Source organism: Streptomyces sp. Isolate_45 (genome assembly GCF_024721315.2).
GTDB lineage: Bacteria > Actinomycetota > Actinomycetes > Streptomycetales > Streptomycetaceae > Streptomyces.
In genome coordinates this window covers 1-56,872 of the sequence record NZ_JANFAK020000026.1, presented here as the reverse complement: position 1 = coordinate 56,872, position 56,872 = coordinate 1, and the positions used below count along the sequence as shown (strand labels likewise).

Sequence of the window (56,872 nt, the reverse complement as noted above, 5' to 3'; positions counted from 1 at the left end):
CTTCCGCTCTCGACGATGGTGCCCACACGGTTCAACCCCCGCCGTAGCTTCGGCACCGAGGACGACCTCAGAGAGTTCGGCCTCAAGCTCAAGAAGCGTCAGCTACAGCCGGCCGTCGTCGTCTCACGCGCCGCCTACCTCAAGCTCTGGCCCGAGGAGGCGGACTGCGTCGAATCAGCGCCTTACGTCATCGCCAACGGTGAGCGCCGCTTTCGCGCCTCCCTCGCCGTCGGCCTGACGACACTGAACGTCGTGCACAACGAGGACGTGGCGAAGTCCCGGGCCGACTTCCTCGACGCCGTGCTCTCGGAGAACAACGACCGTGAGGACCTGGACCCCATCGAGCGGGCCATCGGCATCGAAACGATGGTCGAACAGCTCGGGGGAGCGCATCAGGTCGCCGCGCACTACGGGAAGACGAAGGGCTGGGTGAGCCAACAGCGCAAACTCCTCAAGCTCACCCCGGAACTCCGGGCTCTCGTATCGCAAGGCGAGATGCCCATCCGTATCGCCCGCGACATCGCCGGACTCCCCCACCCCGAGCAGGTCGAGGCGTGGGCCCTGGAGGTCCGGCGCCGTGCGGAGGCCGAGCGGGCGCCCCGCGCCCCCCGGGCGTCCAAGGTCACGGCCGCGGCCCCTGTGGCCATGCCGTCGCCGCAGGCATCTCCGGAGTCCACCCGGTTTACCGCGGTAAACCGGAGCCTGTCTGCGGCACCGCAGCCTGACCCGGTGTCGACTCAGCCGGCCGGTGACCCGTCTCGGTTTACCGCGGTAAACCAGGCGGCGCCTCCGGCGGGGGAGGGGCCCAGCTCTCAGGAGCCGCTCGACGTGGCTCCGCAGAGTGCCGAGCCGCAGCATGTGCCCGATCCCCGCTCGCCGGCGCCCGCTCCTTCCCAAGCACAGCGGTCTTCCTTCTTCGTGCCCTGGACCGATGGTGCTGCCGCCATGGACCTGTTCTTCGCCCGGATTCCGGAAGCCGAACGGCACCGGGCAATCAACCGCTACGCCGAGCTTCTCGGCTCGCCCGAGGCCTTCGTGAGTGACCTCGCCGCGGCCACCGATCCGGCCTTCCGCGCTCAGGTGGCGGAGTTGCTCCTCAAGGACCTGTAGCCGGGGCATCACCGCCAGGGGTCCGCCCCTGATCGCCTGTGAAACATGAGAAGGCCCGGTTCCGGAGATGTGGATCGCTGGAACCCGGGCCTTCAGGTTGTCCGGAGTAGGGCCGGGCGTGCAGAGCCTCGGCATTTCGCGGCCGTGGAATCGAGCGAGCCAGTCGAGTCGACTGCCGCTTCGAGCGATCACGGAACTCGATGACGATGTGTGGTCCGTGGACATCGTCACCCCGGGCTGGAACAAGACCACCTATGACATCGACAGCGCGCAGGGCTCCATCGTGCGCGAGCACACCGACCGCGACCGACCTGCCTGCCGGCGGTCACCAGTCCGTCGGGGGGAGCGTGCTCGGGGGCTGTTCCGCGAGGAGTTCCAGGGCCTGGCGGACGGCCTCGTCGAGTTGGGGGTCCTGGGCCCGCGCCCACGTGTGGGGGGCCCGGTCGATCTCGGTGTCCGGGGCCACGCCCCTGTTCTCCACGCTCCATCCGGGGCCCTCGAACCAGGTGGCGAAGCGGGGCAGGAGGAGGCTGGTGCCGTCCACCAGGTCGTGGAGCCATTCGATGGCCGTGAAGCCGCCCCAGCTACGGGTGCCCACGACGGGGCCGATCCCGCGGTGCCGGACCGCCAGGACCATGATGTCGCCGTCGGAACCGGTGAACTCGTCCGCGAGGAAGAGGACCGGCCCGCGCGGGGCGATGTTGGGGTAGGCGTAGCCCGAGCCGTTGCGGGCGACCCGCCAGCCGAACACCCGCTGGGCGAGCAGTTCGAGGACCTTTTCCGACAGTTCGCCCCCGGTGTTCTCGCGGAGGTCCACCACCAGCCCGTCGTGGACGGTCTGTGGCCGCAGGTCGCGGTGGAGCTGCGCCCAGCCGTCGGTGGTCAGGTCCGGTACGTGGACGTACCCCAGGCGGCCGTCCGACGCGGTGCGGACGTGGTCGCGGCGGTCGGCGACCCAGTCGTGGTAGCGCAGGGTGCGTTCCTGTGCCAGGGGTACGGCCGTCACGCGGCGCGGTGTGCCGCCGGGGGAGCGGAGGGTCAGTTCCACCGGGTGGCCGGCCGTGCCGGTGAGGAGGGGGCCCGGGCCGGTGGCCGGGTCGACGGGGAGTCCGTCGACGGCGAGCAGCGCGTCGCCCTCCCGGACGCCCATGCCGGGGGCGGCCAGCGGTGAGCGGCCGGCGTCGGCGGAGACGTCGCCGCGCGGGATGCGGGTGATGCGCCAGGTGCCGTCGGTGTCCCGGTCCAGGTCGGCTCCGAGGTGGCCCTGGGCCAGGGCGGGATCGGTGGGGCGCGGCCGGGCTCCGACGTTGGCGTGGGACATGGAGCGTTCGCCGTGCAGCTCCCGGAGGAGGTCGACGAGGTCGTCGTGGCTTCCGAGGCGGTCGACGAGCGGGCGGTAGCGGTCCAGTACGCCGTCCCAGTCGACGCCGAGCAGTGCCGGGCGGGCGCACACCTCGCGAAGCAGCCGGCCGTCCTCCTCGAACATCTGCCGCCACTCCGCTGCCGGGTGGACCGTGGCGCGGACGCGGGAGAGGTCCACGGGCCGGCCGTCGGCGCCGGGGGAGGCTGCCGGTACGACCGTGAGGGTGTCGGCGGCGTCCCGGACCACGGCCCGGGTCCCGTCGCCGGAGACCGCGAAGCCGCTCACTGCCGTACGGGAGCGGACGGAGCCGTTGGCGGTGAAGTCCCAGCCCTCCAGGACGGAGTCGCCGGGCCTCGACGCCGGCGGCGGGAGCGGATCGCGCAGCCAGAGCACGCCCGTGGCGGTGGCGCGCAGCCCCCGGTAGGTGCCTGCGGGGACCGGGAACGGCTCGGCACGGTCGGCCAGGCCTTCCTCGTCGACCGTGACGAGCGCGGCGGCCGGGGCCGGTGCGGGGTTCCAGGTGGTGAACGGGGAGATGGCGTCGGCCGTCAGCGGGAGGAGGTGGGGCCGGGTGCCGGCGGTGAAGGCCATGCCGAAGTCGTGCGTCTGGTGGACGGGTTCGAAGGTCCGGGCGGAGAGGAAGGCCAGGTGGCGGCCGTCGGCGGTGAACGCCGGGTCGGTGTCGCGGAAGCGCATGGGGGTGGCCTCGATGATCCGCCCGCTGCCGAGGTGGGCGAGGCGCAGTTGGCGCAGTCGTTCCTGTCCCGGATGCGACCAGGCGAGCCAGGCGGAGTCGGGCGAGAAGGTCACGCCGGTGACCTGGCCGTCCTCGCTGCGGTCGAGTTCGGTGATCCGGCCCGAGGCGACGTCGACGAGGAGGACGCCGCCGTGCAGTTCGGCGACGGCCAGGGTGGCACCGTCCGGGGAGGCCACCAGCTCCAGGACGCGGGCGAACCGGTCCGCGCCGAGGCGGACCGGAGCTTCCTGCCCGCTGCCGGCGGTGTCCAGGACCTCGACGCACTCGCTGCCGCCCGCGTCCGAGACCCGGGCGACGCGGCCGGTGTCCCCGAGGACGCAAGGCAGCCGGTGCCGGACGCCCGGGGCGTGCCCCAGCGGGCGGGCGGGCCGCAGGTCGTGGGACACCCAGTGGGTGCCACCCCGGACTTCGAGCAGGCTCGCCGTGCCGGTGCGGTCGGTGGCGAAGGATCCCAGGTGGCCGGCGACGGGAATCCGGTGGGGGGCGAGCGCGGTGCGCGGTCCGCCCAGGCGGATGTCGACGCGCTCTGCCTCCGCTCCCACCGCCAGGCCGGGCAGCAGCCGGATCTCCCCGCCGCACTGGTAGACCACCCGGTGGCCGTCGGTGGTCGCGTACCGGGCGTAGAAGGCGTGGCCGGTGTGCCGGCGCAGATCGGTGCCGTCGGGGAGGCTCGACCAGAGGCGGCCGTTGCCCTCGTGGTCGGCGAGGAACGCCACGCGGTCGCCGACCCAGAGCGGGGAGTCCGGGTTGCCGTCCACGTCGGGGTGGAGGCGGGTGAAGAGTCCGGAGCCGGCCGGGTCGATCCAGAGGCGTCCCGTGGTGCCGCCCCGGTAGCGCTTCCACTGCATCGGTTCCACGTACGTCGGGGTCTGGACGAGGACTCCGCCGTCGGGGCCCAGGGCCAGCCCGCCCACGGGGCCGTACGGGAGGCGGCGCGGGGCGCCGCCGTCCACGGGGACGGCCCAGGCCCAGGGGCGGCGCGGGCCGGGCTCGGCCGCCGCGGTGATCGCCAGTACGTTCCCGTCGGCCGTCCAGCCCGCGACGCGGGTGCGCCGGTCGCCCCAGTACGTCAGGCGGCGGGCCGGGCCGCCGTCCGCCGGGGCGACGTACACCTCGGGCGCGCCGGACAGGGTCGACGTCCAGGCGATGCTGGAGCCGTCGGGGCCGATGCGGGGGTGGCTGACGGGCACCCGGTCGGCGGTGAGGCGCCGGGCGCGGCCGCCCGCGGTGTCGCAGGTCCACACGTCGTCCTCGGCGACGAACGTCAGCAGGTCACCGTGCAGGTGCGGGAAACGGAGGTAGGCGGAGGGAGCGGGGGCGGGGCCGGACACGGAGGCTCCTCGGAGGAGTGCGGGACGGGATGCTGCTACGGAGCGCGGGATGCCGCGTGGTCAGGCGAGGCGGCCGTCCAGCGCGGCCGCGCCGGGGCGGGGCAGGCCGAGGAAGACGCAGAGCTGGCTGCGTCGCCCCGCGGCGGTGAGTCCGAGGGCCTCGTCCAACGGCACCGGATCGATGCCGAAGACGATGCCGCTGGAGAGGCCGAGGGCGGTGGCGGCGAGGTGGGCGCGCTGTGCGGCGGCGCCCGCCTCCGCGTTGGCCGCCCGGTAGGCGCGGGGGCCGTGGGCGGCGACGGCCCGCTCGGGATGCCAGTGCAGGACGAGCGTCACGGGCACACCGGCGACGTCGTAGTTGTCCAGTCCGTAGAGGTCCCGGGTCAAGGTGGGCAGCGGGTCCCCCGGCAGGTGCGACAGGGCGTGCCGGGCGGGGTCGTAGGCGTATCCGCCCGGGGCGAGGCCCTCGGCCGCACGGACGGCCACGGCCGCCTCCACGAACCCGCCGGAGCGCGGGGGGTGGGGGAACGCGGCGCCGAGTACGGCGGCCAGGGCGGCCGCGCCGAGCGGGCGGGAGGCGTCGATGCGGCCGGAGGATGAGGTCCGCGCGGCCAATGTCGCCAGGGCGGTGCCGGGCGCCGGTGCCCCGGGCGCCACGGGCAGGGGCGTCGTCGTGCCCGCGACGGCGGGCGGAACGTCCGGTGCGGGTGCGGGTGCGGGTGCGGGTGCCGGTGCGGGTTCTGCGGGCGGGGCCTGGGCGGTGGCCCGCCGGACGTTGTCGGCCAGGCTGAACCTGCGGACCGTACGGGACCTTTCGTAGTGCGGTGGCCGGACGGCCGTCGGTGCCGTCGGCGCGGGCCGCGAGGCGTCGGCGCCGGCCGTGTGCCAGTCGAGCGGGAGCACGGCGTGGACGGATTCCTCGTCCGGGTCGAGGCCGAGCAGCCCGCCGAGGGCCTCCTCGTCGAACCAGAGCCGGGGACGGTGCCCGGCGCCGCGGTCGCGGCTGGTCAGTTCCCAGGAGGCGAGGAACGAACCGAGGTCCAGGGTCGCCAGGTGGTAGGCGAGGTTGTGGTACTTGAAGGCGTTCTTCCACGGCCGGACCGTGCACAGCAGGAACTGGTCGTGGCCGTCGGCGGCGCCGTCCGGGCCGAGCGCCGCCCGAACGGCCGGGGCCGGGTCGAGCGTGCTCAGGCGCTCCAGGGCGTGCAGGCCGCAGGCGTAGTGGTAGACGCCGGGTGGGACGGGAGCCGACGGGCCCGCGGCCCAGTAGACCTCCAGCGGATGGGTGCCGCCGCCCGAGGCGGAACCCGTGCCCCAGCGGGGCGTGTGCGGCGCGGACTGCTCGGCGAGGTCGCGGTTCCAGTCGATCTGCCGGCGGCGGGCGAGCACGCCGATCGTCGCCCGGAGGTCCTCGGCGAGGGTGGTGAGGGTGCGCCCGCCCCCGGGAGCGGGCGTCGGCGCGGCAGCCGGGGCAGGCAGGGGCAGGGCGATACGGGTGGCCCCCGGATGGTGGGTGTGCGCAAGAGGACGGTCGTCCCAGTCCGGGGCGAACCCGTCGGGCTGCACCGGGTCGCGGTAGCGACGGTGCACCGCGTCGACGTAGGCGAGGGTGGTGGCCCGTGCCGCCGGGGTGGTCATCGTCCGCTGCTCCTTGCCGTGTACGTCGCTCATGCGAAGGGGTGCGGGTGGCGGTGGATGTCCTCGTCCCGCAGCGGCGCCGGGCGGCGCCCGGCCCGCCAGGAGGCGGTGCGCAGCCGGGGGTGGTGCAGCGCCCGCTGCTCCTCCCAACCGAAGTCGATCGGCACCAGCCCGGGGGCCACGACGGCCGCGCTGCGCAGCCCGCACGCCCGCTGCTCGGGGCAGGTCTGGTCGACGACGATCACGTCCTCGCTCACCTCGCGGAGCAGGTCCACGCAGGCGGTCAGGTCGTCCAGCAGATCGGCCGGGCGGGGCCCCCGGGCCTCCCAGTCGGCGAACGCCTCCCGCAGTGGGACGGGCCGGACCGGACCGTCCTCGTACGGGCGGAGGAACGGGACGTGCCGCTCCATCTCCGGGAGTCCGTAGAGGAGGTCGTGGTCATCCAGATCGCGTACGAGTCCGTAGTCGGTCACCATGGCCCGGGCCTCCTCCTCCCGCGCCGCGACGGACCGCAGGTGGTGCGGCAGCAGGGAGGCGACCTCCTGGAGGGCCGAGTCGACGGCGTCCCCCGCGGTCAGGGCGGCGCCGGCGGAGAGGACGATGTTGCCGGGTCCCGGAGTACGGCGCCGGACGAGGCACAGGACGGCGGGCACGGGCAGGTCGACGCGCAGGTCGAACAGCCGGACCCGGTAACCGAGTCCTTCGAGCCGGGCCCTCAGGGCCGCGCGGCGCGGGGTGGCGGTGGCGCTGTCGAGGTCGATCTCCGGGAGGCGTTCGGCCCCGTACCAGGACAGCAGGAAGGCGTCCCGCTCGATCAGTTCCAGGAGACCGAAGAGCGCCGCCTCCTCCATGCAACTGCCCGTGGCGCAGCCGTTGGAGTTGCTCGACAGCAGCGATTCGCCGCGGCGCCGCGGACCGTAGTGGACCAGGTGCTGGGGTACGAGCACGGGAGCGTCACGGACCAGGGAGTGGCCCCAGACCCAGTCGGCCCGCTCGTCGGGGCGGAACGGCTTGTACGTGTCGGGGTGGCGGGCGTAGAACTCCGGCGCGTGGAGCACGGGGCGAGGGTCCAGGGCGGGCAGGCCTCGCGCGGTCAGCTCGTCGAGGGACATGCGCGTGGCCGGGCCCCGGCCCCAGGGACGCTGGCCCGCGTACCGTTCGAGGCCCTCGAAGAGGGCGACGGTCTCGCTGCGTTCGTGGGTGTCGGTGTGCCCGGCCCAGGCGATCTCGTAGAGGCCGCTGCGTCCGGTGCGGTGGCCGCCGAGGCGCAGCGAGCCGCTCACCGATTCGGTGACCGGGGAGTGGGTGTCGTGGTGGGTCCGGGAGCCGAGGGCCCCGCAGAGCGGGTTGACCAGGGCGCTGCGGGGCAGGTCGTACGAGTTCCAGTCGCGCAGCCGCGACGCCTCGGGGTACGGACGGGGGCGGGAGGTGGGGAAGCCCTCCAACGCGGGGGCCGGTGCCGGGGCGCGGGTGCCGCAGCGGGGACAGTCGGGATCGGCGAGCAGGGCGTGCTCCGTGACCGTGCCGTCGGTGGTGGACACCTCCAGGACGGGAGCGGCGGCGAGGCCGGTGGTGTCGGTGCGGACTGTGCGGGCGGCCAGGATGTGCAGGGCGGCGGCGACGGTGGGGGCGCTCCAGTGGTGGGGGGCCGCCGGTCCGGGCCCGGCCGCGTGCTGCGCGGTGCCGGTCTCCAGGGCCTCGCGTTCCCGCAGGGGGCGCAGGCGGATCCAGCGTCGTTCCAGGCAGACGGCGCAGGGGCCGGGGGCGTCGGCGGCGGCCGGGTGGACGGGGCCGACGACGACGGTCGCGCGGTAGAGGCGGACGGGGAAGACCCGCAGGCCCGGGTCCGTGGTCGGGGGTGCGGGCGGCGGGTTCGTCCCGGTCGGGTCGGCGGGGCCTGCGGGGTTCGCCGGCAGCAGGCCCAGGGAACCGATCTCGACGACGCCCTCGAAGGCGGTTTCCGGGTCCAGGAGTTCGCGCAGCGCGTCCGCGAGCCGCTCCTGGGCGGCGTCCGCCGCGCTATCGGTGGGGAGCGTGACAACGTGCATGGGTTCTCCGCAGACTGCTGGGCTCGGGGAAGGCGGTGGGACGGGGAAACCGCGGTGGCGGCCGGAGCCGCCACCGCGTTCACCTCGTCAGCGGCTACCGCGTCAGGCGGAGAGCTCCGGGGTGCGGCTGCAGGAACAGCAGGAGGAGAGGCTGCCGCACTGGCGGGCGGCGGCCTGGACCTCGGTGGTCGCGGCCTCCAGCTCGAAGTCCTCGACGGGCAGGTGGTTGAGGTCGGAAATCGGGTTCATGACGTGACTCCTTCTCGACATGTGGATAAAAGGGATCGATCATCACCGGGGCGTGCCCCGGTGTCCCCCCGCGGTCGCCCGCGGGGAAGTCTCAGGGGGTGGAGCGGGTGAGCAGGACGCGGCCCACCAGTACGGGTGCCGCGGCGCCGCCCAGTTCGGCCGGGGGGGTGCGGACGAGCAGGGCGTCGCGCCCGTCCGCGCGGAGTCCGGCCAGGAGACGGTCGAGGGGCTCCTGGTCCGGGGGCGGGGCCGCCTCCGGGGCGGGGGCCTTCCCCGGGTCGGGTGCCGGGGCCGTCGCGGGTGCGTCGCCGGCTGCCCAGCCCGGGGGAAGCAGCACCGCGCGGCCGCCGTCCGTGGCGGGGTGACCGTACGGGACCTCGTCGAGCTGGACGCGGCCCGCGAGTTCGAGCAGCGCGGTGCGCGCGGCCTCCTCGTGGGTCGTGCCCGCGGCGGCCACCGTGACGGTCCGGCCGGGCCGGGAGTGACGGGCGGTCATCACCCGGCACGTCCGGCCCGGGGCCGGACGTGCCGCCAGGGAGAGTTCCCCGGTTCGTGCGAGGGCGCGGACGAACGCGAATCCCGTGGTGTCGGCCGGGTCGGCGGGGTCGGGCACCAGCTCGGCCAGGGTGGCCGGGTCGGGCACGGCCGTCGGTACGAACGGCGTGCGCAGGGCCTCGTGCAGCAGGGCCGAGAGAATGCCCTCCCGTGCGACGTCGGTGAAGGTGGCGCCGGCGCCGTAGCCGGAGAGGTCCGGCGGGGCGTCGCCGCCCGCGCCGCCCTCGACGAGCCGGGCCGGCACCCACACGGTGCGCCCGTCGAGCAGGGACACCGCGGGAGTCCAGCGGGTGGTGGCCCCGTCGCCCTCCTCGACGGCGAGGGTGTGCTCCCCGTCGGCGCCGAGGGCCTCGCGGGTGGCGGACACGACGGCGGCGGGGGCCGGTGACACGGCCGCGCTCCACCGTGCGGCCCGCTCCACCGCGGCGCACCGCGCTTCGGTGAGTGAGAGCGGGTGGAAGCCGGGGAAGGCGGCGGTCGCGCCGTCGGGTCCCGAGGCGCGGACGACACCGGCCTTGACCGCCGTCTGCGGTACGGCCCCGTCGTCGAAGCGGTGCAGCGGGCCGGTCGTGCCGGCGAGGGCCGCGTCGAGGCGCCCGTACCGTTCGTCCGGGTCGGTGGGCAGGTCGAGTCGTCCCCCGGTGAGGGCGGTGAGGGCTTCCACGGCCTGCGGGAGGCCCACCTGGTCGGCGCAGTAGGGGCAGCGGGGGTCGGCGGGCAGCGGTTCGCGGCGGCCCGTCAGGGTGAGCGGGTCCTGCACCACGAGGGCGGCTTCGAGCCCCGAGGGTTCCTCGCCGGCGATATGGCGGAATAATTCGAGAGCCAGGTCGCTTCCGGTGGCCGCCAGGACGGCCGGATAAAGCTCCGGAATTTCTTCGGAAACAATACCCGAGGTCATTCGGGCGAGTTTCTGCTGTGCGCACCCCGGACAGGAGGTTCCCTTTCGGGGGACCAGCGGACCCTTGACGAGAAATTTTCCGGCCTGCTCGGCCGAGACGAATGCGGCGCCCACCGTGCGGGCCCAGGCGAAGAGGTTCTTGCGGAATTCGGGATCCCGTTTGCCCGGGGTGAAGATCACGGCGTCCGGGGGTGATCCGGCGAAGCCGTGGGCCACCGCGTCGGCGGAGGCGGCGAGGAGCGGGGAGACCCGGGCGGGCGTGCCGGCCCCGGTGAGGGCGGCGAGCTCGGCGTCCCACGGGGCGGGGCCGCCCTTCGCGGCGTCGCGCCCGGCGACCGTGACGTCGGTGGCCCCGTTGCGCAGGAGGGACAGGACGGCGCTCGTGGCGGCCGGTCCGTCCCCCACGACCAGGACGCGGACGGCGCGCCACTGGCGGAAACGTTCCTTGGGGTGTTCGCCGTCGTGCCGGAGGAAGGAGATCTGTTCGGCGAAGCGCTGCTCGACCGGCTCCGGGAGGAGCCCGTCGGCCTCGGTTTCGCGGAGCTCGACGAAGCCGGCTTCGCGCAGTCGGTCCAGGAGCCGGACGACCATGTCGCGCCGCGTCGCGTCGAGGCCCTCGCACAGACCCGCCAGGTCACTGCCGACGGACAGGCGGGGAGCGAGCGCGACGAGCCACCGGTGGACGGTCCGGCCCTTGAGGAACGATTCGCCCTTGGTGCCGCGGAGGAATACGCCGTCCGCGGTCTCGATGAACAAGGAGTCCTGGCGGAGGAAATATTCGCGATGCTCTGTGAAAGCGGGTAACGCGGTCTCGACCATTTCACTCCCCCCGGTTGTGACTGCTCTTGATCCAGAACTCAACACGAGGCGTTGCGGCCATGCAAATAGTTCATAAAGCACAAGTTTCGGCAGTGTGAACGGGGTCGTTTCGGAGGAAGACACATAAGGCGGGCCGGAATTCTCCATTCCCCGCATAGGTCCACACATGCGAGGGCGCCCCGCCGGTGACCCCGGCGGGGCGCCTCGCTCGGTACGGGCTGTCAGCCGGCGCTCTCCCGGCGGGCCGTCCAGGACTGGGCGGCCGAGCGGGCCAGCCTCAGACACTCCCGTTCGGATGCGTCGTCGAGCCCGATCACCCGGATGTGGTGCATGTGAAGCAGCGAGCCCAGCACCGCGTCACGGCCCGGACCCACCCCGCGGCTCCCCTCGCGGTCGAGCAGCTCCGCGTAGCCGGCCACCGCTTCGGCGCGCCGCTCCCACGCCCGCAGGACCTCCTCGCCGCCGGGGAGCGGCCGCAGGGCCGTCGGGCCGTCGACCGGGTCGGCCAGCCGGGCCGCCTCCTCCTGCGCGGACCGCTCCGGGCCGGGTCCCGATGCCTTCGCGATGCCGCCGACCAGCCAACGCGCCCCGGCCCGCGGACCACCGGTGAACGCCCGCGCCAGATCCGTGAATCCGGCGGCCGTGAGCGCTGCGGGCCGTACCCCGCCCGCCGCGGTGAGCCGTAGCTGCGCGACCGCGGCCGTGGAGTCGGCCGCGAACGCGGCCTCGGCGGCCGCCATCAGCGGCCCCTGCCCGTAACGACCGCTCTCCGGGTAGTAGGTGTCCCACTGCGCGCGGCCCGCCAGGCCGGCCCGGCGCAGGCCCGCCGTCCACGCGCCGATGCGTTCGAAGGAGCCGTCGCCGGGCGAGACGGGGAAGCGCAGCCGCAGGTGGGGTTCGGGGTCCCGGTAGCGCACGAACCACCACGCGGGCGGGTTCCCCCACTCGGCCAGGAGGGCGGGCAGGTGCCCCGTGAGGATCTCGGCGTGCCGGGCCGGATGCCCGTACAGCTTGACGTACGCCCATCGGGACGCGCCCGGCAGGTGACCGAACTCCCGCACCGACGGGACGACTTCGGCCCTCCTGGCGCCTCCCGGCGGCGGCGCCGTCCCATGGCCGGCGGCGGCCGTGAACGGCATGGCGATCTCGTGGGCGTGGCCGTCGAACCACCCCAGTGACCCCGGTTCCGGAGCCTCGTGCAGCGTCACCCGCCCGGCGCGGTCGAGTTCGTCGCGCAACAGCGGGAGGTGGCCCGGTTCGTCCAGGTCGAGGCGCAGACGGCGGTCGTCGTCCCCGAGGAAGACCGCCGGGGGCATGCGGAAGCGACGGCGCCAGTTCCGCAGTTCCCGAGCCCACTCGTCGGAGGGGGCCCCGGGTGCGGGGAGATCGTCGGCGGTCACGGTCCAGCGGGCGGGCGCCAGCACGGTGCGCCCGTACCGAACGCGCGGCAGGAACGGCGCGCGGCGGGCGGCGCCCCAGACGAACGGCGCGACGGCCGCGCCGGCCCGGGGCAGTTCGCACAGGAACCGGGCCGGCGGCTGGGTGAAGCGGGTGGGCTCCACGGCGTTCAGGACGGTCGGTTCGACGGTCCGTCCGGTGGACGTTTCCACGAGCCGGAGCCGGTGCAGGTCGCCGCGGACCGCGAGGGAGTCGGCGGCCGCGACCGTACTGCCGCGGTCGCCGACTCCCTCGCCGCCGCCGTCCCCGCCGTGCTCCGCGAGGGAGATCAGGAGCGGCAGCATCACGGGGACCCTGGCGATGTTCTCGGTGGCGACCAGCAGCGGCGGGCTGGAGACCTGGGCCGCCACGGCCCCGCTCTCCTCCGTCGGCAGACCGGCGTACAGGGCGCGCATACGGTCCCGGTCGGGCCCGTCCAGCAGGTCGACGAAGCGGCCGGTCGTGGTGCCCGCGGCCGGTGACAGGGCGCCGACGACGAGGCGGAAGTCCCCTCCGGCCAGTGCCTCCCGGGTGGGCGCCTGGAGGTGGAAGTAGAGCTCGGCGTGGGCCGGAACGAGCGGCGGTACCAGGGGCGCGGGGCCCGCGAGCGCGTCCAGGGCCCGGTCGTCGAGCACCACTTCCGGTACGCCGTCGACGGCGGCCCGCTGCGCCAGGGCGATCAGGCGCTCGTCGCGGAGGGTCAGCGGGGTGCCCGGCGGTTCCAGTACCGAGCCCTGGTACCCGGCGGGCCAGCCGAGACCGGTCTCGGGGTCGAGGAGTTCGCGCAGGGGGACGACGGCGCCCGGGCCGTAGCGTTCCAGGAAACGCTCGTGGTAGTCCCGCCACTCCGGTGCGCCGGACGGGTACGGCGTCAGCCGCGTCAACGCGGTCACCGCCCGCTCGGCCTCCCGGGCCACCGCCTGCGGAAGGGTCAGGGCGCAGTCGAGGAGCAGGTCGACCATGAGGGGGTGCTCGGCGGTGCCCGAGAGCGCCCGCATCCGGGTGACGATCCCGGCGCGGAGCGCCGGACGGGCCCGCGCGTCGGCCGTGTTGTGCCGGTCCATGTCGTGGCGGAGGGCCGTGAGTTCCCGCAGTGTCGGCGCGACCGCAGGGATCGTCCCGGCGTCCGCCTCCGCGAGGCGGTCGACGAGGTGGCCGAGGGCGTCGGTGACCGTCATGGGGGCGCGCAGGGAGGTGAGCAGGACCCGCCGCGCCACCAGCTCGGCCAGGAGGCCTTCGACGGCCCGGAGCGGGATGTCGGGGTACTCGCCGGCCAGCTTCCCGGCGAGGTCGGCGACGGGCAGCGGTAACCGGGCCGCGTCCAGTACCAGCCGCACCGCGCGGGTGTGACGGACCGTCACTTCTGTCGCGCCCTGCCCGGCTCCGTGCGGCGGCTGCTGGAACGGCACCACGAGGCGGCCGTTGCGGACGAACGCGGTGTTGTCGACCACGACCGGGAGCCGTCGCAGCAGCTCGGGGCAGGCCTCCAGGAGGCCGACGACCTCGGCGAGCCAGCCGGCTCCGGCCCGCACCACGGCGCGGTGCCGGTCGCGTTCCCCCCAGCGAGCCCCGGGCTGCCCGCCGACGCGGGCGGGCGCGACGCCCGCGAACAGCCCGAAGGGGGTCGCCCGGTGCCCCATCCGCAGGAGGTAGCGGACCATCGACACCACGGTCCGCCGTACCTGCTTCGGCTTGACGGTACGGCCCGCGCACACGTCCTGTACGCCCCGGGCCAGCGCCGGGCTGGCAACCTCGACGGCCTCCGCGACCCCCTCGTACTCCCAGACCTGCTCCAGCCACCGCCGCCAGGGCCCGGTCCGGGCCTCGGAGGCGGCGTCGAGCGCGGGCCAGGGCGGCAGTTGCCGGTCGCCCGGCACCGCGGCGGCCCGTACCAGGGCCGCGTCCATGTGCGTGTACAACCGCATTCCCCCCACATCCTCGCGATGCGGCCGGTGCGGGGGCTGCTGCCCGGCATCCTCCGACGCCCGGCCGCCGGACGTGCCCGGGAACTCGCCGGGCACGGAACGCCGACAGTACAACGTTTTGTTGAAACGATCACCCGGTGGAGGCCGGGCTCCTGCGGCGACGCAGTCGATCGCGGGACCGGGCTCCGGGTGATCGCCGTGAGGTCGTGCGGGGGGCGACGGGTCCGCGCGAGCCGGATGAAGGAGCCGATGGACATCCGGCTGCCGGAGCGCGGGTCCGACCAGTCCCGGGCCGGTTCACCGAGGGTGGGAAGGTGCTGGGGTCAGCTTCCACGGGCGGGCGACGCCACCGTCCGGATCCCACCCGAACCGGCGTAGCCCCTGCGCCGGGTGCATCTGCCCCGCCCTCTCGAGCGCCGTGGCCGCCCCCTTCACCGAGAGGCTGCCGCATCTGACCTCGCGCTCGCACTCCTCCAGCACCGTGTCCGGATCGACGCCAGCCCGGCCCTCGTACTTCGCGGCCGCCGGTTTCATGTCCGGCATGTCGGCGTCCTGCACCACTCCCGCCGCCACTGCGCGGCGTCGCCATAGCCGCGCCTCGTCCGGGCGCCCGGCGCCCGCGAGCGCGAAGTAGGCCGAAATCAGGGCGTGGAACTCACCGGCGGCGACCGCGCGCTCGTGCCAGACCAGCGCCTCGTCGACCCTGCCGGCGCGTCCGAGGTGGGATGCGGCTTCGGTGAGCGCCTTGCTGTCCCCTCCTCCTGCCGCTTCGTCCAGGCATCCGAGGGCTTCATCGAACCGTCCGTCCACGACGAGGAGGCGTGCCGCCTGCCGCAGAGCGTACGTACTGCCCACCGCGCCTGCCTCCCGATAGCAGCGCAGTGCCGGGCCGAGCCGGTGGGCTTGCTCGTTCAGGACCCCCTCGTGCAGGAGGACCTCGGGGCCCCGCACCCCGGGTGCGTGGACGAGCCATTTCAGGGCGACGTCGACGCCGCCCCTCCTGGCGAGTCGGTCAGCCACCTCCCGCAGGGTGACTCCTCGGCGAGGACGCGCGCGGTGTCCGCGGTGCAGTGCCGGATCGCCGCCGCCCAGAAGATGCCGGGGACGCGGGCATGCCGCCGTGCCGAGCGGCCATGCTGTTCGAGGAAGTCCGCGAGCTGGTAGACGGGACCGGCATCGCCCGCCCCGGTGGTGGGCACCTGTCCGGAGCCTCTGGCACGCTTTTGGAGGTGGAGCGGCCCGCGGGCACCTTTGACCGGCCGGGTCAGCAGCGACAGCGCCTGCTCGCACCAATCGTCCGGCAGCAGGTCCCATTCGGAATCCGAGAGGTAGGCCTCGGCCGCATCCGCGAGGAACGGCAGGGGCAGACCCCTGGGGTGGCCGAGTCGGCGGGCGTCCATGGCCGCGGTCAGCAACGCCTTCGGTCCGGGCTGCACCATGTCGCACAGCTGGAGCAGCTCGGGCACCGCGGCAAGGTACTGGGTGATCATCCCGTCCCGCGCCCGGTGGGCCGCTTCGGCAACACGCGGGTCCCGCGAGGTTCGCAGGGCGTCCACGAGTTCCGGTTCGAACTGTCCACGGACGCTCAGAGCGCGCCCGGCGACCAGGAGGCGTGCCTGGCCGTGCGGGTCGGGTCGGCCCTGGAGCGGTTCGTACGCCACGTCGTCGAAGTAACCGGGCCCGGGCCAGATGGTGCCGAGGACCAGCACCGGCGCGTACCTTTCGTCGGCGAGCAGGACCCGCAGTCCTGCGGCGACCGCCTCACCGTGCTCCGGATCCAGCAGATACTCGTGCGCCTCGTTCAGCCACACCACCGTCCGGGGACCGACCTGGGGGAGTTCCGCGAGAGCCGCGCGGGGGCGGTCGGGGTGGAGTGGTTGCCACAACCGCCACTTCTGGGACTTCAGGCGCTGGATCGCCTCCCAGCAGGCACGCGTCTTGCCCGTGGAGGACGTCCCGACCAGGAGCGCCAGACCGCTTCGGCCCTCGAGAGCCGCGTCGACGAGGTCATCGAGCCGATCGTCGTGGCCGCGGCGCACGTACGCGGGCAACCCTGGGGCCGCGCCGGGCCCGACCGAATCGGATTGGGTCGGGTCGAAATCGATGGCGCGGTGCACTTCGAGATCGTGCGGGTCGAGCTCCCCGACGGGTGTGCCCAGCGGCTCCGTCAGCTGGGCCCGCGTCCACAGGCGCGCGGCCTCCCGGCTCGCGTGCTCGGCGTCTCCCGCCGTCATCTCCGTCAGCAGACGCACCAGAGCGAGCACATCGGCCTGCTTCGGCGGCAACTCACGGCCCCCGAGGATGCGGCCGATGGTGTCCCGGGACGGGCACGCCAGGAACCGGTCGTCGCGAAGCAACCGCTCCATGTCGTCCAGCGTGGGCGGTCCCGCGGCGAGGTACGTCCGATGTAGAAGGCCCTTGAGATCACTCAGGGGGCCCGGTGGCAGCACCGGACGCGCAATCGGACGGGCCGAGCCCGCGGTCCGCCCACCGAACTTCCGCCCCGCTCCCGCGCCGTCGCCTCTCATCGCACCATCATCGCCACTCGACCTCCCGCCCACCGCGGGAACTGCGTTTATGTGCCGCTGACTTACTCTCTCGTCGCATCTCGGAGTGGTCGCTCCGCCGGGCCCCACGGTGGACAACAAGCCGGCCGGCCGACCCGTTGTCCCCGAGGTGAGGAACCTCCGCCATGTCCAGCGGCAAGCGCAAGCGCAACAAACAAGAAGCAGGGAGCGGATTCGACGAACCGCCGACGCCGTGACCGCTCCCGTGGGGGAGTTCGGGACGCCGCTGTTGGCGGCGCGGTCAGCGGCGCCGTCCGGGCGGCCATCGACTGGCTGCGCGAGCTGATCCCCTAACGCGCAGGATCTTGGCCTGGCAGCCCGTCAGGCCCAGCACGATGGGCGGTCCGAACGGCTTCGTCCCCTCGGACCGCCCTGGTAAACCGAGGGGTCGGCGCAGTGCGCCGCATCCGCGAGGACTGGACTTTATATCCAAGTCTGGATAGGTCGTCTAACATGGCACAGGGTGCCTTGCCGGGTCGAGAGATCCAGCAAGGCACGGCAGCACGTCGAGCGAGTAGGAGCCGGACCTCCCATGAACGCCGAACAGCCTGTGGCCGTCGCCGCCCCCGACCTGTACGACCGGTCCGGAGAGCGCTATTCCCTGGACGACCCCCGCTGGCGGGGCAAGGACGGCAGCCCCCTCGCCGTCAGTGCGCTGCCGGGCCTGCGTCCCGAGCAGATCGACACCACCGAACGGTCCCTGTGGCGTTACCACGCGGCCCTGCCCGTTCCGGCCGCCCACCGGGTGAGCCTGGGCGAAGGATGTACGCCGATGGTCCCGCTCGACTGGGCCGGCCGGCGCGTCCACTTCAAGCTGGAGTGGTTCAACCCGACTTCCAGCTTCAAGGACCGGGGCGTATCGGTGATGATCTCCCACCTCGCCGCGCACGGCGCCGAGCACGTACTCGAGGACAGTTCGGGCAACGGCGGTGCCGCGGTGGCCGCCTACGCCGCCGCTGCCGGCATCCGGGCCAGGATCATCGTTCCCGCCGCCACATCGGCGGCCAAGATTCTTCAGGCCCGTGCCTACGGAGCCGAGATCGAACTTGTGGACGGTACCCGCGCCGAAGTCTCGGACGAGGCGATCCGGCAGTCGGAGCGGGTCCCGTACGCCAGTCACAACTGGCACCCCATGTTCATCCAGGGCACCAAGACCATCGCCTACGAGATGTGGGAGTCCCTCGGCTTCACCGCGCCGGACAACGTAGTCCTCGTGGCCGGGGCCGGCAGCAACATCATCGGGTGCGACCTCGCGTTCGGCGAACTGCTCGACGCCGGACAGATCGACAAGCGCCCGCGCCTGTTCGTCGGGCAACCCGAGCACTGGGCGACCATCGCCGACACGTTCAACGGCATCGACCCGGCCGACCGCGGCGAGCGGGTGCCGACGATCGCCGAGGGCGCGTCCATCGCGCACCCGGTCCGGCTGCCCGAGGCGGTGGAGGCCATCCGCCGCTCCAACGGCGGCGCCTACGCCGTCCCCGAGGAGGAGATCCGTGCCGCCGTCCGCGCCCTGAGCGCACGCGGCTTGTACGCCGAGCCGACCAGCAGTGTCGCCGCGGCGACCCTCGATCACTTCATCGCGATCGGAGAGATAGCTCCGGACGAGACGACCGTCGTCGTGCTCACCGGCGCGGGGCTGAAGTCCGCCGAGATGATGGCCGCGGTGTTCGACGGTCCCGGTGACGGCGCCCAGGAAGCGAGCATCACGCGATGACGCACCCCACCGGCCGCCGACCGGATGACGAACGCACAGACCTGCCCGCCGTACGGGTATCCGAGCAGCCCGCCGTACCGGAAGACGAGCGCACCGCACGGGAGGACGAGCACCTCGTACGGGAAGCCGAGCGCATCGCTGTCGCCGTCGGCCGCATGTTCCCCGGCCTGTGCGAGGTCGTCCTGCACGATCTGCGACGCCCCGACAACGCCATCCGCACCATCGAGAACAACCTGTCCGGCCGGCAGGTCGGCGACTCAGCCACCGAACTGGGCCTGCGCCGGATCGCGGACCCCGACTACCCCAGCGTCATCCAGAACTACAGCAACCGGTTCCCCGACGGGCGTCCGGCCAAGAGCACCTCGATCGGCATCAAGAACGCCGAGGGACGGTACGTCGCGGCCCTGTGTCTGAACCTGGACGTCAGCACCTTGTCCCCGCTGGCCCTGACCCTGGCCAACCTCGTCGCCGCGGATGCCGAACACCAGGGCGAGGGGCTGGAGACGCTGCGCGACCGCGGCGGACGCGAACTCCGCTCGGCCATCGACTCCTTCTCGGCGCAGCGCTTCAGCACACCGCGCGGCCTCAACCGTGATCAGAAACGCGAGCTGGTACGTCGGCTGCACAGCGAGGGCTTCTTCGAGACCCGGAGCTCCGCACAACTCATCGCCGACCAACTCGGCGTCTCCCGGGCGACGGTCTACAACTACACGAAGTAACCACACCGATGAACGCCCACGCACCGGCCGCGACACTCCGCATGCCGCATGCCCCGTGCCCGTGCGCCGGTAGACGCATCCATGACCGACTCCCCGACCCACCGGACGACCGCCGCCGCCGGGTCGTTCGCGGATCTTGACGCCCGCGAATTCCATGAGAATGAGCAGCGCCCGCAGGCTCGCCGCGAACGGGCGCCAGCTCCGCGCGCCCGCCGACGGGCGCTCGTGCCGCGATGACCCTAGGGTCATGGGTACGTACCCGTACCCGTACCCGTACCCGTACCCGTACCCTGGGGGTCATGGGAAGGAGCACCACGATGTCCGATGCCAACGTGAGAATCCCCGAGGAAGCGAAGGAGCGCCTGGCCGCGATCGCGGCCGCCGAGGGTCTGTCCCTGCGCGCCTACCTGGCCCGGCTGGCCGAGACGATGCTGACGCCGGCCGAGCGTGCGGAGCGTGCGGAGAAGGCGCAGGCGGCGCTCCGGGCCTGGAACGGCTACGCGCCGACCGTCGCCGAGCAGAGCGACCTTGACCACGAACTCGACCGGCGACTCGCGCAGGTGCAGCGCCCGTGAGTGAAGCGATGCACATCGTGCTGGACGAGACGGCGATGGCGGCGGCCGGGCAGGGCAACGTGCTGGCCTCCCGGCTGATCCACCGCGCGCACGCCGAGACCGGCTGGTTCCTCTACGCGCCCTCGTGCGCGCTCGTCGAGGCCGACCGGGCCCGCCCCGGAACCGCCGAGCACCTGGCCGCCCTGCCCGGCATCACCGTCCTCGACCTGGACCTGCCCGCAGCCCTCGCCATCGCCCAGCAGGAGACCTGGGCGGCCGCCCATAGCCGGCACGCGGCGCAACCCACGGTGGACAGGCCCGAAGGCGCGATCGTGGCCACCACCGTGCCGAAGCGCTGGGAGGGCCTGCCGGTCCGGATCCTCGATCTGACGCCGTGAGTGACCGCCTCAGGCCCTAGGGATGATCGCCGGTGCGGCCCTGCAATGGGGTGGCGGTGTGCTGATGTCCTCCGGGGCGCGGGGCCCGGGTGGTGTCGTGGATGCTGTCGCGGGCGGCTGCGGCGACCGCCTCGGGGGTGATGCCGAACTCGTCGTAAAGGCGCTGGTAGTCGGCGGAGGCTCCGTAGTGCTCCAGGCTGACGATGCGTCCGGCGTCGCCGACCACGTCGCGCCAGCCCTGGCCGACGGCGGCCTCGACGCTGACCCGGGCGCGCACGGACGGCGGCAGGACCTCGTCCCGGTATTCCTGGGGTTGGGCGGCGAACCATTCGCGGCACGGCATTGATACCACCCGCACCGCCAGGCCCTCGGCGGTCAGGAGGTCGCGGGCCTTCAGGGCGATGTGGACCTCGGAGCCGGTGGCGATCAGGATCACCTGGGGCGCGGAGCCGTCGGCTGCGTCCGCGAGGGCGTAGCCGCCGCGGGCCGCGTTCCGGGCGGGGGCGTGCTCTCCGCGGTCGAGGACGGGCAGGTTCTGGCGGGACAGGATCAGGCCGGCGGGTCGGTCGGTGTGTTCCAGGATGGTCTGCCAGCAGGTGGTGGTCTCGTTGGCGTCGGCGGGCCGCACCACGTCGAGGCCGGGAATGGCGCGCAGCGCGGCGAGGTGTTCGACGGGCTGATGGGTGGGGCCGTCCTCGCCCAGACCGATGGAGTCGTGGGTCCAGACGTAGGTGACGGGCAGTCGCATCAGGGCGGCGAGGCGGACGGCGGGCCGCATGTAGTCGGAGAAGGTCAGGAAGGTGCCGCCGTAGGGGCGGGTGAGACTTTGGAGCGCGATGCCGTTGAGGACGGCGCCCATGGCGTGCTCGCGGATCCCGAAGTGCAGGGTGCGCCCGTAGGGCCCGCCCTTCCAGTCCTTCGTCTGCCGGTCGGCCGGCACGAACGACGGCTCACCGTCCATGGTGGTGTTGTTGCTCCCCGCGAGGTCGGCCGAGCCGCCCCACAGTTCCGGCAGTACCGGGGCCAGCGCGGTGAGGACCGCACCTGAGGCGGCACGCGTCGCCATCCCCTTGGCATCGGCGGGAAAGGTGGGCAGGACCTCGGTCCAGCCGGCCGGCAACCGTTGGGCCCGGAGCCGGTCCAGCAGCGCGGCGCGCTCGGGCTGCGCACCGCGCCAGGTCGTGAGTGCCTTGTCCCATTCGGCGTGCGCGGTGCGGCCGCGATCCGCTGCCTGCCGGGTACGGGCCAGGACCTCGTCCTCGACGATGAAGTGAGCTTCGGGGTCGAAGCCCAGTAGTTGCTTGGTTGCGACGATCTCGTCCTCGCCCAGTGCCGAGCCGTGCGCCTTGCCGGTGTTCTGCTTGGTGGGGGCCGGCCAGCCGATCAGGGTCCGCAGCATGATCAGCGAGGGGCGTCCGGTCTCGGCCCGGGCGGCGCCGGTCGCGGCGAGCAGGGCGTCGATGTCCTCGACGTACTCGCCGGTCGCGGTCCAGTCGACGGTCTGCACGTGCCAGCCGTAGGCGGCGAAGCGGGCCGGCACGTCCTCGCTGAAGGCGACGTCGGTGTCGTCCTCGATCGAGATGTGGTTCGAGTCGTAGAAGACGGTCAGGGCACCCAGTTCCTGGTGGCCCGCCAGCGAAGCGGCCTCCGCGGTGACGCCTTCCATCATGTCGCCGTCGGAGGCGATGACGTAGATGTGGTGGTCGAAGGGGCTGGTGCCCGGTTCCGCGTCCGGGTCCAGCAGGCCGCGTTCGCGGCGGGCGGCCATCGCCATGCCGACCGCGCCGGCCAGACCCTGTCCCAACGGTCCGGTGGTGATCTCAACCCCTCGGGTGTGACGGTGTTCCGGGTGACCGGGCGTGGCCGAGGCCCAGGTTCGGTACGCCTCCAGGTCCGACAGCTCCAGGCCGTAGCCGGCCAGGTACAACTGGATGTAGAGCGTCAGGCTGGAGTGGCCGCAGGAGAGCACGAACCGGTCCCGGCCCAGCCACTGGTCGTCGTCCGGATCGTGTCGCATGACGTTCTGGAACAGCAGGTACGCCAGCGGGGCCAGGCTCATCGCCGTCCCCGGGTGGCCATTGCCGACCTTCTGCACCGCGTCGGCCGCCAGCAGGCGCACGGTGTCCACCGCGCGTACGTCCACCGCGTCCCACCCCGCGCGCTCGGCCGCGGGAGGCGCCACGGACCTGTCACCCCGTACTGCGTCGGACTGCTCGCCGGTCATGTTGCCGTCCCTTCGTCAAGCGGTCGGACCGGCCCTGCGGGCCGCCCGTCGGCGGATGCACCCTCGCGGCCTTGCCGGTCGGCACACGCTGATGCCCTCGTTGTCGTCACCGCGCGGCCGGCGGCCAGGATCCCATCGTCCGAGCCGCCATGGCGGAACGCAGCTCCTCCAGCGTGGCGCTCTGCCGCTCGGCTCGTTCCAGCAGCACGTCCAGGTCTTCGGCGGAGAGCCGGTCTCCGGTCGCCGCGAGGGCGCGGAGGGTGCGCCGGCAGGCGCAGGCGTCACGTACGTCGTCGGTGGTGAGGGGAAAGACCGCATCGTCGACGCTGCTTCCCTCGTCGCCCAGGCGGCACAGCTGTTCGTTGTAGCGGTCCCTCTTCGATGGGGCCGAGGCGAGGATCGTGGGATTCGTGGTGACCCCCACGACGTGCTTGTCCGCGATCAACCTCTTCAGCTCTCGGCCGCGAGAAATTACCGGAACAGATCGTCGAGCCAGCACGGCATGCCCAGTAGCCGGCCCATGGCCGGACCACCCGCCAGGAGTTGAGCGAGAAAGTTTGACGCATACGCCCGGCAGGCCTGCGCTGGTCACCAGGTGCCCAGCGGCGGGCCCTTGGGCGGTGCGGGCCGGCGGTCTATTCCCTGCGCCCGGCGACGAACTGCGTGGCGGCGGTGAACACGGCAAGGATCATCGCGGAGATCGCCAGCATGACGCCCGTAGGGGCGAGCAGTTTCGCCGCGTCGGGGGTCGTGGACATCAGGGTGAACATGCGGTTGATCGGAGGCATGCCCTTGGTGAAAAGCGCTCCCATCACCAATGCGAGGGCGGCGACCAGGGCGTACCCCTGCCGTTTGAACACCAGCCGCGAGCACAGCACGCCGATGGCGATGCCGACGAGGGCACAGGTGAGCTGTGCCTCGAAGCCCAGCAGGAGGTCGGTCGTGGTGACCACGTAGTCGCCCATCCACAACGGGAACAAAAGTCCGAAGATCATCAGGACGAGACAGCTCAGCAGGGCCGTGCCGATCGCCGCGAGCAGGACCGTGAGCGACCGGCCGCCTGCGGAGATGACGACGATCGCCCGCTGCGGCGGGTCGTCCAGGCTCATCAGAGCGATGGTCAGCCAGGTCGAGCAGACGAACAACGCGCCGGCGGAGGAGGCGTAGGCAGGGGGCAGCGGGCCGCTTCCGTTGACGGTCAGCACACCCATTAGGCCCGTGAACAGGAGCAGCGGCGCGAGGTAGCGCTGTGTGTACAGCACGGTGGCGAAGGTGTAGCGGATGAGCGCGATCACCGCATGTCCCCGTTCGTCACCGCGTTCGGCATCCGGTGGTGGTCCGGCATCCCGGTGACGCGCTCGACGGACCAGCCGTGCTGGAGCGCAGTGAACAGCAGAGCGTCGATGGACTCGCGTTCCACGCGCATCCTGACGCCCGTGACGTCCCGGCTCACCGTCAGTACGCCGTCCAGTTGCTCCCAGGCGAGGTCCCGCCGTAGGGGGCCGTCCCGGCCCGCGGTCAGGATGACGTCGGACACGGGCCGCTGCTCGGTAGGCCACGCCTCCGGTCCCCGCAACGACACGCGGCCCTTCCCGACCGTGTATGTCCGGGTGGCGTGGGCCCGGGTGACCGACTCGCGATGGTCGGTGAACACGACGGCGCCGCCGGAAGCCGCGACCTCGGTCATGATCTCGGCGAGCACGCGGTGTGCGTCGGCGTCCAGCCCGGACCAGGGCTCGTCCAGCACGAGCAGCCCGGGTTCCACCAGGAGGGCCTGGGCCAGCGCGACCTTCTGCGCGTTGCCCTTCGACAGGCTCCGCAGGGGGGCGTCCTTGCCGCCCACCAGGGTGAGTCGCTCCATCAGCCGGCCGGCCCGCGCCGAGGCGACCGAGGTGGCCAGCCCGCGGACGCGGCCCATGTGCGTCAGGTACGCCGCGGCCGACATGCGTTCGTTGGGAGAGAACCGGTCCGGAACGTACCCGACAACGGGCGGCCGGGCAGCCACCGCGCCGCGGGTCGGCCGGGACAGGCCCACCGCGATCCGCAGCAGGGTCGACTTCCCCGATCCGTTGCCGCCTGCGAATGCCACGATCTCACCCGCCGGGGCCTCCACGTTCACGTCTCGCAGGACCCAATCGCCACGGCCGTAGCGCTTGCTCACCGCTTCAAGTCGTAACAATGGATCTCCTTGGTTCGGTACAGCACCCCCGGTACTCGGAGACTAAGGGGCTTGTCCGCTTCGAATCCAGGGTGCCGATTGTCATCGAGCACTCTTGCCACCAAGGCTCGACGTCCAGGGCGTTCGTGGACAGGCCGGGCAGGGGTACCCCGTACGCCGGCAGGTACAAGAAGACGCGGCACCCTCGAACGAGCCATCAACCGCCTCAGGGCTTCCCTCGTCGCCGCCCGCTCCGAGAACGCGCCCTCCATGAAGAATTAGTGTTCAACCTTTTCCCGGTGGCAGCACTCAGGACAGGGGGACAGACAGACGCAAGTGAAGGGGAGGGCTGATGCCGCCAGGCACCGAGCACGACTCCGGGCAGGACGTCAGACATGGCGTCAGGCCCGGTTCGGGCGAAGGTCTCGATTTCGAGGCCTTCGCCCGGGCCGGTCAGCGCAAGCTGTACCGGACCGCGTACCTGCTGTGCGGAAACGTCGACGGCGCACGTGATCTGACCCAGACGACCCTCGCGAAGCTGTTCCAGCACTGGCGGAAGGTATCCGCCGCCGAGAGTCCCGACGCGTACGCCAGGACCGTGCTCACCCGCACCTTCCTCGCCGAACGGCGACGCCGGCTGCGGGACCTCCTTGCCCACCGGCACGCCGACCGACCGCCGCTGCCCGAACACGCCGAACTGCGCGTCACCCTGCTCGCCGCACTCGCCGAGCTGCCGCCGCGCGCCCGGGCCATGGTCGTCCTGCGCTACTGGGAGGACCTCAGCGTCGGCACGGTCGCCGAACTGCTGCGGTGCAGCGAGGGAACGGTCAAGAGCCAGTGCTCACGTGCCCTGGCGAAGCTGCGCACACAGCTCGGCGAGGCCCACGTCTACGCCACCGAGAACTGAGGAGACGTCATGGATAGCAACGAAGACCTCTACGAAGTCCCCGACGACAGGGCCGTCATGCTCGTCCGGGACGCGATGGACCGTACGACCACCGACCTGCCCCCGCTCCCCGACCTCGTGGCCGCGGCCCGCGCCCAGGGCCGACGCCGCCGGTCGCGCGCCCGGTTCGCGATCGGCGGGGCGGTGCTGACCGTGGCCGCGCTCGGCGTGACCGTGACCGTGGCACTGCCCGTCGACAAGAGCGGCGCCCGGGCCTCCGGGCAGGTGAACGTGGCCGCGCAGCCGGCGTCATCGCCGTCATCGCCGTCGTCGCCGTCGTCGCCGTCGTCGAGTAACGTGCCGCTGCCGCCCGTACACCTCGAACCGTCCCCGGGCGGCGACTCCATGGCCGATCTGCCGCCGGCCCAGCGAGCCCAGCAGGAGAACTTCCAGAACCAGGCCGTGCCCGTGCTTCAGAGCCTGCTCCCGGCGACGATCGGCACGGTCCGGCGGACCGACCTCAGCGTGAACCTGTACCAGGGCACGAAGGACGGCAAAACCTTCACCATCATCTTCTCGGTGCGTCCGTCGGGTCCGGAGACCTATGCCAAGGGTCCGGACTGCGTGACGGAGCAGGGCCAGGTCTGTAGGAGGACCACCCTGCCCGGCGGCATTGAGGCCATGTCCGCGACCTCGCCGATCAACAACGGCAACGTCAGCGAAACCCGGCTCCACTTCCGGTACGGCAAGAGCACCGTCTCACTGGCCATCAGCCCGCACGACGGGTCGAACACCTCGGCACCGGTCACCAACGACCAGCTCCTGGAAGTCGCCAAAGCCTCCGCCTTCCTCGACCTGGTCAAGGCCGCCGACGCCAACCCGGTGCAGAAGGAACAGAAGACCGTCCCCCTCGGCTGACGGAGCGCATCTCCACCGGACGTGCGGCGGCGGGCGCAGTACGGGTCCGGTGAGCAGGCCCGACACCGCCCACCCGCCTCACGTCCGGATCTCCTCCACTTCAGGCGTTGCATGACGTGCAGGTGAGCGACGCGCCAAGCCGTATTTGCACGTCGGGATGTGACAGATCACGCACGGTCCGGTCCGGCAGGGGCCCAGGTGGCGACCGTAGCCGGGGCTGCGGGGTGGTCATGGTCGGCTCCTGGCAGGAGCGCATCGCGTCCACCAAGGGGCCGGAGCCGTTGTGGCTGTGGCTGAGGGAGCGGGGGCTGCCGTTCCGTACTTCGAACGAGCGTTGTCGGAAGGTGCCCAGGGCGCCAGACCGTTCGCGGGACCCTCACCGGCGTACGCCCCGTACGCAATGCCTCATGCCGGGGGCGATCGATCACTCGTCCGCCCCGCCGGCCTGGGGATCACATGGCGGTCAGGATGGCGCGCAGCCGCTCGTCCTCGCGGATGATGCCGTTCGCGACGCCGGTGGTGCGGTCAAGAACGGAGGCCAGGATCGTGACGGCTTCCTCGGCGTCGCCGTCGATCTGCCACAGGGCGGTGGCGATAGCGATGCCGCGGTCCAGTTGCGGGGTGGTCTGCTCGGCGTCCTCACTGACGGCTGCCCGCAGGGCGGGGAGCAGTCCGGCGGCCGTCACGCCCAGTGTGGCGGCGGCCTGGGCGACCTCGCGCGGGCCGGCGGCGAGTGCCTTGGCGACGGCATCGAGCAGGACGTCCGTCTCGCCGGTGAGGTCGTGGTGGGCCCGGCGCCACCATCAGCGGCCCGGCGGCGGCAAGCAGCGCGGCGCCGGCCTGCTCGCGCTCGGCCTGCGGGCCGTCGGCTGCCACGGCGGTGATGGCTGTGGCCGCGTACTGGAAGCGGGGCAGCACGGCGTACAGCTCGGGCAGGGCGGCGGCCTGCGGGCCCCACTGGTGCAGCAGGTGAACCAGGTCGGCGGTCTCGTTGTTGCCGAGCCCGTCTGCGGCCAGGCGTGCGCGGACGGCGGCGAGCAGGGCCGGGCCGAAGGGGAAGGCGGGGCCTGGCAGTCCGCTGCGGCGAAGCGCAGCATGTTCGGCACAGCGAAACTTCCGCTACTGCGCAAGCGGCTTCTCCTGATCGCGGCCGGCCGCGACCCTAACTTCCGGCTCCGCGGGCCTGGAGATCCAGGAACTCGATCAGTCGAGTCTCCGAACGCAGAAGCCGTTCTCGCTGTGCAAGAGGAAGGGATGCGAGGAGGTCGACCAGGACTCGCTTCCGCGGGATGTACACCATGTTGCCGGAGTAGATCCGGCAAGTGGAACACCAGGCGAGTCCGATGCACCGTTCGAACATCGAGGACGTGGGTGGATGGAAGCGATACTGGTACGAGCAGGCGGGCGTCCCGCAGTCGGCGCAGACGCGTCGATCGCCGTCGGGAATCGTGTCCCAGCTCCCGACCTTTCGCCAATGCTGTCGCCCGGCCGGTGCTCTTCAAGTCGTCATGCCGAACATTCTCGCGCACAGAGGTGCACCCGGCGCAGCCTCCGAGCAAAGGCTCCGGCCCCGCATGAGGGGGACCAGCGTGGACAGGCCACAAGTTCCGGCCGGTCCATCACCCGCACCTCGCGGCAGATTTCGACTGCCTGCAGGGAACCGGCTCGGCGGATATACTGGCCGCCAACTGTTACTCAGGCACAGAGGGGTCCCCACCTTGGTGGGGGCCTCTCTGCATGTGTCCTGCGGATCTCCGGTCAGGCGACCTGCAGCTTCGGCCTGCCGGTCGGGGCCGGCGGAGCCTGCTGGTAGGTCGGCAGCTTCAGGTTGGGGAGGTCCCCCGCCTGGATCCGTGCCAGAGCGGCACGGAAAGCGGCCTCCATTGCGTCGGGGCTCTCGTACTTCGCCGCGAGCGGGTGAAGCCGGTAGGAGTTGCCGTTCCGTTCCTCGCTGCGCGGCCTGAGGACGATGTTGAGGTCGCACAGAGGCGCCATGAGGCCGCTGACGGCCTGGGGCGTGACGCCGTACTCGGCCGCCATGTCCTTCTGCCGTACCGGCAGCGTTCCGCCGAAGTCGCTGCGGGAGACGAGGTATTGGAGGAACTTGACGGCGGATCCTGACAGCGGCAGGGCCCAGATGCGCTCCGCGACGATCGGAGACATGACGTTAGCCATGGGATGGCCTTCCTCGTGAGCGGTCGCCCGCGCGCGGGCATGTCAGCACTATCACCCGGTACGTTTCCTTCCACGAAAGCCGGCTTCGGCACCGAAGTCGAGGTCCAACTCCTCCTGGTGGGCGCCTTCCGGTCCCACGGCGTAGGGGAAGGCCTCGGGGTCGTGATCGTGCTTGTCGGCGATCTCGGCGAGTACTTCCTGCTGGGTCGTACTGTTGCCCTGGAACCACAGGCGCACGTTGATCTGGATCCGGCCGTTGCCGGCCTTCTCCACCCAGTTGTAGCCGCACAGTCCTTGGACGGCTCGGTTCACGGTGGAACGGGTGATCATCTTGCCCCCCTTCTGCGCGGCAATCCGGTTCAGCCCGTCGGTGATCTCCTGCTGGGTGTACTGGGCGATACCGGTACCTGGCACCTGCCCTCCGGCCACGAACAGAAAGACGCAGAGCTGGGACTTGGTGATGCTGTTGGCGACGGCGAGCTGTGCCAGGAGCTGGGTGAACCAGTTGCTGGCGAGGCTGTATCCGGCGCCGCCGGCCATGTCGTGGACGGATCTGGGGTCCGCGACGTATTCGAAGTGGACGCCCTTGAGGCGACGGCGGCCCCCGGGATCGGTGGCCTGCGCGACCTTCTCCCCGAGCTGCTGGCCGAGGACGGCGAGGATGTCTCCGTACTCGGCGTCGTTCCCGGCCGCGGCGGTTGCCAGGACAGGCCGGGGCCCGCGCTGTCGACGACGGGCGGGCGGATCAGATGTCACAGGACCTCCTTGTTACTCAGGCGGTCCGAGACTACCGAAAAATCAACGTGGGCTTGTCTTTTGGCGCACCGGCGCGCCAGGAGTCACCCCTGATGCGCGAACCTCACTGAGGGAGCTCCAGAAGTACACACCCGGTGAAGTTGTTCCGCGCCGGCGACCCGAAAGTCCATGCGCACTTGATTTTATGTGCCGTCATCGCGGCACATTGCAGAATGGTCGGCCGCAGCGTTTGCCCGGTATTCGCTCCAGCTCTCCACGCCCTGAACTGCGATGATTTTCTGCGGGAACAGGCCTGCAGAAAATCAACTGTTGCTTGATTTTTCTCCCAAATGTGCCTGCCAGGTACACCACCTGCCCCAGTGTGTCGTGGGCGACACGCTCATCCTCACAAGCATGCAGGTCAGAGGCCTAAAAGCCCCGGGTCCTCCTACTGCAAGAGCGATCCGAGCTCCGGGTCATCCCAACTGCCCTGCACCCAAGGGCAACCAGGCCCTTGGCACCTCCCAATGTGCAACCGCCTCTACCCCTCTCCAAGTTCGGCCACAACACCTCAACCCCGGACCGAAGCACACAGTCGAAATGCAACGGGCAGCCCCCACATCAGCCTCCGACGGCACAGGTCCCTTTTGACTTTCGGCCCCTCCTGTCCAGGAAGGGCGCCCGGCGCCCGACCGGTGCGCCGACGGGTAAGGGAGTTGGCGCAGGACATGAGGGTGAGCGGATCCAGGGCGCCCGAGCGCCTGGCCCGGGGGGCTGGGGCTGGAAGCCCCCCATGCCACAGCCGGTCCAGCGCGGCCAGGCGCTGGCGGGGTCCAGGGCTGACCCCCTGGGATCCACGGAGCAGCAGTCAATAGTGGACAAGAGCCCGGATCCATTGACCACCAGCCGTGGCCGGCGTTGTGGGTGAAGACCTGCACGCGGAATCCGGGACCTGCGAAATGTGCTGAAGTTGACAAAGAGGATAGATAGGGCAAAAGGCGGAGCGCAGAATGGCACCCTGAAGGCTCGATCTCGAAGCTTCTGGACAGATCGGATCATCCACTGCCTGAAATGCCGCCAGAAAGGCTTCTGAGGGCTTTAGTTGGCTCCGACCCCCGGCAAGACGTCTCCAGGTCACCTCAACAGCCCCATACCAGCGTTCCTGTAAACCACACCCACACGACCTTGGGTTACTGCCCGCCTTCCGAGCTTGGAACAGCGGTCCCCTCCACCTTCACCTCGACTTCACGCTCGTGCTCAGCCTCGTTCGTCCGCTCGGGCCGATATGTCGTCCACACCAGCCTCCGCGTGCACATGCCTGTGAAAGGCGGTCTGATGGCTGCTGGTGTCGACCCACCCCCGTACTAGCGGCCGGTCGCAATGGACCTGGTCCAGCGATGGCGGGTCGGATCAGGTGTTGGTCTGCACGGCGAAATTGTGTGAGGCACTTCAGGTATACCGATAAGAATGGCCTTTATGGTCCATCAGATCGAACCGCCGCAACCTGACGATGCTGCCTCCGTGGGCTGGATGCAGTTGGAGGCCTGGCTCCAGACGTATCCCAACGAAGTCGTGGGGATCGATGAGGCGTGGGTTCGCGAGCACCGAGGGTCCGCTGTCACTGCGGAGGGCATCGCCCGGTGGCGAGAGTTCATTGAGCAGGCCGTGCGCCAGCCGGAGCTGTTGTTCTGTCGTGTTGTCCGTTCCGGGTCAGAGGTCGTCGGAGTTCTTTGCGGCCGGCGGGATGAAGGGGTTACCCTCGGGCCGATGTATCTCCTGGATAAAGCCCAAGGTCGAGGTATTGGCGGCCGGCTGATGGACGAGTTCCTGGCGTGGGCCGGAGACAGCCGCATGCACCTGTGGGTGACCGACTACAACACCAGAGCGATCCGCTTCTACGAACGGTACGGATTCAGCACTACAGGTGAGCGCGAGCTCTGGCGAGACAAGCTGCCCAATGTGCGCATGGCCCGTGAACCAATCCTGAAGGACCAAATCATCTGAGGTGGGATCAAGTTGGGCCGGTTCAGCCGAGACAGGGACCCGATCGAATGCGACGGCATAGCTGATGTCCTGTCGCAGCGAAGGTTCAGCGGTCTCACCGAAGACTGACGGCAGCTTGGTTCGTCTCGTCGAAGTTTGACCAGACAGGCAGGCATACGGGTCGGGCGGCCGCTGTCGCGGTGATCTGGTGCCGCTCTCGACGGTCTGCTCGCTCCGCAGTGGTGGGTGCCTGTGCCCTCGATCCACATGCAACCGAACCTGCCAATGAGGCTGCCCTGGCTTTGCGGGCCGGGCGGCTTGCCCCAGGACGGACTGAAAGTTCACCGATCCTCCCAAAGATTGGCCTGTGCCATCCGATCAGCGCAGGCGTGTAAGTCGCACCAGGGCCTCATTGCGCACCTCGGGCTCTCTGTCCGTCGGCAGAATCTGAAGTTGCACGATCAGGTCATCGTCATCCTGTCCGGTTGCCCCGCGTGGGTCACCATCAAGTTCCGCAGCGAGCTGATCGGCGGTTCCCTGGTCGGAGGCGACGGCACGCGCAGCGAGCACTGCACGCAGGCCGGCCAGATCTCTCCGAGCCAAGAGAGCTGACGCAGTATCCGAGGTGACACCGGTGTCCTGAGCATCCAGCAACAGACGGTGCAGGACTCCGGCGACACTCTCAATCCGAGGCGCTGCCGCCAGATGTCGTCCTGCGGCGGCCCTCACTGACCAGGACGGCGATTCCGCTGCGGCGATCGCGTCGCGAAGCCTCTTGTCGGTGAAGGCTTCCACGTCACCAGGCTGCCGGCAGGATGTCTCGATCAAGCTTCGTTGAGACAACACCGCAGCGGTCAATCTGTGGTGAGCTTGGTCAACCTTCAACGATAGAGGGCGGCCAGTACCCCAGACCGATCACATCTCGGTGATTCAACCTTCGCCGGCATCGATCAGCCGTTGACGCGGCGGGACACGAACCACACGCCAAGGTTCACAAACAGGTCATACCCCCTAATAAGCGACCCACAGAACGGCGCCTTCTGGGCCCGATCTCGAAGGTCCCGGAGTGATCCGACCAGCCCCTACCCGTAAGGCCGTCAAACAGGAACCTACGCCTTTGGGCCGGCTCCGACAGCCCATTTGTGGCAGCTGCATGTCACCTCAACAGCGCAGCAGTTGCGTACGCTTGAGATAATGCGGCGGCGATAAGGATGACTTGGCTTCGGGTCATGCCCGCCTCCTGTTGGAGAGGCGGTCCTCCGCCGGCAATCAGAATTCCGAGCAGCGACGCCTGATCGGCTGCGCCCCTCGGCGCCCTCGGCCAGAAGTAGGTGGGCTGCGGCGCGTGCACCTGGCAATCGAGTCCCCTCGCCGGCAAGGACGAACGACGTCGTCGGCACGGCCGCACGGACGTTGCTGTCGGCTAGTGGTCGGAAGAGCCGGACGTCGCGGTAGGTTCGGACGGCGCACACGTGGCGGGCCAGGTCCGCTTGAGCACCCTGAGGTTGGCCTCGCTCGAATCGACCCCGCGCATCGGATGCGGGCCGTAGCGCTCCCGTCCACCCCTCGCGGGGGACCGGCACTGTCCGGTAGGTAGGAAGCCGGTATGGGATTCTCCACTGATGGTTCGCCATGCGGGCAAGGCTCGAACGCCTGCTTTGTTCCGCGGCGGTGAGGGCCAGATCGAGGGCAGTGCTTCGCGTCGCTGCGAGCGCCGGTCCAGCACAGCCGAGAGACCTGCACCCGCACGCTGCCGACGGTGGAGGCAGGCACCCGGTGACCTCCCAGCCGGCAGCGGTTGAGGCCCGATGCGTGGTTGGGGAAACCTGATGACACCATCTGCTTCTTGCCAGGGCCGGGTAGCACAGCGGGAGCCGGAGAATCTCGTCAGCCGACGGCCGAGTGAGTGCGGCCCTGTCAGGGGTCCGATCAACTCGCCGTGCGTCCGGGGCGTCTCTCTCCCACACACAGGCTGGGGTGCTAACGCCGTTAGCACCCCAGCCCTCCTTGCATCGACTGCGCCTGTTCGACTCCTTCTCCGATGAGGCGCGGCTGATCAGGTGGGCGGATGCGCAGGCGTATGTGGTCTCGGTGATGCATTTCTGCTCCAGGACTGCGGTCCGATGATGACCTCGTGGCTTGCCTGAATGAGCGCCCGGACGTTGCCGGGAGAAGGAGCGCTGCTGCCGAGCGCAAGGAGCGGCGTGGGCCGGCAGATCGACGAACTTCTATACCCGCACAGGTCCGGATTACTCGTCGCTGCCTGCTTCTGGGAAGGAGCAAGCGGGCCGCCGGGTCAGTACTGGGCCGTGGTCGGAGTCCAGCGGCCAGTGGTCCTGGAACCGAAGAGGCTCGGGGGGTGCTAACGCCGTTAGCACCCCCCGAGGCGATACGTGACTGAGCCCGTCCGGATCTCCGGACGGGCTCAGTCACGTGCGAGCCGTGTGGCTACTCCTCACCGTGTGCGGCGAGGAGCCGCTCCAGGAGCAGCTTGCGCTGCGCGGCGTCCATCCTCTCCAGGATCATTTCGGCGACCTTGATTCCGTCATCCCACGGAAGGCGGGGAACCGAGCGAAGGTCGACGAGGAAGGGGACGGCCTCCGGCGTCGAGAACACACTGTGCTTGGCTCCGTCGTCGCTCGCCGGAGCGTCGGCTTCGGCCGCGGCCACTGGGGCGACCGCCGCAGGCGACGGCGGGGTGCTAACGGCGTTAGCACCCTGAGAGGCTTCGGCGGTGGTAACGGTGTTGGCGCCCTCGCTGCTTTGCTTGCGTCGTTTGGTAGCGGCACGCTTGGCCAGGGCTTCCTCCGCGGCGCTCTTCTGCTGCTGCTCGGGAAGTTGACCGACGTTACGCGCGATCTCCACCGGAAGGGTCCGGTCCTCCACGGCCGACTGAAGCTCTGGCGTGAGCTTGAGCAGGGCGATGCGCTGGGTGACCCACGGGCTCGACTTCCCCAAAGCGCGCGCAACGGCTCGCTGGGATCCGTGAACGTCCACGAGGCGCTGGAGGGCCTTCGCTTCATCCAGAGGGTCGAGGTTCTCATGCTGGACGGCGGCGATGAGGGCCGTCTCCAGGAGAGTGTCGGCGTCCTGTGCGAGGGTGTCGTCGACGTGGACGGGGAGGTCGTCGAGGCCTGCCAGGTTCGCGGCGGCCAGGCGCCGGTTGCCGTCGACGACGACGTAGGCGGCCTGGCCGATCTGTGCTTCGTGGCCGGGGTGCGCGGCGAGGAACGCTTGCCGGGTGACGGCCGCGAGGGGCTGGATGACGCCTCGGGAGGTCAGGCTGTCAGCCAGGTCCTCGACCGACTTCAGTTCCTCGCGAGGGTTGTAGGGGTTGTGCGCGAGGGCTTCCAGCGGAACACGGAGCGTCCCGGCCGTGGCGGCGGGAGCCTGATCGGCGGGGGGAGCATCCTGGCCGGCGAACCTTGCGAAGGACGCCGCGCGGCTGCTCATGGGCTGGGCGACCGCGTTGAAGGTGGGGGAGTCCCCGAGCATGTCCGCCTTGCTCATACGGTCTTCACCCCGCGGGCGATCTGCCTCATCCGGTGGGACTGTTCGCAGTCGGGGGCGTAGTCGAGGAGCGGCCGCTGCTTGCGTACGGCTTCGCGCTGTTCCTTGACATCGGGGACGACGGCGAGGACCGGGGGAGTGCCGAGGGACTTCCACTTGTCCAGGGAGGAGGTCGCGATGTAGCCGCGGCGGCTGTCGAACTTGTTGACGACCAGGCCGAGCTGCTCGATCTCGATGTCGAAGTCCCGGGAGAGGGAGTCGATCTGCTGGATGAGCATGCCGTACGCCTGGGCGGAGGTGTCCTCGGCTTCCACGGGGATGACGAGGCCGGAGGCACCGGGCTTCTCTCCGTCGCGCTGGCGGCCGTAGTTGAGGGCGGCGTCCATGGCGAGTCCGAGGCTGGGGGGTGAGTCGACGACGATGACGTCGAAGTGCTCCTCAAGAGGGGCCAGGGCCCGCTCAAGTGCGGCTTCGCGCGGGCCTCGGAAAACGGTGAGGCCCGAGTCGAGGAGGAACGCATCGAAGGCGGCGGGCAGGATCCGCAGGCGGCCGGCGAAGCGGTCACCGTCTATGGCGACGGTGAGGTCGAGCAGTGACTGCTTGGCCTGCTCGCGGTGCAGCATGTGCGTGATGAGGCTTTCCTCGCCGGCGGGGATGGCGGTGAGGCCCAGCTGGTGGGTGAGGTGGCCTTGGGGGTCGTAGTCGACGAGGAGGACGCGCAGGCCCCCGGTCGCGGCGGAGGCTGCGGCACCTACGGCGGCAGGGTCCTCGGCGAGGGCCTGGGCGAGGCCGGCGGAAACGGCCGTCTTGCCGACGCCGCCCTTCTGGTTGCAGACGATGATCCGTCGAGTGGTCTTCTGTGCTTCGGCCGGGTTGTCGGCCAGCCACAGAACGACGGACTGGGCGAGGCCCTGAATGTAGGAGACGCCTCGTTCACGGCAATCGGTCTTGAAGTCCTCGTAGAGGCCCTCGGGAAGGTAGGTGCCGAAGGAGTCGGCGCCGGCGGTGTTGACCGCGGGGAGCTCGTCGCGGCAGGCCCGCCAGGCCTGGATGCCGGAGGCGACCGCGTCCTGCATATCGGTCTGGAGCTGTGCCGCACGGACCTTGAGTGCCTGCTGGAGGTGGGCGGGCAGCTTGGAGGCGAGCTTCTCCCGCTCAGCTCCCGAGTTCGGAGATGACATGCACGGCAGCATACTGCCGTGACGGTCAATGTCGGTGATCCAATAGAAGCGTTTTGCTAACTTTCTGCGGCAGTTGCTACTCCAGTGCTAACGCCGTTAGCACCCTGACGGGGTGCTAACGGCGTTAGCACCCCGTCAGGAGCCGGGAAACTCGACCCCAAGGGGTCCCGAAAGCAGGCCACTTCAGGAGGACGAGCAGCCGGGCGCGACACGCGACGTCGTCTGGAAGTCGTGCGGCGGCATCAGACTCAACGGAAACCCAGGCCGCGCGGCAGCAGCGCGGTGAGTTGGTGGACATCGCCGACGTCAGGTGGCTCCACGGTTTTACCGCCGAAGACGCCGGTACGGCTGAGCCGTAGGCTGCGTGTCATGGCGCGATTCGATGAGGTCGTGGCGACCTTCTGGGGTGACGGTGACCAGGGCGTCCAGCAACACCTGACGGACGAGATGGTGCGAGAGCCGAGCGTGCGCTCGGTGTGACGCTGCCCTCGGCCCTGCTTGACCTCCTGTGGATTCCAGAACGGCGGCATCGTGGCTGCTGATCACGATGCGTTTCCCACCGGCCGGCCGACCTCGTGGAGCGAAGACCACGTTCCCTTCGACACCCTGATGGGCATCGGACGACGCGACGGAGCTGCCCGGGAGGCAAGGCGCTTCTAGAGGTCTGTGGTGTCGAGGCTCAAGTCGAAAGGGGCTGGGAGTGCGATCGGGCTGCCAAACGGATGGGGGCCTTCTGCGCGGGTGTAGCCGAGGTGTCCCGGTTCCGAGAACAAGGTGATGCTGCGTTCGACCCTGTCGACGAGGAGATAGAGCGGGGCTCCGTACTCGGCGTAGCGCTTCCGCTTGACGACGCGGTCGGTATCGCCATTGGACTCCGAGGTGACCTCCACGATCAGCAGGGTCTGGTCGGGGAGGAGCGCGCCGGCTCCCTTTGCCTGGTCGGCCGGTACGACAGCGATGTCGGGAACGTACCAATTGGGAGATCCGGGCAGGTCGAGGTTGCCGGACCCGGTGACGCATCCCAGTTCGCGGACTCTGGGTTTGATCTGGTCCCTGATGGCCTCTGCTGCTGCCTCGTGGTCCCAGGTCGGTGTCACAGGTTCGATGACTCCCTCGATGATCTGGGCCCGGTCGCCCCGGATGTTCTGGATGGCGTATTTCAACGCGTGCTCAGGGTTGATGTTGTGGGTGTAGTCCGGCGCGGTGCCCATGTGCGTTGCTCCGCTCGTTGGCGCGTGGAATGTGGTGAACAGTCTCCTCCTTTCGCCAGGGGTTCGTGGCTGCAACCGGCGTTCGGACTGGTGGAGTCACGTGTGCCACTGTCGCGTGTTGGATCGTCCCGCCCGCCCTGGAACTGCTGCTGCCGGTGACATCTGGCAGGGGGTGGTTGTCAGAGGAACCCGGTTGGATGAGCCCGTGACTGTCCATGACGTAGCCCGGCACCTTCCCACCATCGCTGAGCTGCGGGGCCTGTGCCGCTCGCTTGCCATGCTCGACGCGGTTCTGAGCCCCGACTGGGAAAGCCGGTAACACTCCTTCAACGCCACGTGGGCTGCGGGCGAGGAGATGGCCTCGATGCGCGACGGGTCAGGGGACGAGTACTTCATCGTGTTCTCGGCGGCTGGGGCTGGGGCCTGTGTCCGTGGATTGGGCCACGAATCGGTGATGAGCCCATGTGGCAATGATGGCAAGCCCTGGCCGGGAGTGATCGACGACGTTCTCGAAGTCTTCAAGTCGTTCGTCGAGGAGCCTGCGTTCACCGACGAGGACGGCGTACCCGCCGTAACGGTCTGCTTGTGGCGGGAGGAGACTGCCGAGGACTATTACGAGGTCTCCGTGGATCTGGCGGCGGTGAGTGACCTGTATGCCTTGAGGCCGCTGAGCCAGGAACTCGTGTCGTCGTTGAACTCGGAGGTCACCCTGGCGGACCTGGCCCAAGTCATCTCCGAAATCGGATATCCGCAGGACCTCTGAGAGCCAGTCTGTGCACCCAACAGCACGGTCTCGCCGGTGGGCCCTCGTGTTCAACGGTTTCCGGTTCCCCGAGGGACCAAGTTGCCTGGCGATCCCACATGATGTCCAGGGCGTATCGACTCCATACCCAGCCGGGCCCCTGCGGCAGGACGGGGAGTGCCCTACGGGTTTGGGTAAGTCTCTGCGGGGTGGTGGAGCCTCGGCGGCGTCAGTCTTCCGTGGTTGTGCTGACGCCGACGTATTCGTAGATCCAGCCCGCAGGAATGTCGGGGGCTCGGGCTGCCAGGTAAGTGTGTTGGGCAGCGGGGTTCCAAGGGGCCCACGGCTCGACCGGGGCGGGCTCGGAAGCCCGCAGGCGGCAGGTGTGCGGCCCAGCAGGCGCAGCTCTTCGCCGAGGTGGCGCTCCCGCCGCGGCAGAAGCTGCCGTTCAGCCTGGGCGGGCCGGCGTACTACACGCTGAGCGACGGCACCGAGGTCTGGGGAAAGACCGGCAGCATGGCGCAGTACACGAGCGGGGCCTTCGCCACCGCCGACGGGAGCAGGGTCGTCACGTACTCCTTCCTCCCGGGACCGGGCGTGACGCCGAACGCCGAGATCGGACGGGTCGTCGCCATCGTCGAGGCGGCGCTCTGAGCGCCCTACCTCCGCCCGATCCGGCGAAGCGGGCCCTACGGGGCCGGGAAGGCCCGGCGTCCTACGTCCGTCCCTCGCCCCAGCCCCAGCCCTCCGCCGGCCCCATCCTCCGGAACGATCAGTCGGTCAGGCCGATCAGGCGGTGCAGCCGCCGTAGCGGCCTCGGGGCCCACCAGTTGGCCGGGCCGGCCAGCCGCATCAGTACGGGCAGTAGCACGCCCCTGATCAGCGTCGCGTCCACCAGGATCGCCAGGGCCATGCCGATGCCGAGCTGCTTGAGGAAGACCACCTGGCCGGTCGCGTAGGTGGCGAAGGAAACGGCCAGGATCGCCGCGGCCGCCGTCACCAACGGTGCGCTGCGGGCGATGCCCAGGGGGACGGAGGCCAGGGCGTCGCCGGTGCGATCGTACTCCTCCTTGATTCGGGCGAGCAGGAAGACCTCGTAGTCCATTGACAGCCCGTAGGCGATGCAGAACATCAGGATCGGGACGCTCGGCTCGATCGACCCGGTGGGGGTGAAGCCGAGCAGGCCGGAGAAGTGGCCCTGTTGGAAGACCAGCACCAGGGCGCCGAACATCACCGACAGGCTGAGTACGTTGAGCAGGGTCGCCTTGAGCGGGGCGATCAGACTGCCGGTCATCAGGAAGAGCAGCACGAAGGTCACTGCCACGATCAGCGCGCCCACCAGCGGCAGCTTGGAGGTCACGCCGTCGCGGTAGTCGGTGAGTTCGGCCGGATAGCCGCCTGCTTCGACCATGAACGGCGCGGGTACCGCCCGCACCTCCCGGACCAGGCCGGTGGCGTCCTCGGCCAGCCGCGCCGAGGTGGGCAGGACGACCAACCGTTGCCCGGGGCGGTCGAGGTCGTCGACCTGGTCGGTGCGGTCGAGGCCGTCGACGTGGTCGGCGCTCCGGGCGCCGCCCTGGTAGGAGCCTGCCGACGAGTCGACCCGGGCCACCCCGGGGAGCCGGGAGAGTGCGGCGGCGTACGGGGCGACCGACTCGGGCGAGGCCCCGGAGGTGACCAGTTGGACGGCGTCGGCCTCCTCCACCGGGAAGCCGGCGCGGACCTGGTCGTAGAGCTGTCGGGCCGGTGCGGAGGTGGGTAGTACCCGGTCGTCCGGCAGTCCGAACCGCACGCCCAGGAACGGTGCGCCGAGTAGCAGCAGGATCGCCAACGCGGCTCCGCCGAAGGCGAACGGTCGGCGCATCACCCGGTGGGCGGCGGAGTACCAGAAGCCGTCGGTGACCTCGGGCACCGGCCCGCGTCGCTCCACTCGGTGGCCGAGCAGCTTCAGCGCGGCGGGAAGCAGCACGGTGGCGCCCACCACGGCGGCCAGGACCACTGCGACGCCCGCGTAGGCGAAGGACCTCAGGAACGGGAACGGGAAGACCAGCAGCACCGAGAGCGAGGCAGCCACCGTTCCGCCGCTGAACAGCACCGTCCGGCCCGCACCGCGCACCGTCCGGGCGACCGCGTCGGGTACGGCGTGACCGCCGCGCAGCTCCTCGCGGAAGCGGAAGACCACGAACAGGCCGTAGTCGACGCCAAGTCCGATCCCCATCACCAGTGCGATGTTGGCGGCAAAGGTCGACACGTCGGTGAATGCCACCACACCACGCAGTATCGCCAGCGAGCCGAGCACCGCGAAGAGTCCGATCCCGACCGTCACCAGGGCGGGGGAGATCCGCCGGTAGACCCACCAGAGCAACAGCAGGACCAGCGGAAGGACCAGGAGTTCGGCCCGCAGGAAGTCCTGTCGCGCCTGCGTCATGGTCTGCCGGAACACCTCGTCGCTGCCGCCGACCCGCACCGTGACGGCGTCGGAAGTACGGGTGAACGCAGGGGTCAGGGTGGGCAGCAGGTCACGCCTGACCTGGTTGGCGTCCCCCGGTGCCCAGGCCAGGATCAGAGCCTGCCGGCCGTCCCGGCTGCGGAGGGTCTCCGGTTCGCCCCGGTTCCAGTACGACCAGGCCGCGCCCACCCCGGAGTACGTGGCGAGTTCCCGGGTGAGCGCCTCGCCGGCCTCGGCCACGGCCGGGCTGTCGACGCGACCCTGACGGGCGGTCACCAGAAGTGCCAGGTTGGGGCTGCCGGTCCGGTACTCCCGGGCCAGAGTGTCGCGTACTCGCATCGACTCGGAGCCAGGGGCTTCGAAGCGGTTGAGCGAGAGCGCGTTGATCGTGCCGGCGCCGATGACGCCCGCGAACAGCGCGACGGCGATGCCGAGGGCGACGATCAACCGTGCCCGCGCCGCGATGAACCTGCCGAGCATGGGTCCCCCGTCGGTAGTATTTACGAATGTTCATTCGTGTTGAGCTGTCGGCGCAGATTACGAATGTTCATTCGTGTTTTCAAGTGACGCCCACTGGGCGAGATGTGAGGGGTGTTCAGGTGATGGTTCCTGTGGACGGGGCGGCGGCCGCGCCGAAGCGGCGCCAGGCGCGCGGCGAACGGCGGATGTCCGACATCCTCGATGCCTCGGCGGTCGTCTTCGCCCGGTCCGGCTATGAGAAGGCCACCACGATCGCCATCGCCGCCGAGGCCGGGATCTCCCCGGGTTCGCTCTACCAGTTCTTCGCCAACAAGGCCGCGATCGCCCAGGCCCTCGCCGATCGGTTCGTCACCCAACTCCGCGCCGCCCACCAGGAGGCGTTCGACACGACTCACCACACCGCCGCGGCCCTCGACGCGGTGATCGACCGGATGGTCGACCCGATCATCGCGTTCAACGTGACCAACCCCGGCTTCAAGGCGCTGTTCGCCCGCCCCGACATGCCGGCCGGACTGACGGACGCCGCCCGCCCGATCCAGTCCGCCCTGCTGGCCCGGGTGGAAGCGCTGATCGTCGCGCGCGCACCCGAACTCCTTTCCACGGAAAGGGTATTGATGGCAAGGGTGGCCATCCAGATCTTCCAGTCGATGATCCCGCTCGTGGTCGCGGCCGACGATGGCCCGGAGCGCGAAGCCGTCGTCCGCGAGCTGAAGCGGGCCTTGCGGCGCTACCTCGCCCCGGCGATCGGCTGACGGACGGCCCTCAAGGGTGGTTTGCGGGGCGGCCACTGCACCGGCTCGCCCGTTGGTGCCCGGTCGTCGCGCGGTTCTCAACGGCCCACGGGTGCGGAACTCGGGGTGGCTCGGGCCCATCATCCGTGTGGTCGCGCCCGAGGTGGCCACTGCGCGGATATCGCGTTCGTCCGCGGAGGACCTTGTCCCTACCCTGAGTCGGAGCGGGACCGCGCGTGGTCCCGTAGGTTGCGGTGCTGTGGCAGAGCGGCCCATTGCGATCGACGTGGGCGAGGTCCCTCCCACGGCGGCTGACGGATACGGGGCGGACCTGCCCCCATCCGTCCGCGGGTTCAAATCCCGTCGGAACCGCAACCGACCTGGGTTCGGTCCAGGACAAGGAGGGGCCGCGTCGCCCCACATCCGGTCGACGGAAACGGACAGCTTCTGCTCCACCAACGCTGTCCGACCGAACGGCACGCCACCGTTCAGGAACCCGAACACCACCGGCTTCTGCGGCACTTCGCCATCCGGCACCGGATGAGGCGGCTGCGGGTAAAGGCCGAGAACGCACCCCTGGGACGCTCCCGGACCAACCACACGCCCGAGGCGATGGCGACCGCGCCCTGGACCAGCTCGGAGGGCTCGGAGTCGAACCCGCTCAGGGCCACCGCCACCCCACGCTCCACGTGCTCGTACTCGTGCAACCGCAGGTCGTCCGGATCCACACCCGCGTATGCCGGCAGTTTGCGCGCCCAGAAGTCGGGCACCGTCCCCGTCCCCGGTGTCATGGCTCGCAGGCTACGACTGCGACCCTCTGCCAGCGGTTCGGCGGAGTACAGCACGCACGGGACTCGGCATCGAACCCGACGCGTACGACCGGTGCAGGTCACCGCGCCGGGTGCGCCCGCGGCGACGACGTGGGCGCCGATTCGTCAGGCTGGCCGGACGGTGATGGTGCTGAGGCGCTTGGTGGCGCGGGTCAGGGCTACATACAAGTCCCTTTCCCCACCGGGGCGGGCCGTGATGATCTCCTCGGGGTTCATGACGACGACCCCGTCGAATTCCAGGCCGCGCGCTTCGGACGCCGGCACGATGCGTGCGTGGTGATCGATGCCCCGGTCCGTCAGCTCGCTCACCCTGGTGTCCGCGCAGATCACGCCCAGGAGCTCGCCCGGGTGCGCGGTGCTCCGGGCGCGTAGTTCCTGAACGACGGCGGTGACCAACCCGTCCGGAGGAGTGCTAACGGTGCGAGGGCTCTCACCGCTTCGCAGCGACCGCGTGGGCTTCTGGTCCGGGGCGATCCGCGTGAGCAGGTCCTGGACGCTCTCCAGGATCTCCTGCGTGGTGCGGTAGCTGACGGTCAGGTCGTGCAGTTCGAACCGCGGTCCGACGTGGGGGCCCAGTGCCTCCTTCCAGTCGCGCGCTGTCGCGACCGGGCCTGCCTGGGCGAAGTCACCCACCAGGGTCATCGCCCTGGCCGGGCAGCGGCGGACGATCATCCGCCACTGCATGGCGGTCAGTTCCTGTGCCTCGTCGACGACGACGTGCCCGTACGTCCGCTCGGGGGGACCGTCGACCAGGCTCGCCGCCTCGTCCAGCAACGGTACGTCGGCGTCGGTCCACGGGGCGTCCGGACCGCGCAGCAGAAGGGACCGCTCCTGGACGGTCAGGCGGGGCAGGAACTCGGCGAGAGCGCCGGCGTTCGTCAGGAGCGCGGCCACGAGGTCGCCGGGTACCAGCCGCGGCCACAGCGCCTCGACCGCTCGGTCGACGTCGGGGTCGTCGAGGAGGTCGGCTCGGACGGCGTCCAGGTCCAGCTCGTGCACCGGGCCCGAGTCGGCCGCACCTTCGGCACGGTGCCGGGCGGCTCCCGTGAACCGGTCGAGGTCCATGCCCGTCATCATGGCGGCATCGGCGTCGATCCGTTCCAGGAGGTCGCCCATGTCGCGTCGCATCGCGTCGGTGACGGCGTCGATCAAGAGCTCCCGGAACACCTGGCGCGCGGGGTTGTGTCCCGGTGCGGCCGCCACGGCGGCGTCGCGCGCCGTGGCGACCTCCTCGCCGGACAGGTGAACCAGTTCCCGTCCGATCCGCACGGTGAAGTCACCGGCCGGGGCTTGGCAGCCGCGCAGCAGGCCGGCCAAGGCGTCGGCGAGGTCGTAGCTGCCCTTGAGACGCGCCGTATCGAACGGGTCCACCATGTCCGTGGACACGCCGGCCAACTCCCGGCAGGTCGTCAGAACGACGTCGTTCTCTCCGAGCGAGGGAAGGACCTGGGAAATGTAGTCGAGGAACCGGGCGTTCGGGCCCACCACCAGGACACCCTCCTCGGCGGCGCGCGGAAACGCGTACAGGACGTAGGCCGCCCGGTGCAGGGCGACGACCGTCTTGCCGGTGCCGGGCCCGCCCTGCACCACGGTCACCCCGCGGTGGGCGGAGCGGACGATCTCGTCCTGCTCGGCCTGCAGCGTCGCGACGGCCGCGTGCATCCTGCCCGTCCGCCGTGCCGACAGAGCCTCGGTCAACGGGCCGTCCCCCACGACGTCCTCGTCGGTCGGGGCGGTTCCGTCCAGCAGTTCGTCGCTCACCGAGATGACCGTGCGCTCCTTGAGACGCAGGTGGCGCCGCCGCCGCAGGTCCATCGGGTGGACCGGTGTCGCCTCGTAGAAGGGCCGCGCCGCGTTCGCGCGCCAGTCCACGAGCAGAGGCAGATCGTCCTCCTCCGTGTGCAGTCCGATCCGCCCGATGCGCAGGGCCGTGCCGTCCGTCCAGTCGAGGCGTCCGAAGACCAACCCCTTCTCGGCGCCCTCCAACCGGCTGATCTCCTTGGCCGAGCGCTCGGCGGCGATTTCTCTCTCGTATGCCTCACCGGCGCTTTCCGCCGGGGACTTCAGCACACTCGCTCGGTGTGCTCGCGCCTCGGAAAGCCGCTCGGTGAGCAACTCGTACAGCGAGGACACATAATCCCGCTCCGATTCAACCGCACGGATGGCGGGATCATTCACGTTCGACAAAACGGGGCTCCTTCGATTCGAGCCACACCGTACGGTCAAATTTCCCTGAAGGTAAGTCTTGACTTACTTTGTCAACCATGGCCCTGCGGCCGGATCCAGGGGCGGCCGACCTTATGGAGTACCATCCGTTCCGTCGTTCCGTACGCCGCCCTCGCCGGGGAGGAAATCGGGCAGCGGAAGGCGGAGTTGTGAGCGCGGAAGGGGCGGGGGTGGTGCTGATGGAGGGCCGACGCCGGAACCGTGCAGAGGTTACTGACGCATTTGTTTTCACCGAGGGGGATAGTGCGATTTACCTCGATCCCATCAGTGGTGATTTCAAGGCGGGCGATCACGTAAGAATCGTTCGCGAGGGAATCGAAGCAGCTGGGGCTGTAATTTTTCCGCGCGACGGCGGTGTGAGCGCCGCGGGCGAAACCGGTCGACGGCCACACGCACTCGTGAAGGGATTCGCTTGCGCCGTCGGGGACATTATCGAAGCGGATTGATCGGCGTAGGCTCGATCGAGTCGGCGCCTCCCGCGTCCCGTGAGCCGGTCGCTCGTTCTGTTCCTACCCTCTACACGAGTGAGGCCAGGACGGGCACGGCAATGACGCGTTCGTCGTCACCGAGCCGGACGTCGTCACCGAGCCGGACAGGCTTGGACGAAGGCCGGCTGAAGCCGAGCTCGATGAAGGCGCAGCCTCCGTGATCGGTGTGGGGCAGTGCCTCTCGGGATACGGGTCTCGGAGTCTGCCGGAAGTACTGACGGAAGCCGGAGGCGGGGAACTTCAGGAGGGGACGGGCCCGGTCGTGCGGCTGGCCGGCCCCGGGCGAGTCGCGGGGCCATGATGCCCACCTCCAAGTGCCACATGTCGGCGAACGCCACTCCGGGTGACGTGATTTGACGTTCGCGCGGCGGGTCGGATCCCCGCGTGACGGGGCGGCGGGGTGGGCCCGTCGCGGTGTCGGTGGTCGTCCATGTCTCCCGCCTGCCCACAACACCCCTCCGCCGCCTCGCACCCCTGCCCCCTGCCGGGACCGCCGGATTCCGACGATGCCGCGTCCGGACCGGTCGGCGGGCCCGATCCGCGAAAAAGACCGGTCCGTGACGTAGCAGACGTAGCGGACCCGTCGGCCGGACCGAATCCATTTCGGACGGTGGGGTTTGCCGGCGGCGATCGGGAGCAGGAGAGCGTCACGACCAAGCCGGTACTACACGAGGAGGTCCCCATGTCGGGTACGGAGAAGAGCAAGGCGCACGCCGAGACGGCCAAGGGCAAGGTCGAGGAGACCGTCGGCAGGGCCGTCGGCAACGAGCGCATGACCGCCGAGGGCCGGGCCGACCAGGCCAAGGGCAAGGCGCGGCACGCCAAGGAAGACGTCAAGGACGCCTTCCGCCACTGACCTGACGGGCGAACGCCCCCCATGCCGGCTGAGCCCCGACCCCCTCCCCCCGGGCCGGGGCTCAGCCGCGTCCACCGTAGGAAGGTCGGAAGCCGGGACGCGAGGAAGAGCCGTCCCCCGCGTGGCTCTGTTCACGAGAACCGGCTCCGGCTCAACTTCTCTGGTTCCGGCCGGAAGCCAGGGCGTCGGCGAGCCGCGCTCCCGGATCGCCAGTGATGTGATGTGCGGAGCGTCCGGCCGGCCAGGTCGAGATTCCGTCGTCCACCCACCGCGGAACGACGTGGAAGTGCAGGTGGGGCACCGACTGCTCCGATCCCGGGCCGCTGGCGCTGAGGATGTTCACGCCTGAGGCGTTCAAGGCGGTCCGCGTGGCCTCGGCCACGCGGTGGACCAGTGCCGTCGTCGCGGCGAGGACTGCGGGCGGGGTCTCGAACAGGTCCGCGTAATGGAGCGTCGGAACCACCAGAGTGTGACCCGGCGCCAGCGGGTTCAGTGGAGTGAAGGCACAGGCCACCGGACCACGAGCCACCCAGCTCGCCGTGTCATCACGGATGAGCCCGCAGAAGATGCAATCCATGCGACCGATCCTGCCAGGCGTGGGATGTCACTCGCCAACCAGTTCGAGGTCTGGTGGGGATGGCATGTACGGCGCACGACTTCACGGAAGTTGTGCCAGAACCCGAGAAGGTTCTGACTCGGCTTCTGTGGTCCGTGACTGTGGGTCACCGATCAGATCTCGAAGAGGGCTTCTCCTTGTTGCGGGGTCGGCGGGTCGAGGACGTCGCGGAGGCGGGTGACGTCCTGGCGCCATTTCGGGCCGTCCGCGGCTTCGCCCCACAGCTCGGCGAGTTCGGACAGCTCGGAGACCACCTGGTCCAAGGCGTCGACAGCGAGCCGTCGGAGGTCTGCGGGAAACTCCGGCATCGGTTCCGATGGACCGTAGATCGAACACGCGGGCGTGCCGTCAGGGTGCTGTGCGACGACCAGGGCAGCCGCGGCCACTGCTCGCTCACCGTCAGAGGTGTCCAGGTCGTCAGCGGCGTCGGCGGCGCGTTCGAGCACGCCGCGGATCATGGATTCGCGTTCTTGCGATGTTGCCTCGTCCAGGTCACCCCCGAAGTCGGCGGCGGTGTCGTTGTCGAAGGGGCCGATGTCCCAGGTGCCCATGTCTCTCCTCGCGTGGTCGTCCGGGGATCGTCGCACCGGCCACCGACAGTCAGGTCAGGCGGCGCGGCAGCCCTCCGTGTCCGGATCGATCAGGAATCGAGAAGCGCGGTGCACGGAGCCGCCTCTAGCCTGCTCACCATGGACATCACCATTCACACGACTTCCCTTCCGCACGACGACCCGGACGCGTCGCTCGCCTTCTACCGAGACGTCCTCGGCTTCGAGGTCCGCGGCGACGTCGGACAGGGCAGGATGCGCTGGATCACGGTCGGCCCGGTCGGTCAGCCGGGCACGTCGATCCTGCTGACGCCGCCTGCCGCCGATCCCGGCATCACCGAGGACGAGCGCCGGACGATCACCGAGATGATGGCCAAGGGCACCTACGGCTGGATCCTGCTGGCCACCCCGGACCTCAACGCCACCTTCGAGAAGGTGCAGGCCGGTGATACCGAGGTCGTCCAGGAGCCGACCGAGCAGCCGTACGGCGTCCGCGACTGCGCGTTCCGCGACCCGGCGGGCAACCTGATCCGCATTCAGGAACTGCGCTGATCCGTGCGGTTGTCGATGTGGCCGTTCGGGCCGACATCGCGACCAGCCGTGAGGAACGCGACAGCCCGTGAGGACCGCGACCACCCGTGAGGCCGGCGGGCCGGTCCACACCACCGAGCGTCCGGGGTACCCGCCTCGGCGGGTACCCCGGACGCTCGAAGGCGTCGATGGAAGTGACGGACGAACGACGAAGGGGGAGGAACCTCATGTGCAAGCCCGAATGGCGGCGTGCCCGAGTCCAGGCGCAGCGCCTGGCCGATCTCGCGCGGCTGCGCCGCGTCCGCGACCGGATCGACAGGGAATACGAGCAGCCGCTGAACGTGGAGGCGCTCGCCCGTGATGTGAACATGTCCGCCGGGCACCTGAGCCGGCAGTTCCGGGCCGCCTACGGTGAGGCGCCGTACTCGTACCTGATGACGCGTCGCATCGAGCGGGCGACGGCTCTGCTGCGGCGGGGCGACCTCAGCGTCACCGAGGTCTGCTTCGCGGTCGGCTGCGCGTCGCTGGGAACGTTCACCACCCGCTTCACCGAGCTGGTCGGCATGCCGCCCGGGGCCTTCCGGCGCCAGGCGGCGAACGAGGCGGACGCGGCGAACGAGGCGAACGAGGCGGACGAGGCGGACTCCCATGCCGGCACTGTGGGTGCCGCCCGCGACGCGGGGTCGGCGATCAAGGTGGAGGGCATGCCGGCGTGCGTGGCGAAGCAAGTCTCAAGACCGGTCAGGAATCGAGAAGCCCCGGCCACCGCCCGACCCCTAGCGTGATGGTCATGGCAACCACCGCTTCCACCGCAGCCCACACGTCCCTCGCGTCGGTCACCCTTGAGGTGGCCGACCCCGACGCCGCCCGACGCTTCTACAGCGCCTTCGGCGTGGACACGCACATCCACCTGAGGGCCTCCAAGGCGCACTCCACCGGATTCCGCGGCTTCACCCTGGCGCTCACGGTGTCCGGGCCCGCTACCGTCGACGGCTTCTTCGGCGCCGCCGTGGACGCCGGCGCCACGGTGCTGAAGCCCGCCGCGAAGTCGCTGTGGGGCTACAGCGGCGTCGTACGGGCTCCGGACGGGACGATCTGGAAGATCGCGACCTCGGCGAAGAAGGACACCGGCCCCGCCACCCGCGAGATCGACGAGGTCGTCCTGCTGATCGGCGTCGAGGATGTGAAGGCCACCAAGCAGTTCTACGTCGACCGGGGCCTGACCGTGGCCAAGAGCCTCGGCGGCAAGTACGCCCAGTTCGCCCCCGGTCAGTGCGGCCCCGGTCAGTGCGGCCCCGGTCAGTCCGGCCCCGTCACGCTGGCGCTGTACAAGCGCCGCGCGCTCGCCAAGGACCTCGGCGTCCCCGTCGACGGCACGGGCTCGCACCGCATCGTCCTTGGCGGCACCGGCGCCGACTTCACCGACCCGGACGGGTTCGCCTGGGAGGCCGCCGCGTCGCTCGCCCCCACGGCGTCCTGACTCGCGGCCCTGTCCCACCGATCGACCGGCGAACGCGCGCCGGTGTTGCAGCCGGGCCGACCCCGGCCCGTACGTCCGTTCGTCATGCATACATCCACAACGCAAGGAGTAGGACATGAAGGCGCACGTCAGCTCCATCCTCCTCGGTGTCCGGGACATGGACCGGGCCAAACGGTTCTACACCGAGGGGCTCGGCTGGAAGATCCAGAACGACTACGGCATCTCGGTGTTCTTCGACTCCGACGGCGCCTCGCCGGTCGGCTTCTACGGTCGCGACGGTCTGGCCGAGCAGGTGGGCACGGCCCCGGAGGGCAGCGGCTTCAGCGGGCTGGTCCTGACCTACGTCGTCCGCAGTGAGGCACGGGTCGACGAGATCATGGCGGAGGCCCGGACGGCCGGTGCCACGATCCTCAAGCCCGCCGGTGCTCTGCCGTGGGGCGGGTACGGCGGCACCTTCGCCGACCCGGACGGCTATGTCTGGAGCCTCGGCTACAGCGCCCCCGGAACCGACCAGCCCTACGCCGAGTAACCGCGGTCCCTTGCCCCACGGCCGACCGGGACGCGGCGATGGTCAGGCGGGGCGGCGGGGCGGCGGGGCGGCGGGGCGGCGGGGCCCGAAGGTCCCGCCCGCGTGCCGGCCGGGACGGTGTGTCAGGCCCCGGCGAGCCGGTCCACCAGCAGCTCCACTCTCGGCTCGGCGTCCTCGGGCAGCAGGCGGCCCGCTCGGGTCAGGGTCGCCAGGCCGTGCAGGGCCGCCCAGAACACCTCGGTGAACATGCCCGGATCGACGCCTTCGTCGGCGACCTCGGCGAGGCACTCGAACAGGGCGGCGAAGGCGTCCTTCAGCGGCTCGGGAGTGTCCTCCCGTGCGTACGCCAGGCCGCCGTCGAGCTGGAACAAGGCGTCGTAGACCGCCGGGTTGTGCTCGGCGAAGTCCAGGTAGGCGCGGGCGAGCGCGGCGACCCGCTCACGCGGGCCGTGCGCTCCGGAGGCCGCGTCACGCACCACCGCGGCCAGTTCGGTGGCGCCTTCCAGGGCGACGGCGCCGATGATCTCGCGCTTGCCGCGGAAGTGGCTGTAGAGGACGGGCTGGCTGTATTCGATGCGCTCCGCGAGCCGGCGGGTGGTGACTGCGTCCCAGCCCTGCTGCTCGGCGAGTTCGCGGGCTGTCACCACGATGAGGCGCTCGCGCTCCGCCCGTTCGCGGTCCTTGCGTTCCTTTACCGACATGATTCGATCCTAGCACCGCTAGACAAGCGAGCGGTAGAAGTACTAGCGTTGCCTCATCACCTAGCAACGCTAGCTCGGAGGGATCGTCATGCTCAACACACTCCAGGTCGTCACCACCGTCGTCGTCGGCCTGATGGTGGGGGTGGAGTTCTCCGTCCTCTTCATCATGAACCGGATCCTGGACGCGCTTCCCGAGGACAGCGGCCAGCTCGGCCACGCCCACGGCGGCCGGATGCTCGGCGCCCTGATGCCGTTCTGGTACATCGGCTCGCTCGTCCTCAGCGCGATATGGGCCGTCGCCGGATGGCACCACGACGGCGTCGGACTCGTCGTCACCGCCGCCGGACTGCTCATCCTCAGCGTGGTCATGTCGATCCTGCTCCTCGTCCCGATCAACAACCGGAACAAGACCTGGACCCCCGAGAACCGGCCCGCCGACTGGAAGGAGCAGCTCGGCCGGTGGCACCGCTACCACTACATTCGCGTCGCCGTCATCATCGCCGCGTTCACCCTGCTGGTCACCGCCCTCGTCTGACGCTCCACCCGGCCGAGGGAACGATCAAGGCCGAAGCTCCTTCGACAAGGGAGCGCCCCCTCGGTCGGCAGGACCGCTCGTCGGCGCCGGATGCGAGAGCCCTCACCCGGCGCCCGGCACATGACCTCGACTCCACGAAGGCACCTCGCCGTGACACTCGGTGTCGCCGCGCTGCTCGCCGCCCAGGTGACCGCCGCCTTCGCCCAGCCCGTCGGCCCCTCCTCCGCGCAACAGTCACGCCGGGACACCGAGGCGATCCACGCCCTCGGTGTCAGCGGTGTGCGGGCCCGCGTGATCGAGCCCGACGGCCGGCGGACGGGCGCCATCAGCGGCACCGCCGACCTGCGCACCGGCCGCCCGGTCTCTTCCGACGGCTACTTCCGCATGGCCGGCACGTCCAAGACGCTGGTTGCCACCGTGATCCTGAAACTGGAGGCCGAGGGCAGCCTGTCCCTGGACGACGCGATCGACCACTGGCTGCCGGGAGCGCTGGAAGGCACAGGCAACGACGGCAGTCGGATCACCATCCGCCAACTGCTCCAGCACACCGGCTCCGAGGGGCGCGGAAATCCGTGGACGGACCCGCGGAAGATCACGTACGGTGTGGCTTCACGCCCTGAGACGGACGGAAGGAGGCGAGTGCCGTGCAGTTCACAACTTTCCAGCGCTCCCTTTTCCGCTGTCCCGGCGTGGTTGGCCAGTCCTGACCGGGAGCGCTCCAAGCAGCCTGTATCCCGGAGGAATCCATGACCGATCTGGTCATCCGCGCGCTCTCCGCGAGCGACGCCCATCTCTTCGACGCACTCCCCGACCCCCTGGGCGCCCGTGAAACCCATCGGCGTACCCGGTTCCGCCCCGACTGGAAGCGCGTCGCCCTGCGCGACGGCGAGGTCGTCGCACGCGGCGCGTGGTGGGGCGGCCCCGACGACTCGGAGCCCGTCAACATCAACTGGTTCGACGTGGCCGAGGGCGAGGAGGAGGCCGGGGCCGAACTCCTGCGCTCCGCTCCCCGGCAGGTCGAACTCGAAATCAACCTGCCCGGCGGCTGGCGGGAAGAGACCGAGCTGCGCGCCGGCGCCGAGGCGCGCTTCGCCGCCGCACGAGCCGCGGGGTACGAACTCCTGGTGGAGCGCTTCCTGTACCGATGGACCCCGGAGCGAGGTCTGCCCGAACGTCCCGGCCGCCTGCGCTTCAGCGCCGAGCCCGACGACACCGTTTTCTTCGACGCATTGCGCCGCATCCACTCCGCCACCCTGGACGCCCACGCGCTCAAGGCCATCGAGGAGGACGGCCTCGACCGGGCCGCCCAGGAAGAAATCGACTTCTTCCACTGGTGCCCCTCCCCACGGGAGTGGTGGCAGATCGCCCACACCCCGGAGGGAGACCTGGCCGGCATCCACATCCCCGCCCACAACCCCTCCGGCCCGACCATCGGCTTCATCGGCGTCGTCCCGGAACAGCGCGGTCGCGGCTACGCCTACGACCTCCTCGCGGAGTGCACCCACTTCCTCGCCGAGCAGGGCGCGGAGTCCATCGGCGGAGCCACGGACCGCGGCAACTTTCCCATGGCCGCGAACTTCGCCAAGGCCGGCTTCCCGATCATCAGTGAACGCGTCAACTTCCACCCGGCGGGCCAAGCGGCCTAACGAGGAGTAGCAGGCGGTGAGTGGTCCGGTCCGAGACAACTCCGGGCCACTCGCCGGCCACACGCCGCCCCTCGCGGGTAATTCCCTCGGAAGGCCATGGCCCACTCCGAGGTGACGCCTCGCCATCACCGCGAGACTGCTTCCGGACGGTCAGTCGGCTCGTGGGGCCCATGACGAGGCGTGGGCGGAGGCGGTGCGTCCGCACGACCACGCCACGACCACACCGCACACGGCGACCACGGCCGCCCCCGTACCGAGCAGGGCGGTGGACATCCAGCCCCCTTTGCCCAGGTTGATCATCAAGGAGCCCAGCAGGGCTGCCACGCCCGTGCCGACCGCTCCGACGGTGGCCAGGGGCAGGGCGAGGTTGTACAGGGCGATCCGTCGGTAGAAGCCCTGCCCGGTCCGGTAGACGGCCAACGGGCCGAGGGCCTGAGACTGTTCGATGAAGACTCCCGCGGCGCCGAGGGCGCCCGCGGCGGCCAGCGCGGCGATTCCGAGGAGCGCGAAGTCCAGCAGCCACCGCACCTGGGCCGCCTGGGCTGCCGATCCCAGGTACCAGGATTGTCCCGGCCGTGTGGTCATCGGCCCGATCAGGTGCCGGTGGCCGGCCTGCTCGATCGCCTCCACCCCGGACGCTCCGTCACGGTTGACCACCAGGAACCCGAAGAGCGTCCTGTCCCCTCCGGCGGGGGCGGCACACGCGCACACCGTGACCGTCGGTCCGGGCAGCGTCTCCGGCGTGGCGAACACCTCCCGCCCCAGTGGTGACAGGCCGGCGAACACACTCTCCGGACTCACCGGCTCGACGGGACACCGGGTCATGGTTCCGAACGCGGCCAGAGCGCCACAGGTACCGGTGAGCCGTAACCCCTCCCGGCCGGGCTCGGGGGAGTAGCGCATCACCCGTTCGACGCCGACGGCCGCGACGAACCCCTGGGCGGTGACGGGGACGTTGCGGGACCTGACGTGTACCAGCATGCCGCCCCCGGCCTGGAAGCGGGACCGGGCCGCCTCGGCGGGCCCTGCGAACTGAGTGGTGATCACCTGCCCGAGGACCACGATCCCGAGGCTGACGACGAGCGCGGCACTGAGCCGGGCCAAGGCCTGCGGCCGGGCTGCGAGCCATCGGCCGGCAACGATCATCGCCGCGTCCCCGCGTCGGCCGCCACTACGGGCCAGTCGGGCACCGATGACGCGGGCCAGGCGGGCGGTCGCGTAGGGAAGGGCGACCAGCGCGGCCATGGCTCCGACCGCGAAGGCGATCTTTCCCGCCGTCCCCCGGTACTCCGACCCCCACGCGGCCACCGCGACAGCGCCGACGAACACCACACCCGACCACCGGCCGCCGGTGGCCGGGGCCGAGCGGGCCGGCGCCGATCCTGCCTGCCGACGGCGTACTTGACCACCGGCCACACTCAGCGCGAGCAGTACGAGGAACGTGCCCAGCGCGCACACGGGAAGCCACCCGAGTGCCGCCCGAAGGTCGTCGGCCCACACGCGGTAGCCGGTGAACGGCAGAGTCAAGGAGGTCACCGACACGGTCGCCACCAGTGCGCAGGCTGCCAGGATCCCGTAGCCGAGCGGCCGGGCCGCTTCCGCCGCCACCACCACGGCCCTGCCCCGGGCCGGAACGCCGAGAGCATCGAGGAGCAGCAGCCGCCGTTCACGTAGCTCCGAGCGACTGCGGGCCGCCACCAGCACGAGTGCCATCACGGGCACGCCCGCGACCAGTGCCACGATCAGGTCGAGATCGGCGATCCCCCGGTCGAACTGGTGGGAGGCGACGAAGGACGAACGGTGTTGGCGGGCGCCGAACGCGCCGATGAATGAGGTGGGTTCGTCGACCTCGTCGAAGAAGCCGTCCACGGACGGGTTGACGTATGCCACCAGCTCGACGCCGTCCGCGAGACCTGCGGGCGAGATCCTGCCCGCGAGCTGCCCGTACCGGTCGGGGGCCACCTCGGCGAGGGCGGGAGACAGGTATGCCTCCCCGGGTCGGGGCCAGCGCGTGAGACCGGGCGGAGGTGCGGTGCCGAAGGCCAGGGGCCTGACGTGGATCACGGAGACGGCCCGCTCACCCACCTCGTCGGGCCGCTCCCACCAGCGGGCCCGGGCGGCGGCGGATGCCACGGGGACCGGGCTGCGCGCGGTCATGCGCGCGTCGCGCCGCTCGTGGACGGTGTGGGCGGCCACCACGGCCCACACCGTGGTCAGCGCGAGCAGCGCGGCCATGGTGAGCGCCGCTCGATGCGTCGATCCGCCGCGGGTACGGGCCATGCGGAAACCCAGGGCCCACAGTAGACGCGTACCGGAACCGATACCGGAACTCACCGAACACCTTCGAGCTTCCCGCCGGCCAAGGTCAGCACCACGTCCGCGCGCTCGGCCACCGAAGGGGCGTGGGTGACGACCACCAGCGCGCACGGCCGCTGCGTCGGCAGGGCGAAGAGGAGCTCGGCGACCGCGGCGGAGGCCTTGCCGTCCAAGGACCCGGTGGGTTCGTCGGCCAGGACCAAGCTCGGAGAGCCGATGAGCGCTCTGGCCACGGCCAGCCGCTGCCGCTCACCACCGGACAGGGTGCCGGTGGGCGAACCCCGGAGACCGGAGAGGCCGAGCTCGCCGAGCAGCGCCTCGGCACGCGCATACACATCCCCGGGTGGTGTGGGGGACATGAGAGCGGGCAGCGCCACGTTCTCCAACGCCGTGAGTTCGGGAAGCAACTCACCGAACTGGTAGACCATCCCGACATGGGCCAACCGCAGAGCGGCACGCCCGGAGGCCGAGGCCGCGGTGACGTCGTGGCCCGCTATGACGACCTTGCCGTCGATGGGGAGGGTGATGCCCGCGAGGCAGTTCAACAGGGTGGACTTGCCGCACCCGCTGGGGCCGGTGACGGCCACACTCGTACCGGGAGCAACGTCCAGCGAGACGTCGTCGAGGATGGTCCGACCGGCCACCCGGTAGCGCAGCCCACGGGCGAACAGGGCCGGGGCGGTGGAAGTGGATGAGGGCACGGAGGGCACAGAGGGCACAACTACTCCTTGCACACACGAAGGTGACCTGTGGTGGCCCGGGTCCTATCGATCCGGTCGGGTTTCTCCTGGCTTTCGATGAACTTTCCGTTGTTTTGAAGTGGAGTTGGCCCGGTCGGTCGGGCGGCGGAAAAAAGGGCCGTGCCGCCATGAGCGCGGCGCCCCGAGCCCACCGCCACTTGGCGCGCGTGTGTGGATATTGCCGCCACGAAATTTCGCACGACCATTCGGCCCGCCGCAAGCGAAGATCAACTATCCGCCACGAGTCGGCCTTCCGGGGAATTCTTTGGCCGGATATGAGTTCATGCCGGGTTCGTTCCCCCCGCCGTTGCCGCGCAGTGGGAAGACGCCCAACGGCGGTGGGGCACCTGGAGCAACGAGGACGCCGGGCCCGCCGACAGGCCACCGCTCAGGGCGGACCGGAGCGTCCGCCGTACCCGCTTTCCGCTCCACCCCGTACCCCTGGGCAGCTCGGCGCTAGCATTGGGTCCCATGATCGTATGGCTCAACGGCACCCACGGCGCGGGCAAGACGACGACGAGCGCATTCGTGCAGCAGCTGATACCGAATTCACGGGTGCTCGACGCCGAAAAGGTCGGTGAGACGCTCATGGACATCCAGCCAGGACTGCCCAGGACGAACAACTTTCAACACTGGCCGCCGTGGCGGCCGCTCGTGGTCGAGACCGCCCGCCGCGTCCTCGACCACACCGGTGGCACCCTGGTCATGCCCATGACCGTCCTGGTCGAGGAGTACTGGCGCGAAATCAGCTCGGGCCTTGCCGAGCATGCCATTCCGGTTCAGCACTTCGTCCTCCATGCCGACCAGGACACCCTCCGCGCGCGCATCGCGGGCGACACCGTTCTTGGCCCCGACTCCCCCTTCCGTCTTCAATACCTGGAGCCCTACGCCGAGGCGGCCCGCACGTGGTTGCACGCCGAGGCCGAGGTCGTCGACACCACGCACCTCACGCCGGCCGAGGTCGCCCTGCAGATCGCAGAGGCCGTCAAGATGTGAGGGGCGTCGCTCGTTCCGGGAGGTCGCTGCGAATGCCGATCGTGCCAAGGCCTGCCTCACGTGTCGGAGTGAAGAAGCAGGTGAGGCTGGGGGTGGTCGGTCGCGGTGAGCGGTTCGGTCGCGGGTGTGCTCGCGGGACGAGAGACTCGCCGCCCAGCGGGCCTTTCGGCGGGGACATCCCAGCGGTGTGTGGAGCAGGTTTTCTGGCTCGACACGACAACGCCCGGCGGGGTGTCCCGGCCGGGCGTTGTCGTGTGTGTGCGTCTGAGCGTGCGGGGGTGTTAGCGGTGGCTCAGTACCAGTGGTGGGTCTGCCAGAAGTTCCAGGCGCCGACGGGGCTGCCGTAGCGGGAGTTCATGTAGTCCA

At 70.5% G+C, this 56,872-nt stretch carries 48 protein-coding genes and 1 pseudogene (1 of these 49 cut by a window edge); 21 read left to right on the top strand and 28 right to left on the bottom strand.

Annotated features, from left to right (window positions below; translation table 11 throughout):
• Positions 1–1,110 carry the 3' portion of a ParB N-terminal domain-containing protein gene (locus NOD94_RS11595; protein ID WP_281205750.1) on the top strand. The gene continues 90 nt to the left of window position 1, outside the view, so only the last 1,110 of its 1,200 coding nucleotides appear in the window; the start codon falls outside the window, past its left edge; it ends in the stop codon at positions 1,108–1,110.
• A 325-nt stretch (positions 1,111–1,435) separates the two neighbouring features.
• Here NOD94_RS11595 and NOD94_RS11590 read toward each other — a convergent pair whose 3' ends face one another.
• From NOD94_RS11590 to NOD94_RS11555, 8 genes are all read right to left on the bottom strand, one after another.
• Positions 1,436–4,561: a S41 family peptidase gene (locus NOD94_RS11590; protein WP_281205749.1), complete on the bottom strand. Its 3,126-nt coding sequence runs from the start codon at positions 4,559–4,561 to the stop codon at positions 1,436–1,438.
• A gap of 60 nt (positions 4,562–4,621) precedes the next feature.
• Positions 4,622–6,232 (bottom strand): nitroreductase family protein, encoded by a 1,611-nt coding sequence (locus tag NOD94_RS11585; RefSeq protein WP_281205748.1) that lies wholly within the window; start codon positions 6,230–6,232, stop codon positions 4,622–4,624.
• Positions 6,229–8,247, bottom strand: a complete 2,019-nt coding sequence (locus NOD94_RS11580; RefSeq protein WP_281205747.1) for a TOMM precursor leader peptide-binding protein — start codon at positions 8,245–8,247, stop codon at positions 6,229–6,231. The genes NOD94_RS11585 and NOD94_RS11580 overlap by 4 nt, the downstream gene beginning before the upstream one ends.
• A gap of 102 nt (positions 8,248–8,349) precedes the next feature.
• Positions 8,350–8,496, bottom strand: coding sequence for a hypothetical protein (locus NOD94_RS11575; protein ID WP_281205746.1), 147 nt, complete (start codon positions 8,494–8,496; stop codon positions 8,350–8,352).
• 91 nt (positions 8,497–8,587) lie between these two features.
• Positions 8,588–10,705, bottom strand: coding sequence for a hypothetical protein (locus NOD94_RS11570; protein WP_281205745.1), 2,118 nt, complete (start codon positions 10,703–10,705; stop codon positions 8,588–8,590).
• Between the two features lie 284 nt (positions 10,706–10,989).
• The gene (locus NOD94_RS11565; protein WP_281205743.1) at positions 10,990–14,130 is read right to left on the bottom strand and encodes a lantibiotic dehydratase; all 3,141 of its coding nucleotides are present in this window, start codon (positions 14,128–14,130) and stop codon (positions 10,990–10,992) included.
• 297 nt (positions 14,131–14,427) lie between these two features.
• Positions 14,428–15,150 carry a hypothetical protein gene (locus tag NOD94_RS11560; protein WP_281205742.1) on the bottom strand — a complete coding sequence of 241 codons (723 nt, stop codon included), beginning with the start codon at positions 15,148–15,150 and terminating at the stop codon, positions 14,428–14,430.
• Positions 15,105–16,496: a hypothetical protein gene (locus tag NOD94_RS11555; protein WP_281205741.1), complete on the bottom strand. Its 1,392-nt coding sequence runs from the start codon at positions 16,494–16,496 to the stop codon at positions 15,105–15,107. The genes NOD94_RS11560 and NOD94_RS11555 overlap by 46 nt, the downstream gene beginning before the upstream one ends.
• Before the next feature lie 733 nt (positions 16,497–17,229).
• On the opposite strand from NOD94_RS11555, the gene NOD94_RS11550 reads away from it, so the two are divergent.
• The 4 genes from NOD94_RS11550 (at position 17,230) to NOD94_RS11535 (ending at position 20,085) form a co-directional block, all read left to right on the top strand.
• Positions 17,230–18,414 (top strand): pyridoxal-phosphate dependent enzyme, encoded by a 1,185-nt coding sequence (locus NOD94_RS11550; protein WP_281205740.1) that lies wholly within the window; start codon positions 17,230–17,232, stop codon positions 18,412–18,414.
• Entirely contained in the window at positions 18,411–19,133 is a 723-nt protein-coding gene (locus NOD94_RS11545) for a PAS domain-containing protein (RefSeq protein ID WP_281205739.1), read from the top strand. The genes NOD94_RS11550 and NOD94_RS11545 overlap by 4 nt, the downstream gene beginning before the upstream one ends.
• A 317-nt stretch (positions 19,134–19,450) precedes the next feature.
• Positions 19,451–19,708 (top strand): hypothetical protein, encoded by a 258-nt coding sequence (locus NOD94_RS11540; RefSeq protein ID WP_281205738.1) that lies wholly within the window; start codon positions 19,451–19,453, stop codon positions 19,706–19,708.
• A complete protein-coding gene (locus tag NOD94_RS11535; protein WP_281205737.1) occupies positions 19,705–20,085 on the top strand; it encodes a hypothetical protein in 381 nt (126 codons plus the stop codon). Before NOD94_RS11540 ends, NOD94_RS11535 begins: the two co-directional genes overlap by 4 nt.
• 16 nt (positions 20,086–20,101) lie before the next feature.
• Here the strand turns inward: NOD94_RS11535 and tkt are convergent, their stop codons facing one another.
• The 4 genes from tkt to NOD94_RS11515 form a co-directional block, all read right to left on the bottom strand.
• Positions 20,102–22,309, bottom strand: a complete 2,208-nt coding sequence (tkt, locus tag NOD94_RS11530; protein ID WP_281205736.1) for a transketolase — start codon at positions 22,307–22,309, stop codon at positions 20,102–20,104.
• A gap of 106 nt (positions 22,310–22,415) precedes the next feature.
• Positions 22,416–22,808, bottom strand: coding sequence for a transaldolase family protein (locus tag NOD94_RS11525; protein ID WP_281205735.1), 393 nt, complete (start codon positions 22,806–22,808; stop codon positions 22,416–22,418).
• Positions 22,809–22,944: 136 nt separating this feature from the next.
• Positions 22,945–23,604, bottom strand: coding sequence for a hypothetical protein (locus tag NOD94_RS11520; RefSeq protein WP_281205734.1), 660 nt, complete (start codon positions 23,602–23,604; stop codon positions 22,945–22,947).
• Positions 23,601–24,488 (bottom strand): ABC transporter ATP-binding protein, encoded by an 888-nt coding sequence (locus NOD94_RS11515; protein WP_281205733.1) that lies wholly within the window; start codon positions 24,486–24,488, stop codon positions 23,601–23,603. The genes NOD94_RS11520 and NOD94_RS11515 overlap by 4 nt, the downstream gene beginning before the upstream one ends.
• Positions 24,489–24,819: 331 nt before the next feature.
• Here NOD94_RS11515 and NOD94_RS11510 point away from each other — a divergent pair, with 331 nt between their 5' ends.
• Both NOD94_RS11510 and NOD94_RS11505 read left to right on the top strand, forming a co-directional pair.
• Entirely contained in the window at positions 24,820–25,374 is a 555-nt protein-coding gene (locus NOD94_RS11510; protein ID WP_281205732.1) for a SigE family RNA polymerase sigma factor, read from the top strand.
• Between the two features lie 9 nt (positions 25,375–25,383).
• On the top strand, positions 25,384–26,271 hold the full coding sequence (locus NOD94_RS11505; protein ID WP_281205731.1) for a hypothetical protein: 888 nt from the start codon (positions 25,384–25,386) through the stop codon (positions 26,269–26,271).
• A 452-nt stretch (positions 26,272–26,723) separates the two neighbouring features.
• Here NOD94_RS11505 and NOD94_RS11500 read toward each other — a convergent pair whose 3' ends face one another.
• The 3 genes from NOD94_RS11500 to NOD94_RS11490 form a co-directional block, all read right to left on the bottom strand.
• Positions 26,724–26,957, bottom strand: a complete 234-nt coding sequence (locus tag NOD94_RS11500; protein ID WP_281205730.1) for a hypothetical protein — start codon at positions 26,955–26,957, stop codon at positions 26,724–26,726.
• A gap of 1,072 nt (positions 26,958–28,029) precedes the next feature.
• A complete protein-coding gene (locus tag NOD94_RS11495; RefSeq protein WP_281205729.1) occupies positions 28,030–28,446 on the bottom strand; it encodes a hypothetical protein in 417 nt (138 codons plus the stop codon).
• A 51-nt stretch (positions 28,447–28,497) separates the two neighbouring features.
• Positions 28,498–29,202, bottom strand: coding sequence for a hypothetical protein (locus NOD94_RS11490; protein ID WP_281205728.1), 705 nt, complete (start codon positions 29,200–29,202; stop codon positions 28,498–28,500).
• Between the two features lie 1,455 nt (positions 29,203–30,657).
• On the opposite strand from NOD94_RS11490, the gene NOD94_RS11485 reads away from it, so the two are divergent.
• Positions 30,658–31,185 (top strand): GNAT family N-acetyltransferase, encoded by a 528-nt coding sequence (locus tag NOD94_RS11485; RefSeq protein ID WP_281205727.1) that lies wholly within the window; start codon positions 30,658–30,660, stop codon positions 31,183–31,185.
• 357 nt (positions 31,186–31,542) lie between these two features.
• Here NOD94_RS11485 and NOD94_RS11480 read toward each other — a convergent pair whose 3' ends face one another.
• From NOD94_RS11480 to NOD94_RS11460, 5 genes are all read right to left on the bottom strand, one after another.
• Positions 31,543–31,959 (bottom strand): hypothetical protein, encoded by a 417-nt coding sequence (locus NOD94_RS11480; RefSeq protein ID WP_281205726.1) that lies wholly within the window; start codon positions 31,957–31,959, stop codon positions 31,543–31,545.
• 1,653 nt (positions 31,960–33,612) lie between these two features.
• On the bottom strand, positions 33,613–34,674 hold the full coding sequence (locus NOD94_RS11475) for a ParB/RepB/Spo0J family partition protein (RefSeq protein WP_281205725.1): 1,062 nt from the start codon (positions 34,672–34,674) through the stop codon (positions 33,613–33,615).
• The gene (locus NOD94_RS11470; protein WP_281205724.1) at positions 34,671–35,855 is read right to left on the bottom strand and encodes a ParA family protein; all 1,185 of its coding nucleotides are present in this window, start codon (positions 35,853–35,855) and stop codon (positions 34,671–34,673) included. Before NOD94_RS11470 ends, NOD94_RS11475 begins: the two co-directional genes overlap by 4 nt.
• 248 nt (positions 35,856–36,103) lie before the next feature.
• Positions 36,104–36,226, bottom strand: a complete 123-nt coding sequence (locus NOD94_RS11465; RefSeq protein WP_281205723.1) for a hypothetical protein — start codon at positions 36,224–36,226, stop codon at positions 36,104–36,106.
• A gap of 285 nt (positions 36,227–36,511) precedes the next feature.
• Positions 36,512–37,066: a Uma2 family endonuclease gene (locus tag NOD94_RS11460; RefSeq protein ID WP_281205722.1), complete on the bottom strand. Its 555-nt coding sequence runs from the start codon at positions 37,064–37,066 to the stop codon at positions 36,512–36,514.
• Positions 37,067–37,271: 205 nt separating this feature from the next.
• On the opposite strand from NOD94_RS11460, the pseudogene NOD94_RS11455 reads away from it, so the two are divergent.
• A pseudogene (locus NOD94_RS11455) lies at positions 37,272–37,829 on the top strand (hypothetical protein).
• Between the two features lie 396 nt (positions 37,830–38,225).
• A complete protein-coding gene (locus tag NOD94_RS11450) occupies positions 38,226–38,462 on the top strand; it encodes a hypothetical protein (protein ID WP_281205721.1) in 237 nt (78 codons plus the stop codon).
• A 118-nt stretch (positions 38,463–38,580) separates the two neighbouring features.
• Here the strand turns inward: NOD94_RS11450 and NOD94_RS11445 are convergent, their stop codons facing one another.
• Positions 38,581–40,737, bottom strand: a complete 2,157-nt coding sequence (locus tag NOD94_RS11445) for an MMPL family transporter (RefSeq protein WP_281205720.1) — start codon at positions 40,735–40,737, stop codon at positions 38,581–38,583.
• A 122-nt stretch (positions 40,738–40,859) separates the two neighbouring features.
• On the opposite strand from NOD94_RS11445, the gene NOD94_RS11440 reads away from it, so the two are divergent.
• The gene (locus NOD94_RS11440; protein ID WP_281205766.1) at positions 40,860–41,489 is read left to right on the top strand and encodes a TetR family transcriptional regulator; all 630 of its coding nucleotides are present in this window, start codon (positions 40,860–40,862) and stop codon (positions 41,487–41,489) included.
• A 467-nt stretch (positions 41,490–41,956) separates the two neighbouring features.
• Here NOD94_RS11440 and NOD94_RS11435 read toward each other — a convergent pair whose 3' ends face one another.
• Together NOD94_RS11435 and NOD94_RS11430 are read right to left on the bottom strand one after the other, a co-directional pair.
• Positions 41,957–42,259, bottom strand: coding sequence for a hypothetical protein (locus tag NOD94_RS11435; RefSeq protein ID WP_281205719.1), 303 nt, complete (start codon positions 42,257–42,259; stop codon positions 41,957–41,959).
• Positions 42,260–42,403: 144 nt separating this feature from the next.
• Entirely contained in the window at positions 42,404–44,431 is a 2,028-nt protein-coding gene (locus NOD94_RS11430; RefSeq protein WP_281205765.1) for an AAA family ATPase, read from the bottom strand.
• Positions 44,432–44,694: 263 nt separating this feature from the next.
• Between NOD94_RS11430 and NOD94_RS11425 the strand changes: the two genes are divergently transcribed.
• On the top strand, positions 44,695–44,970 hold the full coding sequence (locus tag NOD94_RS11425; protein ID WP_281205718.1) for a hypothetical protein: 276 nt from the start codon (positions 44,695–44,697) through the stop codon (positions 44,968–44,970).
• Positions 44,971–45,694: 724 nt separating this feature from the next.
• Positions 45,695–45,868, top strand: a complete 174-nt coding sequence (locus NOD94_RS11420; RefSeq protein ID WP_281205717.1) for a CsbD family protein — start codon at positions 45,695–45,697, stop codon at positions 45,866–45,868.
• A 151-nt stretch (positions 45,869–46,019) separates the two neighbouring features.
• Here the strand turns inward: NOD94_RS11420 and NOD94_RS11415 are convergent, their stop codons facing one another.
• Positions 46,020–46,445, bottom strand: coding sequence for an HIT domain-containing protein (locus NOD94_RS11415; protein WP_281205716.1), 426 nt, complete (start codon positions 46,443–46,445; stop codon positions 46,020–46,022).
• A 152-nt stretch (positions 46,446–46,597) separates the two neighbouring features.
• Complete coding sequence (locus NOD94_RS11410; protein ID WP_281205715.1) at positions 46,598–47,035, bottom strand: DUF4259 domain-containing protein; 438 nt, start codon at positions 47,033–47,035, stop codon at positions 46,598–46,600.
• Positions 47,036–47,173: 138 nt separating this feature from the next.
• Here NOD94_RS11410 and NOD94_RS11405 point away from each other — a divergent pair, with 138 nt between their 5' ends.
• From NOD94_RS11405 to NOD94_RS11390, 4 genes are all read left to right on the top strand, one after another.
• Positions 47,174–47,584, top strand: a complete 411-nt coding sequence (locus tag NOD94_RS11405; protein ID WP_281205714.1) for a VOC family protein — start codon at positions 47,174–47,176, stop codon at positions 47,582–47,584.
• 206 nt (positions 47,585–47,790) lie between these two features.
• Positions 47,791–48,348 (top strand): AraC family transcriptional regulator, encoded by a 558-nt coding sequence (locus tag NOD94_RS11400; RefSeq protein WP_281205713.1) that lies wholly within the window; start codon positions 47,791–47,793, stop codon positions 48,346–48,348.
• A 5-nt stretch (positions 48,349–48,353) separates the two neighbouring features.
• The gene (locus NOD94_RS11395; protein WP_281205712.1) at positions 48,354–49,043 is read left to right on the top strand and encodes a glyoxalase; all 690 of its coding nucleotides are present in this window, start codon (positions 48,354–48,356) and stop codon (positions 49,041–49,043) included.
• A gap of 115 nt (positions 49,044–49,158) precedes the next feature.
• On the top strand, positions 49,159–49,572 hold the full coding sequence (locus tag NOD94_RS11390) for a VOC family protein (protein WP_281205711.1): 414 nt from the start codon (positions 49,159–49,161) through the stop codon (positions 49,570–49,572).
• Positions 49,573–49,694: 122 nt separating this feature from the next.
• On the opposite strand, the gene NOD94_RS11385 is transcribed toward NOD94_RS11390, so the two are convergent.
• Entirely contained in the window at positions 49,695–50,273 is a 579-nt protein-coding gene (locus NOD94_RS11385) for a TetR/AcrR family transcriptional regulator (RefSeq protein ID WP_281205710.1), read from the bottom strand.
• 88 nt (positions 50,274–50,361) lie between these two features.
• Between NOD94_RS11385 and NOD94_RS11380 the strand changes: the two genes are divergently transcribed.
• From NOD94_RS11380 to NOD94_RS11370, 3 genes are all read left to right on the top strand, one after another.
• Positions 50,362–50,808, top strand: a complete 447-nt coding sequence (locus tag NOD94_RS11380; RefSeq protein WP_281205709.1) for a DUF1772 domain-containing protein — start codon at positions 50,362–50,364, stop codon at positions 50,806–50,808.
• 150 nt (positions 50,809–50,958) lie between these two features.
• Complete coding sequence (locus NOD94_RS11375; RefSeq protein ID WP_281205708.1) at positions 50,959–51,558, top strand: serine hydrolase domain-containing protein; 600 nt, start codon at positions 50,959–50,961, stop codon at positions 51,556–51,558.
• Positions 51,555–52,454, top strand: a complete 900-nt coding sequence (locus NOD94_RS11370) for a GNAT family N-acetyltransferase (RefSeq protein WP_281205707.1) — start codon at positions 51,555–51,557, stop codon at positions 52,452–52,454. The genes NOD94_RS11375 and NOD94_RS11370 overlap by 4 nt, the downstream gene beginning before the upstream one ends.
• 150 nt (positions 52,455–52,604) lie before the next feature.
• Here NOD94_RS11370 and NOD94_RS11365 read toward each other — a convergent pair whose 3' ends face one another.
• Entirely contained in the window at positions 52,605–54,734 is a 2,130-nt protein-coding gene (locus tag NOD94_RS11365) for a hypothetical protein (RefSeq protein ID WP_281205706.1), read from the bottom strand.
• 50 nt (positions 54,735–54,784) lie between these two features.
• Positions 54,785–55,489 carry an ABC transporter ATP-binding protein gene (locus tag NOD94_RS11360; protein WP_348652328.1) on the bottom strand — a complete coding sequence of 235 codons (705 nt, stop codon included), beginning with the start codon at positions 55,487–55,489 and terminating at the stop codon, positions 54,785–54,787.
• 492 nt (positions 55,490–55,981) lie between these two features.
• Here NOD94_RS11360 and NOD94_RS11355 point away from each other — a divergent pair, with 492 nt between their 5' ends.
• Complete coding sequence (locus tag NOD94_RS11355; protein ID WP_281205705.1) at positions 55,982–56,506, top strand: AAA family ATPase; 525 nt, start codon at positions 55,982–55,984, stop codon at positions 56,504–56,506.
• The last annotated feature ends 366 nt before the right edge of the window (positions 56,507–56,872 follow it).

What these genes read in the sequence shown, in the direction of transcription:
- NOD94_RS11565 (WP_281205743.1), bottom strand. Translation starts at nt 14,130, where the DNA reads ATGCGGTTGTACACGCACATGGACGCGGCCCTGGTACGGGCCGCCGCG.
- NOD94_RS11420 (WP_281205717.1), top strand. Translation starts at nt 45,695, where the DNA reads ATGTCGGGTACGGAGAAGAGCAAGGCGCACGCCGAGACGGCCAAGGGC.
- NOD94_RS11465 (WP_281205723.1), bottom strand. Translation starts at nt 36,226, where the DNA reads ATGACACGCAGCCTACGGCTCAGCCGTACCGGCGTCTTCGGCGGTAAA.
- NOD94_RS11390 (WP_281205711.1), top strand. Translation starts at nt 49,159, where the DNA reads ATGAAGGCGCACGTCAGCTCCATCCTCCTCGGTGTCCGGGACATGGAC.
- NOD94_RS11510 (WP_281205732.1), top strand. Translation starts at nt 24,820, where the DNA reads ATGCCGCCAGGCACCGAGCACGACTCCGGGCAGGACGTCAGACATGGC.
- NOD94_RS11460 (WP_281205722.1), bottom strand. Translation starts at nt 37,066, where the DNA reads ATGGGCACCGCGCCGGACTACACCCACAACATCAACCCTGAGCACGCG.
- NOD94_RS11400 (WP_281205713.1), top strand. Translation starts at nt 47,791, where the DNA reads ATGTGCAAGCCCGAATGGCGGCGTGCCCGAGTCCAGGCGCAGCGCCTG.
- NOD94_RS11410 (WP_281205715.1), bottom strand. Translation starts at nt 47,035, where the DNA reads ATGGGCACCTGGGACATCGGCCCCTTCGACAACGACACCGCCGCCGAC.
- NOD94_RS11495 (WP_281205729.1), bottom strand. Translation starts at nt 28,446, where the DNA reads ATGGCTAACGTCATGTCTCCGATCGTCGCGGAGCGCATCTGGGCCCTG.
- NOD94_RS11385 (WP_281205710.1), bottom strand. Translation starts at nt 50,273, where the DNA reads ATGTCGGTAAAGGAACGCAAGGACCGCGAACGGGCGGAGCGCGAGCGC.
- NOD94_RS11575 (WP_281205746.1), bottom strand. Translation starts at nt 8,496, where the DNA reads ATGAACCCGATTTCCGACCTCAACCACCTGCCCGTCGAGGACTTCGAG.
- NOD94_RS11550 (WP_281205740.1), top strand. Translation starts at nt 17,230, where the DNA reads ATGAACGCCGAACAGCCTGTGGCCGTCGCCGCCCCCGACCTGTACGAC.
- NOD94_RS11365 (WP_281205706.1), bottom strand. Translation starts at nt 54,734, where the DNA reads ATGGCCCGTACCCGCGGCGGATCGACGCATCGAGCGGCGCTCACCATG.
- NOD94_RS11555 (WP_281205741.1), bottom strand. Translation starts at nt 16,496, where the DNA reads ATGGAGCGGTTGCTTCGCGACGACCGGTTCCTGGCGTGCCCGTCCCGG.
- NOD94_RS11405 (WP_281205714.1), top strand. Translation starts at nt 47,174, where the DNA reads ATGGACATCACCATTCACACGACTTCCCTTCCGCACGACGACCCGGAC.
- NOD94_RS11475 (WP_281205725.1), bottom strand. Translation starts at nt 34,674, where the DNA reads ATGAGCAAGGCGGACATGCTCGGGGACTCCCCCACCTTCAACGCGGTC.
- NOD94_RS11395 (WP_281205712.1), top strand. Translation starts at nt 48,354, where the DNA reads ATGGCAACCACCGCTTCCACCGCAGCCCACACGTCCCTCGCGTCGGTC.
- NOD94_RS11580 (WP_281205747.1), bottom strand. Translation starts at nt 8,247, where the DNA reads ATGCACGTTGTCACGCTCCCCACCGATAGCGCGGCGGACGCCGCCCAG.
- tkt (WP_281205736.1), bottom strand. Translation starts at nt 22,309, where the DNA reads ATGACCGGCGAGCAGTCCGACGCAGTACGGGGTGACAGGTCCGTGGCG.
- NOD94_RS11440 (WP_281205766.1), top strand. Translation starts at nt 40,860, where the DNA reads ATGGTTCCTGTGGACGGGGCGGCGGCCGCGCCGAAGCGGCGCCAGGCG.
- NOD94_RS11545 (WP_281205739.1), top strand. Translation starts at nt 18,411, where the DNA reads ATGACGCACCCCACCGGCCGCCGACCGGATGACGAACGCACAGACCTG.
- NOD94_RS11485 (WP_281205727.1), top strand. Translation starts at nt 30,658, where the DNA reads ATGGTCCATCAGATCGAACCGCCGCAACCTGACGATGCTGCCTCCGTG.
- NOD94_RS11370 (WP_281205707.1), top strand. Translation starts at nt 51,555, where the DNA reads ATGACCGATCTGGTCATCCGCGCGCTCTCCGCGAGCGACGCCCATCTC.
- NOD94_RS11445 (WP_281205720.1), bottom strand. Translation starts at nt 40,737, where the DNA reads ATGCTCGGCAGGTTCATCGCGGCGCGGGCACGGTTGATCGTCGCCCTC.
- NOD94_RS11355 (WP_281205705.1), top strand. Translation starts at nt 55,982, where the DNA reads ATGATCGTATGGCTCAACGGCACCCACGGCGCGGGCAAGACGACGACG.
- NOD94_RS11540 (WP_281205738.1), top strand. Translation starts at nt 19,451, where the DNA reads ATGTCCGATGCCAACGTGAGAATCCCCGAGGAAGCGAAGGAGCGCCTG.
- NOD94_RS11470 (WP_281205724.1), bottom strand. Translation starts at nt 35,855, where the DNA reads ATGTCATCTCCGAACTCGGGAGCTGAGCGGGAGAAGCTCGCCTCCAAG.
- NOD94_RS11415 (WP_281205716.1), bottom strand. Translation starts at nt 46,445, where the DNA reads ATGGATTGCATCTTCTGCGGGCTCATCCGTGATGACACGGCGAGCTGG.
- NOD94_RS11380 (WP_281205709.1), top strand. Translation starts at nt 50,362, where the DNA reads ATGCTCAACACACTCCAGGTCGTCACCACCGTCGTCGTCGGCCTGATG.
- NOD94_RS11505 (WP_281205731.1), top strand. Translation starts at nt 25,384, where the DNA reads ATGGATAGCAACGAAGACCTCTACGAAGTCCCCGACGACAGGGCCGTC.
- NOD94_RS11585 (WP_281205748.1), bottom strand. Translation starts at nt 6,232, where the DNA reads ATGAGCGACGTACACGGCAAGGAGCAGCGGACGATGACCACCCCGGCG.
- NOD94_RS11435 (WP_281205719.1), bottom strand. Translation starts at nt 42,259, where the DNA reads ATGACACCGGGGACGGGGACGGTGCCCGACTTCTGGGCGCGCAAACTG.